60 protein-coding genes and 5 tRNA genes (2 of these 65 only partly in view) are annotated in these 57671 nt (G+C 48.1%); 53 read left to right on the forward strand and 12 right to left on the reverse strand.

Going from position 1 to position 57671, the window contains the following annotated elements; translation table 11 throughout:
- The 25 genes from dnaJ to Q9M42_RS06935 form a co-directional block, all read left to right on the forward strand.
- Window positions 1–457: the final stretch of a molecular chaperone DnaJ gene (dnaJ, locus tag Q9M42_RS06815; RefSeq protein WP_322525752.1), read on the forward strand. It extends 668 nt beyond the left edge of the window; the window shows 457 of its 1125 coding nt (coding positions 669–1125); its start codon lies off the left edge, out of view; it ends in the stop codon at window positions 455–457.
- Window positions 458–475: 18 nt separating this feature from the next.
- The gene (gene prmA, locus Q9M42_RS06820) at window positions 476–1420 is read left to right on the forward strand and encodes a 50S ribosomal protein L11 methyltransferase (RefSeq protein ID WP_322525753.1); all 945 of its coding nucleotides are present in this window, start codon (window positions 476–478) and stop codon (window positions 1418–1420) included.
- Between the two features lie 11 nt (window positions 1421–1431).
- Window positions 1432–2190 (forward strand): RsmE family RNA methyltransferase, encoded by a 759-nt coding sequence (locus tag Q9M42_RS06825; RefSeq protein ID WP_322525754.1) that lies wholly within the window; start codon window positions 1432–1434, stop codon window positions 2188–2190.
- Window positions 2187–3521: a tRNA (N(6)-L-threonylcarbamoyladenosine(37)-C(2))-methylthiotransferase MtaB gene (mtaB, locus tag Q9M42_RS06830; protein ID WP_322525755.1), complete on the forward strand. Its 1335-nt coding sequence runs from the start codon at window positions 2187–2189 to the stop codon at window positions 3519–3521. Before Q9M42_RS06825 ends, mtaB begins: the two co-directional genes overlap by 4 nt.
- Before the next feature lie 28 nt (window positions 3522–3549).
- Window positions 3550–4218 (forward strand): deoxyribose-phosphate aldolase, encoded by a 669-nt coding sequence (deoC, locus tag Q9M42_RS06835; RefSeq protein WP_322525756.1) that lies wholly within the window; start codon window positions 3550–3552, stop codon window positions 4216–4218.
- A gap of 130 nt (window positions 4219–4348) precedes the next feature.
- A complete protein-coding gene (rpsU, locus tag Q9M42_RS06840) occupies window positions 4349–4522 on the forward strand; it encodes a 30S ribosomal protein S21 (RefSeq protein WP_022794945.1) in 174 nt (57 codons plus the stop codon).
- Between the two features lie 20 nt (window positions 4523–4542).
- Window positions 4543–4989 (forward strand): GatB/YqeY domain-containing protein, encoded by a 447-nt coding sequence (locus tag Q9M42_RS06845; RefSeq protein ID WP_322525757.1) that lies wholly within the window; start codon window positions 4543–4545, stop codon window positions 4987–4989.
- Between the two features lie 172 nt (window positions 4990–5161).
- Entirely contained in the window at window positions 5162–6514 is a 1353-nt protein-coding gene (locus Q9M42_RS06850; protein WP_322525758.1) for an NfeD family protein, read from the forward strand.
- 1 nt (window position 6515) lies between these two features.
- A complete protein-coding gene (gene floA, locus Q9M42_RS06855; RefSeq protein ID WP_022794948.1) occupies window positions 6516–7526 on the forward strand; it encodes a flotillin-like protein FloA in 1011 nt (336 codons plus the stop codon).
- 22 nt (window positions 7527–7548) lie between these two features.
- Window positions 7549–8184: a hypothetical protein gene (locus tag Q9M42_RS06860; RefSeq protein ID WP_322525759.1), complete on the forward strand. Its 636-nt coding sequence runs from the start codon at window positions 7549–7551 to the stop codon at window positions 8182–8184.
- Window positions 8185–8343: 159 nt separating this feature from the next.
- On the forward strand, window positions 8344–9348 hold the full coding sequence (locus tag Q9M42_RS06865; RefSeq protein ID WP_322525760.1) for a PhoH family protein: 1005 nt from the start codon (window positions 8344–8346) through the stop codon (window positions 9346–9348).
- Between the two features lie 16 nt (window positions 9349–9364).
- The gene (gene ybeY, locus Q9M42_RS06870) at window positions 9365–9826 is read left to right on the forward strand and encodes an rRNA maturation RNase YbeY (RefSeq protein ID WP_322525761.1); all 462 of its coding nucleotides are present in this window, start codon (window positions 9365–9367) and stop codon (window positions 9824–9826) included.
- On the forward strand, window positions 9810–10193 hold the full coding sequence (locus Q9M42_RS06875; RefSeq protein WP_322525762.1) for a diacylglycerol kinase family protein: 384 nt from the start codon (window positions 9810–9812) through the stop codon (window positions 10191–10193). Before ybeY ends, Q9M42_RS06875 begins: the two co-directional genes overlap by 17 nt.
- 22 nt (window positions 10194–10215) lie before the next feature.
- Window positions 10216–10605: a cytidine deaminase gene (locus Q9M42_RS06880; RefSeq protein WP_322525940.1), complete on the forward strand. Its 390-nt coding sequence runs from the start codon at window positions 10216–10218 to the stop codon at window positions 10603–10605.
- 29 nt (window positions 10606–10634) lie between these two features.
- Entirely contained in the window at window positions 10635–11537 is a 903-nt protein-coding gene (gene era / locus Q9M42_RS06885; protein WP_091611883.1) for a GTPase Era, read from the forward strand.
- A gap of 27 nt (window positions 11538–11564) precedes the next feature.
- Window positions 11565–12314 (forward strand): DNA repair protein RecO, encoded by a 750-nt coding sequence (recO, locus tag Q9M42_RS06890; protein ID WP_322525763.1) that lies wholly within the window; start codon window positions 11565–11567, stop codon window positions 12312–12314.
- 299 nt (window positions 12315–12613) lie between these two features.
- Complete coding sequence (gene glyQ, locus Q9M42_RS06895; protein ID WP_322525941.1) at window positions 12614–13504, forward strand: glycine--tRNA ligase subunit alpha; 891 nt, start codon at window positions 12614–12616, stop codon at window positions 13502–13504.
- Window positions 13494–15578 carry a glycine--tRNA ligase subunit beta gene (gene glyS, locus Q9M42_RS06900; protein WP_322525942.1) on the forward strand — a complete coding sequence of 695 codons (2085 nt, stop codon included), beginning with the start codon at window positions 13494–13496 and terminating at the stop codon, window positions 15576–15578. The genes glyQ and glyS overlap by 11 nt, the downstream gene beginning before the upstream one ends.
- A gap of 44 nt (window positions 15579–15622) precedes the next feature.
- Entirely contained in the window at window positions 15623–16255 is a 633-nt protein-coding gene (locus tag Q9M42_RS06905; RefSeq protein WP_322525943.1) for a helix-turn-helix transcriptional regulator, read from the forward strand.
- Between the two features lie 15 nt (window positions 16256–16270).
- Window positions 16271–17086, forward strand: coding sequence for a pyruvate, water dikinase regulatory protein (locus Q9M42_RS06910; RefSeq protein WP_322525764.1), 816 nt, complete (start codon window positions 16271–16273; stop codon window positions 17084–17086).
- Between the two features lie 12 nt (window positions 17087–17098).
- Window positions 17099–17566, forward strand: coding sequence for a DUF188 domain-containing protein (locus tag Q9M42_RS06915; protein ID WP_322525765.1), 468 nt, complete (start codon window positions 17099–17101; stop codon window positions 17564–17566).
- A gap of 24 nt (window positions 17567–17590) precedes the next feature.
- Window positions 17591–19417, forward strand: coding sequence for a DNA primase (gene dnaG / locus Q9M42_RS06920; RefSeq protein WP_322525766.1), 1827 nt, complete (start codon window positions 17591–17593; stop codon window positions 19415–19417).
- Window positions 19418–19639: 222 nt separating this feature from the next.
- Window positions 19640–20755: an RNA polymerase sigma factor RpoD gene (rpoD, locus tag Q9M42_RS06925; RefSeq protein WP_022794962.1), complete on the forward strand. Its 1116-nt coding sequence runs from the start codon at window positions 19640–19642 to the stop codon at window positions 20753–20755.
- A gap of 85 nt (window positions 20756–20840) precedes the next feature.
- Complete coding sequence (locus tag Q9M42_RS06930; protein WP_322525767.1) at window positions 20841–21560, forward strand: tRNA (adenine(22)-N(1))-methyltransferase; 720 nt, start codon at window positions 20841–20843, stop codon at window positions 21558–21560.
- Window positions 21557–22666 carry a Nif3-like dinuclear metal center hexameric protein gene (locus Q9M42_RS06935; RefSeq protein WP_322525768.1) on the forward strand — a complete coding sequence of 370 codons (1110 nt, stop codon included), beginning with the start codon at window positions 21557–21559 and terminating at the stop codon, window positions 22664–22666. The genes Q9M42_RS06930 and Q9M42_RS06935 overlap by 4 nt, the downstream gene beginning before the upstream one ends.
- A 38-nt stretch (window positions 22667–22704) precedes the next feature.
- Here Q9M42_RS06935 and Q9M42_RS06940 read toward each other — a convergent pair whose 3' ends face one another.
- Window positions 22705–23649 (reverse strand): 4-hydroxy-3-methylbut-2-enyl diphosphate reductase, encoded by a 945-nt coding sequence (locus tag Q9M42_RS06940; protein ID WP_322525769.1) that lies wholly within the window; start codon window positions 23647–23649, stop codon window positions 22705–22707.
- A gap of 248 nt (window positions 23650–23897) precedes the next feature.
- Here Q9M42_RS06940 and Q9M42_RS06945 point away from each other — a divergent pair, with 248 nt between their 5' ends.
- Window positions 23898–25196: a DEAD/DEAH box helicase gene (locus Q9M42_RS06945; protein ID WP_322525770.1), complete on the forward strand. Its 1299-nt coding sequence runs from the start codon at window positions 23898–23900 to the stop codon at window positions 25194–25196.
- Between the two features lie 11 nt (window positions 25197–25207).
- The gene (locus Q9M42_RS06950; RefSeq protein WP_322525771.1) at window positions 25208–26110 is read left to right on the forward strand and encodes a deoxyribonuclease IV; all 903 of its coding nucleotides are present in this window, start codon (window positions 25208–25210) and stop codon (window positions 26108–26110) included.
- A 124-nt stretch (window positions 26111–26234) separates the two neighbouring features.
- Here the strand turns inward: Q9M42_RS06950 and Q9M42_RS06955 are convergent, their stop codons facing one another.
- Window positions 26235–28343, reverse strand: coding sequence for an RNA degradosome polyphosphate kinase (locus Q9M42_RS06955; protein WP_322525772.1), 2109 nt, complete (start codon window positions 28341–28343; stop codon window positions 26235–26237).
- A 96-nt stretch (window positions 28344–28439) separates the two neighbouring features.
- A complete protein-coding gene (gene ppx, locus Q9M42_RS06960; protein ID WP_322525773.1) occupies window positions 28440–30017 on the reverse strand; it encodes an exopolyphosphatase in 1578 nt (525 codons plus the stop codon).
- 188 nt (window positions 30018–30205) lie between these two features.
- Here ppx and Q9M42_RS06965 point away from each other — a divergent pair, with 188 nt between their 5' ends.
- Genes Q9M42_RS06965 through Q9M42_RS06980 form a run of 4 tightly spaced genes read left to right on the forward strand, consistent with a single transcriptional unit; the run spans window position 30206 to window position 33193 of the window.
- A complete protein-coding gene (locus Q9M42_RS06965; protein WP_440972316.1) occupies window positions 30206–30985 on the forward strand; it encodes a metal ABC transporter ATP-binding protein in 780 nt (259 codons plus the stop codon).
- Complete coding sequence (locus tag Q9M42_RS06970) at window positions 30985–31863, forward strand: metal ABC transporter permease (protein ID WP_322525775.1); 879 nt, start codon at window positions 30985–30987, stop codon at window positions 31861–31863. The genes Q9M42_RS06965 and Q9M42_RS06970 overlap by 1 nt, the downstream gene beginning before the upstream one ends.
- A 48-nt stretch (window positions 31864–31911) precedes the next feature.
- Window positions 31912–32772 carry a metal ABC transporter permease gene (locus Q9M42_RS06975; RefSeq protein ID WP_322525776.1) on the forward strand — a complete coding sequence of 287 codons (861 nt, stop codon included), beginning with the start codon at window positions 31912–31914 and terminating at the stop codon, window positions 32770–32772.
- Window positions 32750–33193 (forward strand): Fur family transcriptional regulator, encoded by a 444-nt coding sequence (locus Q9M42_RS06980; protein ID WP_322525777.1) that lies wholly within the window; start codon window positions 32750–32752, stop codon window positions 33191–33193. Before Q9M42_RS06975 ends, Q9M42_RS06980 begins: the two co-directional genes overlap by 23 nt.
- Window positions 33194–33272: 79 nt before the next feature.
- Here the strand turns inward: Q9M42_RS06980 and ispG are convergent, their stop codons facing one another.
- Window positions 33273–34400: a flavodoxin-dependent (E)-4-hydroxy-3-methylbut-2-enyl-diphosphate synthase gene (ispG, locus tag Q9M42_RS06985; protein WP_079476828.1), complete on the reverse strand. Its 1128-nt coding sequence runs from the start codon at window positions 34398–34400 to the stop codon at window positions 33273–33275.
- A 315-nt stretch (window positions 34401–34715) separates the two neighbouring features.
- Here ispG and Q9M42_RS06990 point away from each other — a divergent pair, with 315 nt between their 5' ends.
- The 20 genes from Q9M42_RS06990 (at window position 34716) to Q9M42_RS07085 (ending at window position 50096) form a co-directional block, all read left to right on the forward strand.
- On the forward strand, window positions 34716–35615 hold the full coding sequence (locus Q9M42_RS06990; protein ID WP_322525778.1) for a DUF1002 domain-containing protein: 900 nt from the start codon (window positions 34716–34718) through the stop codon (window positions 35613–35615).
- 193 nt (window positions 35616–35808) lie between these two features.
- Window positions 35809–36456: an NfeD family protein gene (locus Q9M42_RS06995; protein ID WP_322525779.1), complete on the forward strand. Its 648-nt coding sequence runs from the start codon at window positions 35809–35811 to the stop codon at window positions 36454–36456.
- 193 nt (window positions 36457–36649) lie between these two features.
- Window positions 36650–38281: a Na/Pi cotransporter family protein gene (locus Q9M42_RS07000; RefSeq protein WP_322525780.1), complete on the forward strand. Its 1632-nt coding sequence runs from the start codon at window positions 36650–36652 to the stop codon at window positions 38279–38281.
- Window positions 38282–38374: 93 nt separating this feature from the next.
- Complete coding sequence (locus Q9M42_RS07005) at window positions 38375–38857, forward strand: DUF456 domain-containing protein (protein ID WP_322525781.1); 483 nt, start codon at window positions 38375–38377, stop codon at window positions 38855–38857.
- Window positions 38858–38935: 78 nt separating this feature from the next.
- Window positions 38936–39010 (forward strand) — tRNA-Asn (locus tag Q9M42_RS07010).
- A gap of 1 nt (window position 39011) precedes the next feature.
- Window positions 39012–39088, forward strand: a tRNA-Met gene (locus Q9M42_RS07015).
- A gap of 21 nt (window positions 39089–39109) precedes the next feature.
- Window positions 39110–39185, forward strand: a tRNA-His gene (locus tag Q9M42_RS07020).
- A 24-nt stretch (window positions 39186–39209) separates the two neighbouring features.
- Window positions 39210–39286 (forward strand) — tRNA-Ile (locus Q9M42_RS07025).
- Window positions 39287–39316: 30 nt separating this feature from the next.
- Window positions 39317–39409 (forward strand) — tRNA-Ser (locus Q9M42_RS07030).
- A gap of 365 nt (window positions 39410–39774) precedes the next feature.
- Window positions 39775–40386 (forward strand): superoxide dismutase, encoded by a 612-nt coding sequence (locus Q9M42_RS07035; protein ID WP_091611828.1) that lies wholly within the window; start codon window positions 39775–39777, stop codon window positions 40384–40386.
- Between the two features lie 143 nt (window positions 40387–40529).
- Complete coding sequence (locus Q9M42_RS07040; protein ID WP_322525782.1) at window positions 40530–42647, forward strand: peptidoglycan D,D-transpeptidase FtsI family protein; 2118 nt, start codon at window positions 40530–40532, stop codon at window positions 42645–42647.
- A 184-nt stretch (window positions 42648–42831) separates the two neighbouring features.
- Window positions 42832–42981, forward strand: coding sequence for a 50S ribosomal protein L33 (gene rpmG / locus Q9M42_RS07045; protein ID WP_079476821.1), 150 nt, complete (start codon window positions 42832–42834; stop codon window positions 42979–42981).
- A gap of 84 nt (window positions 42982–43065) precedes the next feature.
- Window positions 43066–43629 carry a 5-formyltetrahydrofolate cyclo-ligase gene (locus Q9M42_RS07050; protein ID WP_322525783.1) on the forward strand — a complete coding sequence of 188 codons (564 nt, stop codon included), beginning with the start codon at window positions 43066–43068 and terminating at the stop codon, window positions 43627–43629.
- Window positions 43619–44389, forward strand: a complete 771-nt coding sequence (locus Q9M42_RS07055; protein WP_322525784.1) for a DUF92 domain-containing protein — start codon at window positions 43619–43621, stop codon at window positions 44387–44389. Before Q9M42_RS07050 ends, Q9M42_RS07055 begins: the two co-directional genes overlap by 11 nt.
- A 55-nt stretch (window positions 44390–44444) precedes the next feature.
- A complete protein-coding gene (locus Q9M42_RS07060; RefSeq protein WP_322525785.1) occupies window positions 44445–45200 on the forward strand; it encodes an HAD family hydrolase in 756 nt (251 codons plus the stop codon).
- The gene (locus Q9M42_RS07065; protein WP_322525786.1) at window positions 45193–46374 is read left to right on the forward strand and encodes a rhomboid family intramembrane serine protease; all 1182 of its coding nucleotides are present in this window, start codon (window positions 45193–45195) and stop codon (window positions 46372–46374) included. The genes Q9M42_RS07060 and Q9M42_RS07065 overlap by 8 nt, the downstream gene beginning before the upstream one ends.
- A 60-nt stretch (window positions 46375–46434) precedes the next feature.
- Complete coding sequence (locus tag Q9M42_RS07070; protein ID WP_298787873.1) at window positions 46435–46635, forward strand: YqgQ family protein; 201 nt, start codon at window positions 46435–46437, stop codon at window positions 46633–46635.
- Between the two features lie 4 nt (window positions 46636–46639).
- On the forward strand, window positions 46640–47611 hold the full coding sequence (locus tag Q9M42_RS07075; RefSeq protein WP_322525787.1) for an ROK family glucokinase: 972 nt from the start codon (window positions 46640–46642) through the stop codon (window positions 47609–47611).
- Between the two features lie 35 nt (window positions 47612–47646).
- Window positions 47647–49065 (forward strand): aspartate ammonia-lyase, encoded by a 1419-nt coding sequence (aspA, locus tag Q9M42_RS07080; protein WP_322525788.1) that lies wholly within the window; start codon window positions 47647–47649, stop codon window positions 49063–49065.
- 8 nt (window positions 49066–49073) lie between these two features.
- Window positions 49074–50096, forward strand: coding sequence for an MTH1187 family thiamine-binding protein (locus Q9M42_RS07085; protein WP_322525789.1), 1023 nt, complete (start codon window positions 49074–49076; stop codon window positions 50094–50096).
- A 36-nt stretch (window positions 50097–50132) separates the two neighbouring features.
- Here Q9M42_RS07085 and Q9M42_RS07090 read toward each other — a convergent pair whose 3' ends face one another.
- The 8 genes from Q9M42_RS07090 to comGA are packed head-to-tail and all read right to left on the reverse strand — an operon-like array spanning window position 50133 to window position 54161.
- Complete coding sequence (locus tag Q9M42_RS07090) at window positions 50133–50513, reverse strand: hypothetical protein (protein WP_322525790.1); 381 nt, start codon at window positions 50511–50513, stop codon at window positions 50133–50135.
- Window positions 50482–50877, reverse strand: coding sequence for a ComGF family competence protein (locus Q9M42_RS07095; protein WP_322525792.1), 396 nt, complete (start codon window positions 50875–50877; stop codon window positions 50482–50484). Before Q9M42_RS07095 ends, Q9M42_RS07090 begins: the two co-directional genes overlap by 32 nt.
- Window positions 50878–50896: 19 nt before the next feature.
- Window positions 50897–51223: a hypothetical protein gene (locus Q9M42_RS07100; RefSeq protein WP_322525793.1), complete on the reverse strand. Its 327-nt coding sequence runs from the start codon at window positions 51221–51223 to the stop codon at window positions 50897–50899.
- Window positions 51207–51659, reverse strand: coding sequence for a competence type IV pilus minor pilin ComGD (gene comGD, locus Q9M42_RS07105; RefSeq protein WP_322525794.1), 453 nt, complete (start codon window positions 51657–51659; stop codon window positions 51207–51209). Before comGD ends, Q9M42_RS07100 begins: the two co-directional genes overlap by 17 nt.
- Window positions 51659–51958: a competence type IV pilus major pilin ComGC gene (gene comGC, locus Q9M42_RS07110; RefSeq protein WP_322525795.1), complete on the reverse strand. Its 300-nt coding sequence runs from the start codon at window positions 51956–51958 to the stop codon at window positions 51659–51661. Before comGC ends, comGD begins: the two co-directional genes overlap by 1 nt.
- Window positions 51951–52103, reverse strand: coding sequence for a hypothetical protein (locus Q9M42_RS07115; protein ID WP_322525796.1), 153 nt, complete (start codon window positions 52101–52103; stop codon window positions 51951–51953). The genes comGC and Q9M42_RS07115 overlap by 8 nt, the downstream gene beginning before the upstream one ends.
- A 16-nt stretch (window positions 52104–52119) precedes the next feature.
- On the reverse strand, window positions 52120–53160 hold the full coding sequence (comGB, locus tag Q9M42_RS07120) for a competence type IV pilus assembly protein ComGB (RefSeq protein ID WP_322525797.1): 1041 nt from the start codon (window positions 53158–53160) through the stop codon (window positions 52120–52122).
- Window positions 53157–54161: a competence type IV pilus ATPase ComGA gene (comGA, locus tag Q9M42_RS07125; protein ID WP_322525798.1), complete on the reverse strand. Its 1005-nt coding sequence runs from the start codon at window positions 54159–54161 to the stop codon at window positions 53157–53159. The genes comGB and comGA overlap by 4 nt, the downstream gene beginning before the upstream one ends.
- Window positions 54162–54468: 307 nt before the next feature.
- On the opposite strand from comGA, the gene Q9M42_RS07130 reads away from it, so the two are divergent.
- On the forward strand, window positions 54469–56322 hold the full coding sequence (locus Q9M42_RS07130; RefSeq protein WP_322525799.1) for an assimilatory sulfite reductase (NADPH) flavoprotein subunit: 1854 nt from the start codon (window positions 54469–54471) through the stop codon (window positions 56320–56322).
- Window positions 56323–56349: 27 nt separating this feature from the next.
- Window positions 56350–57671: the 5' portion of an assimilatory sulfite reductase (NADPH) hemoprotein subunit gene (cysI, locus tag Q9M42_RS07135; RefSeq protein WP_322525800.1), read on the forward strand. It continues 397 nt past the right edge of the window; the window shows 1322 of its 1719 coding nt (coding positions 1–1322); its start codon is at window positions 56350–56352; its stop codon lies off the right edge, out of view.

A 57671-nucleotide genomic window follows, 5' to 3' on the forward strand; every position in this document is an offset into this window, starting at 1 on the left:
CGACCACGGCCAGCAGATCCGCGTGAGCGGTCAGGGCGAGCCGGGTGCAAATGGCGGACCACCGGGCGACCTGTTTGTCGTTTTCAACGTTCAGCCGCATGAATTCTTTGAACGTGACGGAGATGACGTCTACTGCGAAATGCCGCTTACATTTGTTCAGGTAACGCTTGGCGATGAAATTGAAGTGCCGACACTGCGCGGTAAAGTTAAATTGAAAATACCGGCTGGCACCCAATCCGGAACAAAATTCCGTCTCCGGAATAAAGGTATTAATAACGTGCACGGACGTGGCCAGGGCGATCAGCATGTGAAAGTCCAGGTAGTGACGCCGAAGAAGCTGACGGACCGGCAGAAGGAACTGCTGCGGGAATTCGCAGAAATCAGCGGCGATGAAGAAACCGATGAACAGCACGGAAACTTCTTTGACCGTGTAAAACGGGCGTTTCGCGGAGAGTAAAAAGAGAGGAGCAGACATATGAATTGGATTGAAATTTCTGTCCACACTACCCAGGAGGCAATTGACCCTGTGTCGTTTGTGCTTCAGGAAGCAGGGGCAAGCGGGGTCGTGATTGAAGATTCGGCTGACCTGGAGCGGGAATGGGAAGAGGCAGAAGACGAATGGTTCATGCTTTCTGAAGATAATTATCCGGATGAAGGCACGCTTGTAAAAGCCTATCTTCCAATGACAAGCTACGTCACCGATACTGTGGAGGAAATTAAGCAATCCATTAATGAACTGCTCCTTTACGATATTGATTTAGGACGAAACCAGGTAGTGCTTAAAGAAATCGCCGAGGAGGACTGGGCAGAGGCCTGGAAAAAGTATTACAAGCCTGTCCAGATCACGAATAAAGTTACTATTGTGCCTTCCTGGGAAGAGTATGAAAAAAAGAGCGGGGAAAAAATCATTACGCTGGATCCGGGCATGGCGTTTGGCACCGGCACCCACCCGACAACCGTGCTCAGCATGCAGGCGCTTGAAGAGTACACACGTCCGGGTAATGCAGTGCTGGATGTCGGCACCGGGTCCGGCGTGCTCGCTATAGGCGCGTGCCTGTTCGAAGCAGGAGAAATTCTTGCGCTCGACCTTGATGAAGTAGCCGTCAGAAGTGCTGAAGAAAATATCAGCCGAAACGGGATGGCAGAAAAAATTACCGTGGCCCAATCGGATCTGCTGGAATACCGGTCGATGCAGGCAGATATCATTGTGGCTAATATTTTGGCACCTATTATTATCCGCCTTGCAGAGGATGCGTTTAGTTCCCTTCAGCCGGATGGTGTGTTTATTACTTCAGGCATCATTGAAAGCAAACGTACGGATGTCGAACAGGCTCTGACGGAAGCGGGTTTTGTTATTGAGGATGTGCGGGCAGTCGAAGACTGGCTGTGCATTATTGCCCGCCGGCCGCAGACACTATAAAGGAGAGGAATATGCAGCATTATTTTGTGGACCCCTCCTCCATACAGCATGAATATATACAAATCACGGGTAATGATGCAAAGCACATTGCCCGTGTTATGCGTATGGGCCCGGGAGAAAAAATTGTATGTAAAGATAATCAGGGACATGCCTTTGTAACTGAAATTGAAAGCGTGGAAGAAAAAAGCGTCCATGTAAAAATAATCAGCGAGTGGACAGGAGGAGCAGAGCTTCCTGTAAATATCATCGCCGCCCAGGCTCTGATTAAAGGTGAAAAAATGGACACTGTCGTGCAAAAAGCAACAGAGCTCGGGGTCTCGGCGATTTATTTTTATGAAGGGGAGCATTCTGTGGTAAAATGGGATGCGAATAAACGGCAAAAGAAAATTGATCGTTTAAACCGAATTGCTAAAGAAGCAGCAGAGCAGTCAGAGCGGATGTATATACCGGAAGTTGTTTATTTTTCCTCAGCACGTAAGGTTATAGAAAACACGGCTTCTGTCGGGAGCCGGATCGTTTTATCAGAAGCAGAGGCGAGAGCAGAACTGCCCGCAAAGCTCCCTGACGTGTTTGCCGGTCATCCGGAAACACTGCTTGCATTTATCGGGCCGGAGGGCGGATTTTCCCGTAGCGAGCTGGACCTGTTTGAGGAACAGCACATTCCTGCGACGTCCCTGGGGAAGAGAATTGTCCGAAGCGAAACCGCTTCTTTGCTGCTGCTTGGAGCAGTGACATATTATTATGAAATTCAGGAGGGGAACATACAATGAGATCAGTGGCGTTTCATACTCTTGGCTGTAAAGTAAACCATTACGAAACGGAAGCCATATGGCAGCTGTTTAAAAACGACGGCTATGAAAAAAAGGAATTTGACCAGACCGCGGATGTCTATGTTATCAACACCTGTACGGTAACAAACACCGGAGATAAAAAAAGCCGCCAGGTGATCCGGCGCGCAGTACGTAAAAATCCGGAAGCCATTATATGCGTCACCGGGTGTTATGCCCAGACCTCTCCGGGAGAGATTATGGATATCCCCGGTGTCGATATTGTCGTCGGTACGCAGGACCGCAAAAAAATGCTCGATTATATTGAAGAGTACACGGTGTCCCGGGAACCGATTAACGGTGTAAGCAATATTATGAAAAATCGAGTGTACGAAGAACTCGATGTACCGGAGTTTACCGACCGTACGAGAGCATCGCTGAAGATTCAGGAAGGGTGCAATAACTTCTGTACCTTCTGTATCATCCCGTGGGCCCGCGGTCTGCTCCGTTCGAGAAATCCGGAGGAGGTTATGCACCAGGCCGAACAGTTGGTTAACAAAGGCTACAAAGAACTGGTGCTGACAGGTATTCATACGGGCGGCTACGGTGAAGACCTGAAGGACTACAATCTCGCAGGGCTGCTCCGGGACCTTGAAACCATCGACGGTTTAAAACGGATCCGTATTTCTTCCATAGAAGCAAGTCAGATCACCGATGAAGTGATTGATGTGCTCCGCAGGTCAAACAAAGTAGTAAATCATCTGCACGTGCCGCTTCAGGCTGGCTCAAACACCGTGCTTAAAAGAATGAGAAGAAAATACAGCGTGGAATTTTATGCGGACCGCCTCGAAAAACTGCGCGAGGCGCTTCCAGAATGCGCCATCACCACAGATGTGATTGTAGGCTTCCCGGGTGAAACGAAAGAAGAATTTCAGCAGACGTACGACTTTATCCGGGACCAGCGTTTCTCAGAGCTGCACGTATTTCCATATTCGAAGAGAACCGGCACACCGGCTGCTAAAATGAGCGATCAGGTTGAGGATGAAGAAAAAAATGACCGGGTGCACCGTCTGATCGAACTGTCCAATCAACTGGCAAAAGAGTATGCTTCGCGTTTTGAAAATGAAGTCGTGGAAGTAATTCCGGAAGAAGAAGATAAAGAAAAACCAGGTTACTTTGTCGGCTATTCGACGAATTATATCAAGGTACGTTTCCCTGCGAATCCGGAATGGCGTGGTGAAATTGTGCGCGTGAAAATTACGAATGCGGGCTATCCATTGAATGAAGGGGAATTTGTACGCGTGCTTGACCATGATACAGCAACGCTTGTATAACTATAACAGCTAAAATGGAGGAGAAAGTATGGCAGATCTCGCGCAATATATTGATCACACCCTGCTGAAGCCGGAAACGACATTTGAAGATATAAAACGTATCACAGCAGAAGCCAAAGACAATCATTTCAAATCTGTATGCATTAATCCGGCGATGGTGCCTTTTGCAGCTGAGGAACTGGAAGGCTCCGGTGTGCTTGTCTGTACAGTGATCGGTTTTCCACTCGGTGCCACGAATCCGGAAACAAAAGCATTTGAAGTGAAAAATGCCATCGCCAACGGAGCGAAGGAAGTTGATATGGTTATCAATATCGGCGCCTTAAAGAGCGGGGAAGACGATCTGGTCCGTGCGGACATTGAAGCGGTCGTACAGGCTGCAAATCAGGAGGCACTGGTGAAGGTGATAATAGAGACAGCGCTGTTAACTGATGAAGAGAAGAAGACGGCCTGCAGTCTTGCCGTTGAAGCCGGAGCGGATTTTGTGAAAACATCCACTGGGTTTAATGGAGGAGGAGCAACGATCGAAGATGTGCGGCTGATGAAAGAGACGGTGGGCGACCGTGCCGGCGTAAAAGCGAGCGGCGGTGTCAAGGACCGTCAGACTGCTCTTGCATTAATTGAAGCCGGAGCGTCCAGGCTCGGTGCAAGCTCTGGTGTGAAAATACTGCAGGGTGAAACCTCAAGCGAAAACTACTAACAATCTCTGCCTGCCAGCTCGTTGATTTTTTGGCACAGATGCTTTATACTATTTACCAAATGGCTAGTATTTGAGTAATAGTCTTTATTCATATATTAGTTAGATTGGTTGTTCGGAGGGAGGGAATCACATGGCAGAGACAAGAAAGAAAAAGAATGAAGATATTGATGCCGCTCTTCGCCGTTTTAAGCGTAGCCTTTCCAAAGAAGGAACAATGGCTGAAGTGAAAAAACGCAAACACTACGAAAAACCTAGTGTTCGTCGTAAGAAGAAAAGCGAAGAAGCTAGAAAACGTAAGTTTTAAGTAAAGAAGGTGCTGCATCCTTGGAACTCATGGACCGTTTAAGCAGTGACATGAAGTCAGCAATGAAAAACAAGGAAAAACAGCGTTTAAGTGTCATCAGAGGCCTGCGTGCATCGATGCAGAATGAAGCTATCAAGCTCAATAAAGAGCTTGATGAAAGCGAAGCAACAGCGGTTTTAAACCGCGAAATGAAACAAAGAAAAGATTCCCTCCATGAGTTTGAAAACGCAGGACGGGAAGATTTAGCAGAACAGACCAGGTTTGAAATGGACGTCATATCTGAATATCTTCCTGCTCCTTTATCGAATGAAGAATTGGAATCAATTGTGAAAGAAACTATTCAGGAGGAGAATGCTTCTTCGATGAAAGATATGGGAACGGTGATGTCTGCGGTGATGCCTAAAATCAGCGGAAAAGCAGACGGTTCCCAGGTAAATCAATTAGTGAAAAAGCATTTATCTTCTTGATAATAAGAAAGCTAGAGATCGAATCAGGGTTTAGTTCCGGTTCGGTCTCTTTTTTTAAAACATAAGACAGTCTTCCTGCCGAAATAAACGGGAAAAAATTGAAACGCTTTTATCTTTATCCTCGTACATAAGAGTATAGACATATAACTAATGAACGGGAGGGGGGATAGAGGTGGAGCAGAGAAAAAGCAGATGGTTGTCCGTTCTTCTAGCCATACTTTTCATGACAGCCGCCTGGCTTCCGGCATCTGTACAGGGGGCCGGTGAAAATCAGACCGTATATGTTATCCCGGTTGAACAGACCGTTGAGCAGGGGATGGCTGCATTTTTGGAACGATCGGTGGAAGAAGCGGAAGAAGCTGATGCCGACAGGATTATTTTTGAATTGGACACGCCCGGAGGCGCAGTGGATGCCGCTGGTGAGATTGCCTCTATTATCAATGGCACATCTATTCCAACTACTGCATATGTAACGGACCAGGCTATGTCAGCAGGAGCGTTTCTGGCTTTGAGCGCTGACGAAATTGCCATGGCGCCTGAAACAGAAATGGGAGCAGCCCAGGTTATTGACGGCTCGGGCAATGCAGCATCTGACAAGGCTCAGTCGGCCTGGGTGTCTAATATGGTCAATGCAGCTGAATCCAATGACAGAGAGCCAGTGTATGCAGAAGCAATGGCTGACCCTGGAGTTGAACTGCCGGATTATCGTGCCGGAGAAGGTGAACTGTTAACGCTTACGGCGTCAGAAGCAGCTTCTGACGAAGTGGGCTATGCGGAATACATTGCCGACAGCAGAGATGATCTTCTCAGTCAGATGAACCTGGGCGATGCTGCAGTGGAAGAAGCAGATATCAGCGCAGCCGAGCAGATCGCAAGGTGGGTAACCAGTCCTTATGTGATTCCTATTTTATTGAGCGTCGGCATGATCGGCCTAATACTTGAAGTATTTTCACCGGGATTTGGTATTTTCGGAGGCATCGGTCTCGCATCCTTAGGACTTTTCTTTTTCGGTCATATGATTGCCGGATTTGCCGGCTTCGAAGGACTGCTGCTGTTTGGCGTCGGCTTAATATTACTGCTGATAGAATTCTTTGTTCCTGGTTTTGGGATTTTTGGTATATTAGGTATAGGGGCAGTCGTTGGCAGCCTGTTTATGTCGTCGTTTTCTGTTTCCGTTATGGCACTCTCCGTTGTTCTGGCAGCGGTAGCCGCCATCATCGCAGCAGTAGTTATGGTAGTCGGGTTCGGAAAACGGGGTCCAATGAAAAAGCTGGTGCTTCAGGATACGTTTTCTTCGAAGGAAGGATATGTGTCAAATGAAGGCAGAACGGACTTATTAGGCAGAGAAGGAACGGCACTGACCCCGCTGCATCCGACCGGTGCAGTAGATATTGACGGGGAAAAAATCGATGTTGTTTCAGACGGCCGCTATCTCGACCGCGGAGACGCTGTGCAGGTAGTGCGTGTAGAAGGCACGCGTGTTGTAGTAAAGCCATACTCTAACAAAGAAAGAAGGGAATCATGACATGGGAATTGATATAGGTCTCGTTATTGTATTAGCTATTATTTTAATAGCGCTAGTCATTTTATTCACTTTTGTACCAGTTGCGCTTTGGATTTCGGCGCTTGCTGCAGGGGTGAAAGTAGGTATTTTCCAGCTGGTCGGTATGCGGCTCCGGAGGGTTATTCCGTCGAGAGTAGTAAACCCGATGATCAAAGCAGAAAAAGCTGGTCTTGATATTGAACTGAACAAGCTTGAAGGCCACTATCTGGCCGGCGGTAACGTGGACCGGGTGGTCAATGCACTGATCGCTGCCCAGCGTGCAAACATTGAACTCACATTTGAACGTTGTGCCGCTATTGACCTTGCAGGCCGTGACGTATTGGAAGCTGTACAGATGAGTGTTAACCCGAAAGTTATTGAAACACCATTTATTGCCGGTGTCGCAATGGACGGTATTGAAGTGAAAGCAAAAGCAAGAATCACCGTCCGGGCAAACATAGACCGCCTGGTCGGGGGTGCCGGTGAAGATACCGTTATCGCCCGTGTTGGTGAAGGCATTGTTTCGACGATCGGTTCTTCGCAGAATCATAAAAAAGTATTGGAAAACCCGGACAGCATCTCGCAGACGGTGCTTTCCAAAGGTTTGGATTCAGGTACGGCTTTTGAGATTTTATCCATTGATATAGCCGATATTGACATTGGCAAAAACATTGGTGCAGAACTGCAGACAGACCAGGCGGAAGCAGATAAAAACATCGCCCAGGCTAAAGCCGAAGAACGTCGCGCCATGGCTGTTGCTCAGGAGCAGGAAATGAAAGCTCGCGTCGAAGAAATGCGTGCGAAAGTTACCGAGTCCGAAGCAGAAGTGCCAATGGCAATGGCAGAAGCCCTGCGTTCCGGAAACCTTGGCGTCATGGATTATATGAATATCCAGAACGTAATGTCTGACACGGATATGCGTGAATCCATCAGTAAATCCGGTAAAGACGACGACCAAAACGGTCCATATAACCGCCCGCACACCGATAAATAAGGGACTTTGTCCGTAGAAGAAGGTGAATGAAGCGATGGAGCAGCTGTTTGAACTAGTGTTTAACAATCTTTGGATTTTACTGCTGCTCTTCGGCGGTTTGATTACGTTTATGGGCCGGGGAGACAGCAGCCAGCAGGACAGCGGTGACGGCGATTCGAGGCGGCGCGGGGCTTTCGGAAAACTCGAAGACATATTCGAAGAGTTTGAAAATGCCCGCAAAGAAAATACGCCGAACCGTCCTCAGAATGATCCTTCCGGAAGTCCCGGCAATCATCCAACGCGCAGGGTGCCGGAAGCCGAGGCAGAGCTGTACAAAGAAGAGACAGACGATCCCCAGAATAAAAGCAGTGCTTTAAAAGAATACGAAAAACGCCGAGAAGAGCTTCAGCAGCAAAAGAAAAATGCAAGCCAGCGTCTCGAACGTGCTTCGCGTCAGTCTGCTGAACGCGGAGGCGTTATGTCAGACGGGGAAATCGGCGGAACGCGGAAAAATCCACGGTCGATAAATAAAAAAGAAGCAGCAAATGGGCTCGTGTGGGCAGAGGTTCTCAGCCCGCCGGTCACAAGGCGCAGCGGTTATCCTTACCAGCGGCAGTCAACAATGTCACGTGAAAAAGTGACACCGCATCGTGCCGCTAAAAAAAGCAGTAATGAGTGAACCTGATCTTCGGATCAGGTTCTTTTTTTCCTTAAAATCGTAAAATGTCTGCTATTTTTTGCAACACCCTCAGCGTGGTGGTAGAGTAGAGTTAGCATACTAACGAAAAAACTGATAACAGCAAGGATATGATATTATACTCAAGGAGACTGAGCTATATTGACCGAAAAGAAAACGTTAGAATTACAAGTGAATGAGATGAACGACATACAGCAGCTGTTCGGCCCAAACGATGTGCACATTGAGCGGCTTGAAGAAAAGCTGGACGTTTCGATTATTACCCGGGGTGGCTCGCTGATCGTAGAAGGAAATGAAAAGCAGGCAGCGTTGGTCGAAGAAGTGATTGAAGCTTTGGCGAGGCTGCTCAAAAAACGGGTGCGGATTTCAGAGCGGGACGTTGTCTATGCCGCGCAGCTTGCCGAAGAAGGAAAGCTTGAAAAGCTGGAAGATCTTTTTCAGGAGCAGATCGCTGTAAATGCTGAAGGCAAGCCGGTGATGATTAAAACCTTGGGGCAAAAGGAATATATTGACCAGATTCGTCGTAAAGATATGATATTTGGCGTTGGTCCGGCAGGTACAGGGAAAACCTATCTGGCGGTCGTAATGGCGATAAATGCTTTAAAAGAGGGGCGGGTAAAGCGGATTGTACTGACCCGTCCGGCAGTGGAGGCTGGAGAAAGCCTCGGATTTCTTCCGGGAGACCTGAAAGAAAAGGTGGATCCATATCTGCGTCCTCTGTATGACGCCCTGCATAATATCTTTGGGGCGGAGCATACACAGCGGTTAATGGAGAGAGGAACGATCGAAGTAGCTCCCCTCGCGTATATGAGAGGGCGGACGCTCGACGATGCTTTTGTTATTCTCGATGAAGCCCAGAATACGACGAAAGAACAAATTAAGATGTTTTTAACGCGGCTCGGCTTTGGTTCAAAAATGATCGTTAACGGGGACCTCACCCAGATTGATCTTCCCAAAGGCCAGCAGTCAGGTCTCAAAGTGGCGGCACGCATTTTAAAGAATATTGATCATATTGGGTTCGTTTATCTTGAAGCTACGGATGTCGTAAGGCATACACTCGTGCAGCAGATTCTTGATGCTTACGAACAGGAGGAAGGCGATCCAAAGCGTACGCTGAACCGGCCGGACAAACCAACAAACAACTAGTCAGGGGTGGACAGGTGTGAGTATTGAAGTAGATATGGTGGATGAAACGGAACGAGTAGAATCGAAGCACTGGGAGCTGGTGAAAAACATCCTGCAGTTCGCATGTGAAAAAGAAGGAGTCGTAGACGGCTCGGAGGTTTCTGTAAGTTTTGTGAACAATGAAATGATTCAGGCGGTCAACAGAGAATACCGGGAGATCGACCGGCCGACTGATGTGATTTCATTTGCGCTGAATGACGACGAAATTCAGCCCCAGGCCGAAGGCATACCAAACCTGCTCGGAGACATTATTATCAGCGTCCCTAAGGCGCAGGAGCAGGCTGGGGAATATGGTCATTCGTTTGAAAGAGAACTGGGCTTTTTGGCCGTTCACGGCCTGCTTCATTTGCTTGGATACGATCATATGGATAAAGAGGAAGAAGATAAAATGTTTTCGCGTCAGGAAAGGATTCTTGAAGCGTATGGATTACCGCGATAGATCGGTACCTAAACGCTGGAAGGACGGCTTTATATTTGCTGGAAAAGGTATTCTCCTTGCCTTCCGGGAAGAGCGTCACATGCGCTTTCACGTCTTTTTCGGTCTGGCGGCCATTCTTTTGGGATGGGTGTGCGGAATCGCTTTATGGCAGTGGACCGTTCTTTTGCTGGCAATTGCCGGCATGCTCGTGCTCGAAATGGTTAATTCAGCGCTGGAGCGCCTGGTGAATTTAATATCGCCGGAATGGAATAAAACCGCGGGAGATGTCAAAGACATGGCCGCCGGCGCAGTACTCATTTATGCTGTATTTGCTGTCATCATCGGTGTGATGATTTTTATGCCTTCCTTATGGGAATGGCTGAACTGACAAAGGGGGGAGAACATTGGCTATAGAAAACGAACTGCTCGAACGGGCTAAACAGGCAAGAGAACAGGCGTACGTTCCGTATTCAAAATTTCCGGTAGGTGCAGTTTTTGTAGGAGAGGACGGCGAATGGTACGAAGGGTGTAATATTGAGAACTCGTCGTATGGATTAAGCAACTGTGCAGAACGGACAGCCGTGTTCAGCGCGGTGCGCACAGGCATGCGAAGCGGGAAAATGGCGGCTGTCGTCGCTGATACGAAAGGGCCGGTGGCTCCGTGCGGTGCCTGTCGGCAGGTGCTTTCTGAGTTTCTGCCGAAGGATGCCCGGATTGTATTGGGCAACCTGCATGGTGAAATGAAAGTAACAACGATGGAAGAGCTGCTCCCGGGAGCATTCGGTCCGGAAGATTTATAGTATGAAAGCAGGAAAGAAGAGGGAAAATAATGAGTGAATCGTATCATTCCGGATTTGCCGCTTTGATCGGGCGTCCCAATGCGGGAAAATCCACATTAATGAATCAGGTGCTTGGCCAAAAGATTGCGATCATGAGTGACAAAGCACAAACAACAAGAAATAAAATCCAGGGCGTCTATACGACGGAAGACTCCCAGATTGTTTTTATCGATACCCCGGGAATTCACAAGCCAAAGCACAAGCTGGGCGATTTTATGGTTCGTGCGGCTCTGCAGACGCTGAACGACGTTGATATTATTTTATATCTGATCGATGCGTCAGAGTCATACGGCCCTGGCGAGGAATATATTATCGAAAAACTAAAGCGGACAGACACACCGGTATTTTTAATCGTTAATAAGATTGATAAAGTTCATCCCGACGAACTGCTCAAAGTGATTGCGAGCTATTCCGAACGGTATGATTTTGCCGAGGTAGTGCCTGTTTCTGCATTGAACGGCAATAATGTGACGACGCTTCTCGAAGAACTTACCAAATATCTCGAGGAAGGGCCGCAATTTTATCCGGAAGATCAGGTCACTGATCACCCGGAACGGTTTATCGTGAGTGAACTGATACGTGAAAAAGCGCTGCAGCTTACGCGCGAAGAAGTTCCGCATTCGCTCGCCGTCGTTATCGATGAAATGAAAGAACGGGAAAACGGGGCAGTGTATGTGGCAGCTACAATTGTTGTTGAACGCCCGACCCAAAAAGGCATTATTATCGGTAAGCAAGGCTCAATGCTTAAGGAAATCGGGCAGCGGGCCCGGGCAGATATTGAGTCGATGCTTGGCTCGAAGGTGTTCGTGGAGCTCTGGGTGAAGGTGGAAAAGGACTGGAGAAACAGTGCGTATCTGCTTCGTGAGAACGGGTATCGCGAGGACGAATATTAAGAAATCGCCTGGGAGCGGAGGAACAGCATGATTCAGAAAACAGAAGGAATTGTTTTGCGGACTGCTTCCTACGGGGAATCCAATGTAGTGTTAACGGTTTATACAAGAGAGCACGGGAAGATGGCGATGATGGCCAAAGGGGCAAAGAAGCCAAGCAGTCGCCTGCGCTCGATCTCCCAGCCGTTTGTCTACGGGACGTTTGTGTACTATCCGGGCAAAGGAATGAGAACGCTCAGTCAGGGAGACGTCACGGAGTCATTTCGCAGCGTGCGTGAAGACATCGTTCTCACTTCCTATGCATCCTATTTGTCCGAACTTCTTGATAAAGTTACTGGGGACCAGGAGCGAAATCCTTATTTGTTTGAGCTGTTCTGGCAGCTTCTGCGGCGTATCGATGAAGGCGAAGATGCTGAAGTGCTTATCCGTCTGTTTGAAGTGAAAATGACTGCAGTGGCAGGCATCCAGCCCGTGATCGACCGCTGTGTGAACTGCGGCCGGCAGGAGGGTACATTTCATTTTTCCATCCGTGAAGCGGGCTTTCTCTGTCATCAGTGCTGGGATATCGATCCGTACCGCTTCCGCATTCAGCCGAAAACGGTGAGGCTTTTGCGGATGTTTTTCTACATTGATGTGCACCGGATCGGCTCTGTTTCTGTATCGGCCGAAACGAAAAAAGAGCTGAAGGATGTGCTGAACAGCTATTATGATGCGTATGCAGGTATTCATTTAAAGGCAAGGCGTTTTCTGGAGCAGATGGAAAAGTGGAACGTCGAATGAGTGCTTGACACACTCGCAAATGTTAAGTACTATTTCAATACAATCATAACGATGCGCATGGAAAGAAAGTAGTAGCAATCTTCTTCAGCATTAGCGAGTGCAGGATAGTGAAAGCTGCACGCTGACCGGTTGTGAAGGCGTTCTGGAGCGCGGAATGGATAAAGCGGCTTTTCGGCTGTAATGCCGAAAAAGCAAGTAGGGTGGAACCGCGGTAATAACCGTCCCTATACCTGAGTGACAGGTATAGGGACTTTTTTAATGAAAATAAACGAAGAACAAAAGGGGTGTTTAACATGGCAATGAATATTCAGGAAATGATTTTAACATTGCAGAACTACTGGGCGGACCAGAATTGTATTATTATGCAGGCCTACGATGTGGAAAAAGGAGCGGGGACGATGAACCCGATGACATTTCTGCGGAGTATCGGACCGGAGCCGTGGAACGCAGCATACGTAGAACCATCGAGACGACCGGGCGACGGACGCTACGGGGAAAATCCGAACCGTTTGTATCAGCATCATCAGTTTCAGGTAGTCATGAAGCCTTCGCCGGATAATATCCAGGAGTTGTATTTAAAAAGCCTGGAAGCAATCGGTATTGATCCGCTTGCCCATGATATTCGCTTTGTAGAGGACAACTGGGAGGCTCCGACGCTGAGTGCCTGGGGCCTGGGATGGGAAGTCTGGATCGACGGCATGGAAATTACCCAGTTTACGTATTTCCAGCATGTTGGCGGCATGGATGCCCACCCGGTGACAGCTGAAATTACATACGGCATTGAACGGCTGGCGTCGTATATTCAGGATAAGGAAAACGTATTTGACCTGGAATGGGTGCAGGGAGTTTCATACGGAGATATGTTTTTGCAGGCGGAATACGAGCATTCAAAGTATTCGTTTGAAATTGCGGATAAAGAGCTTCTGTTAAATCAGTTTGCCGCAAGTGAAAAGGAAGCAGAGCGGGCTATTGAGGAAAAACTGGTGCTCCCTGCCTATGATCACGTATTAAAATGCTCGCATTTGTTTAACCTGCTCGATGCCCGCGGGGCGATTTCAGTGACGGAGAGAACCGGATATATTGCACGTGTGCGCAATCTGGCAAGAAAGTGCGGGAAAGCGTATTACGAAGAACGGGAAAAACTAGGATTTCCGCTACGGAAGCAGGAGGCGATGAATGATGACAACTAATCACTTTTTACTTGAAATCGGCGTGGAAGAAATGCCCGCCCGCTTTGTGGAGGGGGCGGTCAAGCAGCTGAAGGAAAAAACGCAAATCTGGCTGCAGGAGCAGCGGCTCAGCTATAGCACCGTGCACATGTTTTCTACTCCGAGACGGCTCGCGCTCCGGATTGAAGACCTGTCCGATTATCAGGAGGATATGGTCGAGGAGGCCCGCGGACCGGCTAAGAAGATCGCTCTTACAGAAGACGGGGAATGGAGCAAGGCTGCTTTAGGTTTTGCCAGAGGCCAGCAGGTCGATACGGAGGATCTGTACTTTAAAGAGGTGAAAGGCACGGAGTACGTTTTCGTGGAAAAAGAACATAAGGGCCGGCCGACCTCAGAACTGCTGCAGGAGATGGAGGCAATTATTACGTCTCTCGCTTTTCCGAAAAATATGCGCTGGGGAAGTCACGAACTCCGCTTTGTGCGTCCGGTTCAATGGCTCGTGGCGTTGTACGGAGAGACAGTAATTCCATTTACGATTACAGACCGCACAGCCGGCAATATTTCTTACGGACACCGGTTTTTGGGGAATGCCATTACTATTCACAAGCCGGAAACGTACGAGCAGCAGCTGAAAGAGGAGTACGTGATTGCGGATGCGTCTGAAAGAACAGAATTGATTCGCAGTCAGATCGAAGAGATTGAAGCGGAAAACAACTGGCACATTCCGATCGATGATGAGCTGCTTGCCGAAGTGAATCAGCTCTTGGAATACCCGACTGCGCTTTACGGCTCATTCGATGAAGCATATTTGAACATTCCGCGGGAGGTGCTCGTTACTTCCATGAAAGAGCACCAGCGGTATTTTCCGGTGGAAAATGATGAAGGCAGTCTCCTTTCGTATTTCATTACAGTGCGAAACGGTAATGCTGAGCACCTTGACCAGGTCCGGAAGGGAAATGAGAAGGTACTGCGTGCGCGTCTGGCGGATGCCCAATTTTTCTATGACGAAGATCAGAAAGTGTCGCCGGAGGAAGCAGTGGAAAAATTAAACCACGTAATTTATCAGGAAAACCTGGGTACAGTCGGCGAAAAGGTAATGAGAGTGGAGGCTGTCAGCACCAGGCTGGCAGAATACCTGCAGCTGGACAGCACGAAGGTACAAAATGTTAAGCGTGCCGCTCATATTTCCAAATTTGACCTCGTAACGTTAATGGTAGACGAGTTCACTGAGCTCCAGGGAATTATGGGAAGAGAATATGCCCGGATGGCAGGAGAAAACACCGCAGTTGCCGAAGCTATTGCAGAACATTATAAACCAAAGTCCGCCGGAGATGCTCTCCCGGAAAATGTCGAAGGCGCGGTTATTAGCGTAGTGGATAAAATGGACACTATTGTTTCGAGCTTTGGTGTAGGGATGGTGCCGACCGGATCCCAGGACCCTCATGGGCTGAGAAGACAGGCAGCAGGTATTGTCCAGACAATTACCGGGCACCGGTTTCCGCTGACAGTTCAACAGCTGATCGTTCTGGTGATGGATGAAATCAAAGAGCGTTCTCTTCTTCAGCGGGAAGAAGCGGATGTCCTGAAGGATCTTGAAGAATTCTTTACCCAGCGCGTCCGCCAAAAGCTGCTTGATGAGGGTGTGCGTCACGATATTGCGGATGCTGTGCTGCTTCATCTTGGCGAAAGAATTGATGTAGTGACAGAGAAAGCCGGATTTATTCAAGCGCGCGCTGAAGAAACAGACTTCAAAGAAACGGTGGAAGCACTCAGCCGGGTGACCAATATCACAAAAAACACAGACAGTGGTGCGGATATTCAAACAGAGCTGTTCGAGGCTGAAGAGGAAAGAGAGCTTTACGAAAAAAGCAAAACCTTGAACCATCAGCTTGATGACACGCTCGGGCAGGCGGATGTCGCCGGTGCGTATCAAGCGCTTCAGGCAGTTACGCCGGCAATCAATGCCTACTTCGATCATGTCATGGTTATGGCTGAAGACGAACAGGTAAAGCAGAACAGACTGCAGCAGATGGCACTGTTATCCAAGGAAATTGAACGGTTCGCCCGCTTTCGGAGCATTGTTTTTTCATCGTAAAGCAATGCGTCCGTGCGAAGCGCCGATGAAGGTGGGGAGTCACTATCGAATTAACAGAGCGTCAGGAAACCATCCTGCAGATTGTTAAAGACAACGGTCCGATCACCGGGGAGCACATCGCAGACAGGCTTTCACTGACGAGAGCCACCCTGCGCCCGGATCTGGCCATTCTCACAATGTCAGGATTTTTAGAAGCAAGACCAAGAGTAGGATATTATTATACTGGAAAAACAGACACTGAAGAGCTGAATAATCAGCTGCAGAAGTTAACCGTCAAGCATTATCAGTCGATCGCAGTGGTCGTCTCGGAATCAGACAGTGTGTACGATGCCATCTGCACCATGTTCCTTGAAGATGTCGGCACTCTCTTTGTGGTGGATAAACAAGGCTATCTGGCCGGCGTCCTTTCAAGAAAAGATCTGCTGCGGGCGAGTCTCGGCCGCCAGGATACGGAAGCAATCCCTGTAAGTATTATTATGACAAGGATGCCCAACATTACTATCTGCAAAAAGGAAGACCTGGTCGTTTATGCAGCAACCAAGCTGATCGAGCGTCAAATTGATGCTCTGCCAGTAGTAAAAGACGCCGGCGATGGAAAGTATGAAGTGGTCGGCAGGGTCACGAAAACGAATATAACTAAAGTATTGGTGGATCTGGCCAATAACCAATTATTTTAACCCGAGGAGGCAGACATGACCACAAAACAAGAGCGTCCAGTAGTATACGTAGTGTCCGATTCGGTAGGAGAAACAGCTGAACTGGTAGTAAAGGCCGCTGCGAGTCAGTTCGGGGAAGACGGAATGGAAGTCCGCCGTATTCCGTACGTTGAAGATGAGGGCACGGTGGAAGAGGTCATTCAGCTCGCCAAGGAAGCCAGGGCAATGATTGCCTTCACGCTGGTGATCCCCGAGATCAACCAGTACCTCCGGGAGCACGCGGAGGAGGCCGGGGTAGACACCGTTGACATTATGGGCCCGGTACTCGATAAAATGGTGACGCTCACGAACCAGCAGCCAAGATATGAGCCTGGTCTCGTATATCGCCTGGATGAAGACTATTTCCGTAAGGTGGAGGCAATCGAATTTGCGGTCAAATACGATGACGGCCGTGATCCGCGGGGCATTGTCCGGGCGGACATTGTGCTGATCGGCGTTTCGCGAACCTCAAAAACGCCTCTGTCCCAGTATCTGGCCCATAAGCGTCTGAAGGTGGCAAACGTGCCGCTGGTTCCGGAGGTGGACCCGCCGGAAGAATTGTTTAATATTCCGAGTGAAAAATGCATCGGGCTTCGGATCAGCGCCGATAAATTGAACCGGATCCGTTCGGAACGACTGAAAGCGCTTGGACTGAGACCGGAAGCAAACTATGCGAGTATGGAGCGTATTCAGGAAGAGCTCGACTATTCGGAAGCGCTGATGAATAAAATCGGCTGTACGGTGATTGATGTGTCCAACAAAGCTGTGGAAGAAACAGCCAATATTATCTCCAATATGTTTCAGCAGCGCTAGGAGAGAATCAGCATGACGAAAAAGGAACCCACAGTGTATGTGGACGCTGACGCATGTCCGCATAAAGAAACGATCGATAAGTGGGGAGCGGGCAAAAGCATGCGGATCGTTTTTGTGGCGAGCAGCGCCCACGCCTCAAATAAAGTGTATGAAGCAGAAACCGTAATGGTGGAAAACGAGCCCGAAGCGGCGGATATGTATATCTGGAACCATGTTTCTGCCGGAGATCTGGTGATCGCCGATGATCATGGCCTGGCAGCAATTGCTCTTGAAAAAGGAGCGGCGGTCCTCTCTTTCCGGGGGAAGCGCTGGAAAAAGGGTGACGAAGAATGGCTGCTTGCCGGCCGGTATGCCGGCGTACTGGCCAAACAGGGAAAGCACAGAGTTAAAGGGCCTAAAGCAATATCGATTGAAGAACGCCAGCGTTTTTTTGAAGGCCTGGAAATTTTTGAAGCAGGCGGCAGTGAGTCCAAATGGTAATAGGCTCATCAGGGAGGAAACAAAGTGGCAGCGTTTATTCCAGAAGAAAAAGTTGCTGAGATTCGGGAAAAAACAGACATTGTCGAAGTCATCAATGATTACGTACAGCTAAAAAAACAGGGCAGGCATTATCTCGGTCTGTGTCCTTTTCATGGAGAAAACACCCCGTCATTTTCTGTTTCGCCGGAGCGACAGCTGTATCACTGTTTTGGCTGCGGCGCAGGCGGCAATGCCATAACTTTTTTGATGGAGCACGACGGCCTGACATTTGTGGAAGCTATTCAATCCCTTGCAGCCAAAACAGGTACCGAGCTGCCCGAGCTTGAAGATCAATACCCCGGCGAACGGGAACAGCACCAGGCCAAAAAAGATGCGCATCAAATGGCGGCCAAGTTTTATCATCATCTGCTGATGAATACAGAACAGGGCAAAGAAGCCTATGACTATTTAACGGCGCGGGGAATTAGTGAAGAGATTATTGAAGAGTTCCAGCTCGGCTATGCACCGGAGCGAAACAATATGCTTGTACAGCTGCTTGAAAAAAGAGAATATGACCTTGAAGAAATGGAAGAAGCCGGACTGATTCTCCGCCAGGAATCCAGCTGGCAGTGGAATGACCGTTTTCGCGGGCGGGTCATGTTTCCTATTCATAACCAGCGAGGGCAGGTTATCGCCTTTGGCGGCCGGGCGCTCGGGGAAGGTGCGCCGAAATACTTAAACAGTCCGGAAACACCCATCTTTTTAAAGCATGAAACGCTCTACTCATTTTCCAAAGCCCGGCAGGCAGTCCGCAAACAGGATGAAGCCGTCCTGTTTGAAGGCTATATGGACGTTATAGCTGCCTGGAAAGCGGGAGTGAAAAACGGGGTTGCGGGTCTTGGCACGGCCTTCTCTAAACGGCAGGCCGAGCAGATCCGAAAAGCAACAGACAAAGCGGTAATTGCTTATGACGGTGACAATGCCGGACGGGCAGCGGCATGGAAAACCGGAGATATTCTTGAAAAGCAGGACATCAATGTACGGGTGGCAATGTTCCCGGCAGAAATGGACCCGGACGACTATATTCAGGCGTACGGGGCAGAAGCATTCAAGGTACAGCTGGCGGAGCGTGCGGTACCTTTTATGTCCTTTAAGGTTCAGGAACTGCGTAAAAATAAAAACCTTAAAAATGAAGGAGACCGTCTTGCCTATATCGAAGAAGTACTCCGGGAAACATCTGTGATCAGCAGTGCTGTAGAACGTGAATTCTACATGAAGCAGCTGGCAGAAGAATTTGATCTGTCGATGGAAGCTCTCCGTGAGGAAGAACGCAAAGTACAAAAAAAGGAACAGCAGGAAAAGGCAGCAAAGGCTCCTTCGTCTGCGGAAGCAGGCAAACGGTGGCGGAGCGGAGCGCTTCCGAAAAAGCAGGTGTCGATGCGATCGGCTTATGAAAATGCTGAACGGACGCTCCTCGCCTTTATGCTTCAGAACCGGGAGGTGGCTGAAGAGGTTAAAGAGCGTATTGGGGGAGAATTCAACATTGATGCCCATACAGCGCTCGCAGCATATTTATATGCTTATTATGACGACGGCCATGATCCTGATGTAAGCCGGTTTATGGAATACGTTGAAGAGCAGGAGCTTGTAAACCTGGTGTCTGAGCTGATGCATCTTGACATTCCCGCAGAAATATCAGATAATGAAATGTCTGACTATGTTGAACAGATTAAAATTCGACCAAAACGGGAAGAATTACTGCAAAGGCAGAAACAGCTTAAAGACGCTGAAAGAAATGGTGATTCAGAAACAAATCAGCGACAGTTGCTGACAAGAATCATGGAATTGATGATGCAGCTGAAGAAAAACTAGCCTGAAGCAATTTGCTTGCGCTTTTCCTTTGTGGTTGATAAGATATGATCACGATAGAAGGAAAGCGTGCCAGTTTGATGTGCACGCTCTTTCTATGTGCCTGCCGTCCTTTCAACCAGCTAAGAAAATACCAGGAAAAGAAATCGTCGGCACAGACAATTGCGGGCATGTAAAGAGACAGGGTAGGATTCAAGGTGTGAAGCTTGGAAGGAGGGAGATCGAATGGCGGAAAAACCAAGCCGTCCGCTGGCGGAAGGTGAAATGTCGGTCGATCAGGTAAAAGAACAATTGCTCGAAACGGGCAAAAAACGTGGAACGTTAACGTATGCAGAAATAACAGAAAAACTCTCCAGTTACGACCAGGATTCTGAGCAAATGGATGAGTTTTTTGAATACCTTGGTGAACAAGGCGTTGATATTATCAACGAGGGAGAAGAAGTTCCAAGCATGGAACAGGTGGAAAAAGAAGACACCCTCGACTTGAATGATTTAAGCGTCCCTCCAGGCATTAAAATTAACGATCCAGTCCGGATGTATTTAAAAGAAATCGGCCGTGTGCCGCTTCTTTCTGCAGAAGAAGAAATTAATCTTGCCACTAAAATTGAAGAAGGCGACGAAGAAGCAAAACGCCGTCTCGCAGAGGCCAACCTTCGTCTGGTTGTTTCGATCGCAAAACGTTACGTCGGACGCGGCATGCTTTTCCTCGACTTAATTCAGGAAGGCAATATGGGTCTGATCAAAGCGGTGGAAAAGTTTGACCACAGCAAAGGGTTCAAATTCAGTACGTACGCTACGTGGTGGATCCGTCAGGCAATCACCCGTGCTATTGCCGACCAGGCGAGAACAATCCGTATTCCGGTGCACATGGTGGAGACGATCAACAAGCTGATCCGCGTGCAGCGTCAGCTGCTGCAGGACCTTGGCCGTGAACCGCTTCCGGAAGAAGTTGCCAAAGAAATGGATCTGACTCCGGATAAAGTAAGAGAGATTCTTAAAATCGCCCAGGAGCCGGTATCGCTGGAAACTCCTATCGGTGAAGAAGACGACTCTCATCTTGGTGACTTTATTGAAGACCAGGAAGCGATGGCCCCATCGGATGCAGCTGCTTATGAACTACTGAAAGAGCAGCTCGAAGATGTACTTGACACGCTTACGGACCGCGAAGAAAACGTTCTCCGTCTCCGGTTTGGCCTTGATGATGGACGCACCCGCACCCTCGAAGAAGTGGGCAAAGTGTTTGGTGTGACAAGAGAGCGTATCCGTCAGATTGAAGCCAAAGCGCTAAGAAAGCTTCGTCACCCGAGCCGCAGCAAACGATTAAAAGATTTCATGGACTAATGAATTCATCATAGATACAAGGGGACGCATGCTTCCATTAAGCAGGTGTCCCCTTTTTTATTTTACATAGAAGAGAGAGGAAAACATGAAAAAAGCTGTATTGTCGGACAGACTGGCAGTTATCGTGGAACAAATTGACCAGGGAGCGGTGGTCGCAGATATTGGCACGGACCACGGGCTGGTTCCGGTCGAAGCAGTTGTGCACCGGGAGGCGGAGCATGCAGTAGCAGCTGATGTGAATGCAGGTCCGCTCCAGGCTGCATCGGACTACATTGCCTCCTGTGGATTAACAGGTAAAATTGACACCCGCCTCGGGAGTGGACTCACTGTCCTGAAAGAAACCGATCGTATTGATACAGTAGTTATCGCCGGGATGGGTGGCACGCTGATCACAGAAATTTTAGAGGAGGGAAAGGCACATCTCCGCCCGGTGCAGAAGTTGATCCTGCAGCCTAACGTCTCCGCGGGCCGGATCCGCCAGTGGCTGTTTGACAATGGCTGGAAGCTTACCAATGAGCGAATCCTGAAGGAGGACCGCCATGTGTATGAAGTTTTGACGGCAGTGCCGGGGGAAGCGGAAGCGCCGTACCGGGAAAACCAGGAGCCTTTTGAAAAACAGCTGTTGTTCGGCCCGTATCTGCTTAAGGAGCGGAACAATGCTTTTAAGGATAAATGGATGAGGGAAAAAGATAACTGGCAGCAGATTTTACAACAGCTGGCAAACGCCGTTCCGACAGAACAGACAACGGCAAAGAAGCAAAAATTAAACCAATATATTGCATGGGCTGAGGAGGTTATTACATGAATACTGTACGTGACGTTATCCGGGTATTTGAAGAATGGGCGCCGCCATCGCTTGCTGTGGAAGGCGACCGGGTTGGCCTGATGATTGGGGACTGGAACCAGCCGGTCACAAAGGTGCTTACTACTCTGGATGTATCCGAAGAGGTGGTGGATGAAGCTGTCAAAGCAGGGGCGGAGTTAATCATTGCCCACCATCCGCTGCTTTTTCGTCCGATAACGTCGCTCGATGTGGCAAATGGACAGGGGCCGGTAATTGAAAAATGCATTAAGCATGACTTAACCGTCTATGCCGCGCACACGAACCTTGACATTGCACCCGGGGGCGTGAATGACATGATGGCAGAAGCGCTCGGTTTAACGAACACGGAGGTGCTGGCTGCGACAGGTGAAGACCAGCTGTATAAGTTGGTGGCCTTTGTGCCGGCGTCCCACGCTGAAGAAGTAAGACAAGCGTTGGGAGACGCGGGCGCCGGCTATATCGGCGGGTACAGTCACTGCACGTTTTCTGCTGCGGGTACTGGAACGTTCATCCCAGGAGACGGCACGGATCCTTTTTTAGGGGAGCAGGGGAAAATGGAGTTTGCGGATGAAAAGCGGATGGAAACTATTGTGCCTGCCTCTCTCCGGCAGACCGCAGAAGCCGCTTTAACCGCCGCTCATCCCTACGAAGAACCGGCCTACGATGTGTATCCGCTCGCTATCCCAGGTGAGCCTTACGGGCTTGGCAGAGTGGGGGAACTTCCGGAGGAAATGACGCTTGAAGCGTTTGTGGAGCAGGTGAAAAAAAGCTATGACGTGCCGTTTGTCCGCGTAGTGGACGGGAAAACCGACCGGGTCAAACGCGTGGCTCTGCTCGGAGGCGATGGCAACAAATACTGGAAGCAGGCGCTTTCGAAGCAGGCAGATGTGTACATTACCGGCGATATTTATTTCCATACAGCCCAGGATGCGGCAATGGATGGCCTCACGATGATAGACCCCGGCCATCACGTGGAAAAAATTATGAAAAAAGGCGTGCAGAAGGAGATGCAGAACCGCAGCCAGGGCCGGCTGCAGGTGGAATGGCTGGCTTCTGCTTTGTCTACCGAACCATTTCGGCTGGCATAATAGAAAAAATCCCTCCGCTTGATCGCGGAGGGGTTTTTTTATGATTTTGCTTTGATTTTTGGAAGGATTTTTGACTTATCGATATGGGACTCGGTGTCCCACGTGGATGAATCGTTTGGATCGTACTGGTCGATAAACAGGATAACTTCCTTGGTGATTAACGTTGGGGTGGAAGCACCCGCTGTCACCCCTACAGAGTTGACATTTTCAAGCCAGCTTAAATCCAGCTCGGTTAAGTTGCTGATCCGGTAAGCTGTTGTGCCGGCAACCTGTTCTGACACCTGGGCCAGCCGGTTGGAGTTATTGCTCTTCGGATCACCGACAACGAGCACCAGATCTACATCCTTTGCCTGTTCAGCTACCGCTTCCTGACGGACCTGGGTGGCGTTGCAGATTTCATTATGGATTTCTGCATGCGGATAAATTTCTCTTGCCCGGTCCATGATGTCAGAAACGTCCCACTGGCTCATGGTCGTCTGGTTAGTCATGATAATCCGTTCCGACTTAATGTTTAAGCTTTCAAGATCATCGAGTGTTTCCACTAAATGCACAATGTCCGGAGCGACACCGACAGCGCCTTCCGGTTCCGGGTGTCCTTTTTTGCCGACATAGATAAATTCATAGCCCTGGTCTTGTTTTTCCCGTATTAAGTCGTGGGTGACGGTAACATCGGGGCAGGTGGCATCAATGGTGGTCAGTCCTTTTTCTTCGGCAAGCTGGCGTACTTCCGGAGAAACGCCGTGAGCTGTATATACAACTGTTCCCTTATCCACCTGCCGGAGTATTTCAAGCCGGTTAGGCCCGTCGAGGGAAATGACACCTTCTTCTTCAAATGCGTCAGTCACGTGCTTATTGTGTACGATCATGCCTAAAATATAGATTGGGCGCGGAAGCTCCTGGTTACCGGCGGCTTTTTTCGCCATTACCATCGCATCGACAACGCCGTAGCAGTATCCACGTGGTGAAATTTTTGTTACTTCCATAAAGGCCTCCTGTTTCATAATTTGAACCGTGAGGTCTTGCGTGTACGCGCTGACTTTACGTATGCAGTCATGTAAAACGATTCTGGATTCATTATACTACCTAAGCGTCTGGTTGAAAAGAAAGGACGGCTGAAGGGATGCATTCCTTTAATATTTTGTGAACAGAAGCAGAGGAGAAGCTATGGTTTCTATTTTAACTATGATAAAATATGGAGATGCAAAAAATGCGTAAATGAAAAGAGAGTTAGGTGAACAGCGTGGAAAACCGCTTTAAACAATACAATATTCCGGCATACGCCCTCAAGCTGCTGGATAAAAAACGAATTCAAAAACCAACGGATATTCAGGAACGGCTGATGCCCGCCGCGATTAATGGCAAGGATGTTATCGGCCAGTCGCAGACCGGATCAGGGAAAACACTTGCGTATCTGCTGCCAATTCTGAGCAGAATCGACACCTCCAGAGCGGAAGTGCAGGCAGTCATTACAGCACCTACCCGGGAGCTCGCCGGCCAGATTTTCGGTGTCCTGAAGGAAATTACGGATGAAGATGAAACCTCTTCGGTACGTGCCAAGCAGGTATCCGGGGGCACGGACCGCTCCAGAGTGATGGAGCAGCTCCGTAACCCACCGCACATTATTGTAGCCACTCCAGGGCGGCTGAAGGATATGGTTGGAGAAAATGTTATCAATGTACACACGGTAAGCATGCTCGTCATTGACGAAGCAGATCAGATGCTTGATATGGGCTTTTTGGAAGAAATTGATCCGGTGGCCGGAAAAATGGCAGATAACCTGCAGATGATGGTATTTTCTGCAACGGTACCGGAAAGCCTGCAGCCGTTTCTGCGCAAATATATGAACAATCCTAAGCATGTGCACGTAAAGCCGGAGCATGCGACGCCAAAAGAAATGACACATTACGGCATCGCGCTCAGGCACCGCAGCCGTCTTGATGTGACAATGGAGCTTGTAGACCGGCTGCAGCCGTTTCTTGCCATCATATTTGCAAGCACGAAGGAGGAAGCGGACGAACTGGCAGGGGAAATGTTCAAAAAACAATACCCGGTAGAAGTGCTGCACGGCGGTCTGCCTTCGAGGCAGCGCAAACAGGTCATGAAACGGATTCAAAATCTGGAGGTTCAGTATCTGGTAGCTACCGACCTTGCTGCCCGCGGTATGGATATTCCGGGTATTTCCCACATTATTAACTACAGCCTGCCGAAGGAACTGGAATACTTTATTCACCGGACGGGCCGTGCCGGGAGAGCCGGACTGACAGGAGAGTCCTATACTCTGATGGGAGAAGACGACCGGAAAGCCGTTCTTTCTCTTCAAAAGCAAGGTATCCGCTTCACGTTCATGGACTTTCGTAAAGGAACGTGGACCGAGCTCTCCAAACCGCTGTTTGCCACCAAGCAGACGAAACGCAAGCCTGCGCCTGCTCCTGACGCCATGCCGGTGAAAAAACCGAAAAAAGTGAAGCCGGGCTATAAGAAGAAAGCGATGGCAGACCAGACGGCGTCCCGCCGCCGCAAACGAAAATAACAATTGAGGTGATGACTGTGCTTTTAGGCTCGCATGTATCCATGAACGGAAAAAAAATGCTTCTTGGTTCAAGTGAAGAAGCGGCTTCGTACGGAGCGACAGCGATGATGATTTATACAGGAGCGCCGCAGAACACCCGGCGCAAACCGATCGAAGAATTAAATATCGAAAACGGGCACGCCCACATGAAAGAAAACGGCATTGAAGAGGTAGTGGTCCATGCACCGTATATTATTAATATCGGCAATACAACCAAGCCGGAAACATTTCAGCTGGGTGTGGATTTTCTGCGCAATGAAATCAGCAGATCCGAGTCGCTCGGGGCAAAGCAGATTGTTCTTCACCCGGGGGCGCACGTTGGAGCCGGCACAGAAGCAGGCATTAAAAAAATTATCGAGGGCTTAAATGAAGTTATTTATCCGGACCAGAAGGTGCAAATCGCGCTTGAAACAATGGCGGGCAAAGGCTCGGAGTGCGGAATAAGCTTTGAAGAGCTTTCGGAGATTATCAGTGGAGTAACTCACAACGATAAACTGAGTGTCTGCTTTGATACGTGCCACACGCATGATGCGGGCTACGATATCGTGGGGGATCTGGACGGCGTGCTGGAGTCGTTCGATCATTATGTCGGCCTCGACCGGCTGAAGGTGCTTCATATTAACGACAGCAAAAACGAACGCGGAGCAGGTAAAGACCGTCACGAAAATATTGGTTACGGCTATATCGGCTACAGTACGTTAGCAGAAATTGTGCATCACGAGGCGTTTGCTTCTGTGCCTAAAATACTGGAAACACCTTATGTCGGCACAGATAAGAAAAATAAAAAACCACCGTATAAGCACGAAATTGCGATGCTCAGACAAAAAGAATGGAAAGCGGACTGGCGGGATGAATTAATGCCGGCAGAGGTGTAAATGTCTTCTGCATGAACGCGTGAAGCGTTCATGCTTTTTTATTTCTGGAAGCCCAGGAAAAGGCATTAGGAACAAGGATAGCAACAAGCACGCCCCACATGCATTCATGCGGGGCGTGCTTGCTTTATTCGTTGTTCATATCAAGAAATCTCGATGCCCACTCAAACAATACCAGCTGGCTGTTAACGGCGGGCTCTCCGGGCGCAGGCTCAACGTAATGATAATAACCGCTGCTGTACTGCTCCCTTGCCTTCACATTATCCTGCAGGATCAGCTCCAAAATGGCACTGAGCCGCTTTTTTAAAATAGGTTCGTAGACTGGAAACATGATTTCAATTCGTTTTTCCATGTTTCTTGTCATCCAGTCAGCCGACGACAAATAATAGTCGTCACGGGCGCTGTTGGCAAAATAAAAAATACGGGTATGCTCAAGGAAACGGCCGACGATGCTGCGGACGGTGATGCTTTCGCTCACTCCGGGGATTCCTGGTTTCAGGCAGCAGATACCGCGCACAATAAGTTCAATGCGTACACCGGCCCGGGAGGCTTCATACAGTTTAATAATGAGCTCTTTATCTGTTAACGAATTCATTTTGGCAATAATATGCCCGCTTCCGTCCTGGCGGTGGCAGTCAATCTCCCGCTGGATTAAATGAATCAGCTCCTCGCGTATCCCTTCCGGAGAAGTGCTGATTTCATTCCAGTACGGCTGCTGGGAAAAGCCGCTTAAATGATTAAAAAAGTTAGTGGCATCCTCACCGAAGGAGGGGCGGGTCGTAATCATGCCCATATCGGTGTACACTTTAGCGGTGGAATCGTTGTAGTTGCCGGTACCAAGATGCACATACCTCTTGATGCCATCTGCTGTCTTCTTGACGATCAGCACAATTTTACTGTGGGTTTTCAGTGATGTAATACCGTAAATGACGTGAACACCGGATTTCTCAAGGGTTTTCGCCCATTGGATATTATTTTCTTCATCAAAGCGTGCCTTCAGCTCGACGAGGACCGTCACCTGTTTACCCTGTTCCGCCGCTCTTGCCAGTGCAGCAATAATGGGGGAGTCCCCACTGACCCGGTAAAGAGTCTGCTTAATCGCTAAAACGTCCGGGTCGTCGGCTGCTGTGGAAATAAAGTCGATAACGGGCTGGAATGATTCATAAGGATGGTGCAGTAAAATGTCCCGGTTATCGGAAGCATTAAACACATCGGAATCAGTAATCAAATCCTCCGGCGGCTGGGGGATAAGCGTTTCATACACAAGATGCTCCCATTCCGGCGCGAGTTCCTCACAGAGCGGAAACAGGAAAGTTAAATCGATCGGCCCCTTCAGGGTATACACGTCGTCTGGGTGAACCTCGAGGGCTTCGAGCAGAAACTCAAGAATATAGTCATCCATCATGCCGTGCTGGCATTCCAAACGAACAGCGGCTCCCCATTTGCGTTTTTTTAATTCTTTTTCAATTTCGCGGAGCAGATCGCGGGCGCCCTCCTCATGAATGGTTAAATCTGCGTTCCGGGTGATCCGGAACGGAGAAGCACTTACGACGGTAAAACCCTTGAAGAGCATATGGATAAATTCTGCCAGTACCTGCTCAAGCAGAATATACTCCCGGCTGCCGTCGGATGATGGAAGCACAAGGAAGCGGGGGAGCACCCCGGGTACCTGTACAATCGCAATGCTCTCTTTTTCATAACCGGCTTCTTTCTGGAGCCGGACGGCCAGATTCAGGGATTTGTTTAAAAGCATAGGAAACGGGCGGTAGGCGTCTACGGCCATCGGTGTCAGCACCGGCATAATATTGGACATGAAATATTCCTGGATATATTCATACTGGCCGCTGTTTAATTCAAGCGTCGAAAGAAAACGGATATTTTCTGAGGCCAGCAGCGGGACAGCTGTTTCCGTAAAAAAATGATCCTGCAGCCGCACAAGCTCTGAGTTTTTTTCGGTGATGGCCGAGAGCTGCTGCTTCGGCGTGAGCCCGGCTTTGTTTTCGGGTTTATTGAACCCTGCTTTTACCTGGTCTTTTAACCCTGCCACCCGAACCATGAAAAATTCATCCAGGTTGGAGCTGAAGATACCTAAAAACCGCAGGCGTTCAAGGAGTGGATTGGTCTCGTCGAGCGCCTCTTCGAGCACGCGCTCATTAAACGCAAGCCAGCTGATCTCCCGGTTGTTATAATATGCTGGGTTTTCAAGGTCAATATGTGTCTGAGTCGTTTCGGTCATGGTAGAATCCGCCTTTCTTTACACCCTGGTCGCTCCTGGGCCAATTGTATCAACGAAATGTTAAGTGCATGTAAAGATTCACGAAAAAAGCATTGTTCAGCTGGAAAAAGCAGAAACCGGCGATTGCTCGTGGAAGTGAAGCACAATCTCACGGTTGATCATTTTTTCCAGGTGTTTTTTATACTTATCCGCTTTGGCTTCCTCAAAAGAGGAATGCATGCCCTCGCGGCAGTATATATGGAAGTGAAGCTCTTTGCCTTCTTTTTCAATGCCAAGTCCGGAAACGATATTGCGGCGCGTGCGGTTGAGCGAGTAAGAGAATTTTAAAATGCTTCCAAGAAATTCGAGCCGTTTCAGACTGTTTTTCTGCATATATGGCTGGAATGGCTTTGCGAACTGTTTAAACATCGATTTAGATTTGAAGGATGACACAAGCGACATGGCGATTCGTTCTTCGTGCGTAATGCCGTCGATGGAACGGTTGGTTAAAATGTAAAAGGTGTGCTGGCTGCTTGCTTCAGAGCTGATGTACTCCCCGATATAAAGAACCTGGGCTGCGCGGTTCAGCAGGCGGTGGTTGTCTTCATGCAGATAGGATTTTGGAATATACGGCTCCAGGCTGTTGTACATGGAAGAAGCAATGTTTCCAACTTCATCCACATAGTCCGGGTTAATCTCGAATTCCCGGTTCAGCTGGTAAAAGCTTTCCTCGATCACGTCCGGAAAATGGGGATACATTTTATCCCGGAGCAGCTCTTCAAACAACAGTCCGTCACGGAGGCCCTTGCTGCTGATTAAATAGTAGGAGGCATCGATATGCTTATAGAGCTGGGAAATGATCCGTACGGCGGGAATAATGACGTCCGCCCGGTCCTTGGAAAGCCCTTCGATATTTTCCCGTTCGGATAAGCTTGATTTTTCAAGAAGCTCCATTGTTTCGGCAATATCGTCACCGGTCATGGAATACTGGTGCAGCCCGGCGAGAGGATAGTTGATGGAGGCCTGGTGCACGAGCACCATGTTCCGGGAACTGCCGCCGATACCGACGACCGGAAGGTTTTCCCCTTCTTTTTGCAGCCAGGAAACCTTCTGAAATTGTTTTTCAATCCATTTGTTCATCTGCTTCAGGTTGCTCGAGGTGACTTTGTTATCATTTGGAAGAAACTTCTGCTTTAATGTCAGAGCGCCGAAAGGGAAGCTGTGGGTACGAACGAGTTCCCTGTTTTTAAACATGGTTACTTCTGTACTGCCGCCCCCGATATCAATAGTGATTCCTTCAGACAGGCTGGTGGAATTCACTACTGCAAGATACCCATAGGAGGCTTCCTCTTCCCCGGACAGAACCCGGATGGGAAAATCGATGCGTTCTTCAATATACTGTAGAACTTCTTCACGGTTGGAGGCACCGCGCACAGCTGCGGTGGCCACAGCATGAATGGTCTGAACGTCGTGAAAGCGCAGAACTTCTTCAAACTGCTGGAGAGTATGCAGCAGAATATCTCTTCCTTCATGGGTAAGCGCGTTCTGGTCGTCGATATGGTTGCTCAGACGGGCGACGGTTTTTAAATTATGAAGCTCGCGGTATCCGCGTTTTTCGTCCACTTCATTAATTACAAGACGTATTGAGTTGGAACCTATATCGATAACGGCGACTTTTTCTTTCGCTTGAAACATCTTCATCATTCCTTAGAATTAAATTTGATTTCGTTTAATTGCTTTACTATTAACTATCATACAAAGAATAACCATGAATTGTATACACGATTAAGCAAAGAAGATTTACAGAAGCAAAAAGGTTTTGTATACTTTTCCTATCAATAAATCGTAACGATTCCTAATTGTTCTGGAAAGAAGGAGGCTTCCTGGTGGAAGATTCAACAAACACGCTGCTTGAAGTGAATCATCTTTCGTTTCGCTATGAGTCAGAGCTCGTATTGGACGATATCAATATGAATATAAATCGCGGAGATTTCGTAGGTCTGGTCGGGCCGAACGGCTCGGGAAAATCTACGCTCGTCCGGGTTCTTTTAGGCCTGCACAAGCATTATAAGGGAGAAGTGCGATGGTTTGGAACGCCCGTACGCCAATTTCACCAATGGCCGAAGATCGGCTATGTTTCTCAAAAAGCGAATCGTTTTAATGCCGGATTCCCGGTGACGGTATATGAAGTCGTAGCTATGGGACTGTACGGTAAAAAAGGGCTGCTCCGGTTTTTGAATCGTAAAGACAGGCAGCGCATTCACGAAGCGCTCGAGCAGGTGGATATGCTCGGCTATAAAAAGAAGAATATGGGTCGGCTTTCCGGGGGGCAGCAGCAGCGGGTGTTTATTGCACGTGCCCTTGTTAGCGACCCAGAGGTACTGATTTTGGACGAACCGACCGTGGGGGTGGATGCTGCATCCGCTCAGGCGTTTTATGAACGGCTGAGCCACTGGAACAGGGAGAAGGGTATTACTCTTATACTTGTCACCCACGATGTAGGAGCGATGACCAAATATGTGACAAAAGTAGCCTGCCTGAACCAACAGCTTCATTTTCACGGAACGACACGGGAATTTGAAGAAAGTGATCTTGCCGGCGCTTACGGACACGATGTGCATATTATCCATCACGAGCACGATCACCATGCAGGAGGAGCCTGATGATTTTTCTGGAATTTGATTTTTTAAGATATGCGCTCATCATCGGCCTCATGATCGGCGCGGTCGCTCCGGCTGCAGGTGTGTTCGTAGTGGTCAGAAAAACACCGATGATCGCCGATGCGATGTCGCATACAGCGCTGACCGGCATCGCCTTTCATCTCTGGCTCGCTTCCTTCTGGGTGTGGCTCAGCGAATGGAACCCTCTTTATACCGGTATTTTATTTACGTTCATCGTGTCGTTTGTGATTGAGTATCTGCGCCGGCGTTTTCAAACATTTCAGGAGCTTTCCATTCCGGTGGTGATGGCTTCAGCCATTGGGCTCGGAGTCGTTTTTATTTCTCTGGCGGATGGTTTTAATAATGATTTGTTTAACTATTTATTTGGAAGCATTCTTACGGTAAATGCCGCAGATGCACTGGTAATTGGTGTTATTTCTGCTGTATCACTGCTGTTGTTTCTGCTGTTTTATAAAGAATTATTATTCCTGGCTTTCGACGAAGAACAGGCTGCCGTAAACGGCATTCCGGTGCAGAGAGTGAATTTATTATTTGCCGGCATCGCAGCGGTCATAGTTGCTTCTTCCATATCTATTTTGGGAGTGCTGCTCGTGTCCGCTTTAATTACCCTGCCGGCGGCAGCAGCGCTCCGGATCGCTTCCACCTTCAAAAGTATGTTTTTGTATGCGGTGCTTTTCGGAGAAACAGCTGTTCTGGCCGGCTTTTTTGCTTCATATTATTATGACCTGAGCTCAGGCGGCACAATCGCAGTCATTTCCTTTCTTATATGGACATTCGTTGTACTGGCTGAAAAAGCCACTGGACGAATACGTCAGCGTACGTGGGAAGAGGCGAAATGGGCGGACAAAGCAAATCAATAGCACAGATAAGCGATCCTTGTGTAAAATAAAGAATAGAGAGTGACGGCTATGTTTGATTTTAATTTTGTGGAACGAAGCATTATAGCAGCGGTGTTGATTGGACTGACGGCACCTTTGATCGGCTCGTTTTTAGTCGTGCGCCGGTCCTCGCTGATAGCAGATTCTCTCGCTCACGTTACCCTTGCCGGCGTAACGGCAGGAGTGCTCGCCGGTAATCTGCAGGCTTTTTGGGATATCAATCCGTTATACAGCGGCTTTATATTTGCGTTTGCCGGCTCGTTGATCATTGAACGGGTACGTCACACCTACGGAGGCTTCCAGGAGCTTGCCGCCCCGATTTTAATGGCGGCAGCGGTAGGACTGAGCGCTGTATTTATGTCTATATCCGCTGACGGGGTGACGGAGTGGTACGGCTATCTGTTTGGAAGTGTGGTCTCCGTACAGATGGAAGACCTTTGGTTTATCGGAGTAATGACGATTGCTGCTCTCGGGCTGCTTGCGGCGTTTGGCAGGGAGTTGATGTTTCTTTCCTTCGATGAAGAAATGGCAGCTGCTGCTGGAATACCAGTTAAAATTTTCAATGTACTGCTTGCTGTACTACTTGCGATTGTTATTTCTGCATCGATGCAGGTGGTCGGAGTGCTGCTTGCCGGGGCGTTGATTACGCTGCCGGCAGCGGCCGCCATGCAGTGGGCTTCCGGCTTTAAACGAATGCTTCTGATTGCTGTTATTATCGGGGAAGCCTCCGTGGCAGCCGGTGTGACTGGATCCATATTTCTTGGCATTGCTTCCGGAGGCGGCACTGTAGTGACAGCTGCTTTTATACTTTTTGCGACTTTAGTTCTCAGAGTATGGATCAACTGGAAAAGAAACAGGAGGCTTAAATATGAACGTCACCAAAGCGCTTAATATTATGAAGGAACAAGGGTTTAAATATACAGCCAAGCGTAAAGAGCTGCTCCAGCTTTTTTCAGATGAAAAACGCTATTTGACAGCGAAGGAAGTACTGCATTCCCTGCAGAAAAATTACCCGGGAATGAGCGTGGACACTGTCTATCGCAATCTGTCCATATTCGAGGAAATGGATATTCTCGAGATGACAGAGCTTGAAGGAGAAATGCATTTTCGTTTTTCCTGTTCAACAACGGTCCATCATCACCACCTTATCTGCCTCGAGTGCGGAAAAACGAGAGAAATTGAGACGTGTCCGATGGACTGGCTGAATGAAAACGTCGACGGCGGTTTTGAAGTAACGGGGCATAAATTTGAAATTTACGGCCTTTGTTCGGAATGCAAAAAAGCGAAACACAAGGAAGCTGCGCCGGCATAATCATAGGTGCTACAGCAATAACAGGGGAAACAAAAAAAGCTCCGCCCTTAAATGGGTGGAGCTTTTTTGCGTCGAGAGCTTAATTTGTCAGTTCTTTTTCTTTTGCTTCCCGTTCTTTTTCTGCTTCTTTAGCGTAGTGCTCTTCAGCAATTTTATCAACTTCGATCTTCAGCTCTTCCACCATGGTTTCTTCCGGAACCTTCCGGATAATTTCCCCGTGACGGAAAAGAAGACCTTCGCCTTTTGCACCGGCAATACCGATATCGGCTTCTCTTGCTTCGCCGGGACCGTTAACGGCGCAGCCGAGCACGGCTACCTTAATCGGAGCTTTAATTGTGGAAATGTATTCTTCCACGTCGTTGGCAATGCTGATCAAATCAATTTCAATACGTCCGCAGGTCGGACATGAAATAAGAGTAGCCGCGTTGGATGCGAGGCCGAATGTTTTCAGCAGCTCGCGTCCGACTTTTACTTCCTCTACCGGATCGGCACTGAGGGAAATACGTAGTGTACTTCCGATTCCTTTACTCAGAATAGCACCGAGTCCGGCAGAGCTTTTGACCGTGCCTGCGAATTGAGTGCCTGATTCAGTAATCCCAAGGTGAAGCGGGTAACTGAATGCCTGAGCCGCTTTTTCATAAGCTTCAATAGCCAGGTGTACGTCTGAAGCTTTCATCGAAACGATGATATCGTAAAAGCCGAGCTCTTCAAGGATGGAAATATGGTAGAGAGCACTTTCGACCATTCCGTCTGCAGTTGGATATCCGTATTTATCAAGGATCCGTTTTTCGAGGGATCCGGCGTTTACACCGATACGGATCGGAATGCCTTTGGCTTTGGCTGCCTCAACAACCTCTTCCACTTTTTCCCGTTTCCCGATGTTGCCCGGATTGATCCGGATTTTATCAGCGCCGCCTTCAATAGCTTTCAAGGCCATATTATAGTCGAAGTGGATATCGACAACGAGCGGAATATTGATGCGCTGTTTAATTTTTGGAATTGCTTCAGCATCCTTCATTTGTGGGCATGCGACGCGGACAATCTGGCATCCGGCCTCTTCAAGGCGATGAATTTCTGCGACGGTCGCTTCCACGTCGTGAGTTTTTGTTGTGGTCATGCTTTGTACTACTACTTCATTACTGCCACCGATCGTCACATTACCTACTTTGACTGCTCGGGTTTCGCTGCGGTGGGTTATTTGGCTCATGTATCCATTCGCCCCTTTATATTGGTGAATTTATTTCGTGCCTCGTCTAATGCAACAACAATAGTTAATAGTGGTCTATAACACATCGTAATTGTATCAGTGGGTGTGTACTCTTGGCAAGCAGTTGCTTCCAGAGAGCGGAAATCGGAATTGCAAAAGCCGGTATTTTGTAAAATGATGAGAAACTAACGAAAGGATGCGGGCGGTGTAACTTTTTCCCGGAGCTTACGACTATAGATGCGACGAATATAAAAATATTGGTCGTCAAAGTATAGGATTGGAAATGAAAGGGCATAAGAAGGAGAGTTGGGCATAATGAAGTGGTGGCAGCAGACATTAGCAGCCGGGGTAGTTACGTTAGGGGTTCTTGGGGTGAGCCAGGAGGCGTCAGCAGACGCTGCAGCAGGAGATGTAACGGTGACGCTCGGCCAGGACCTGTCTTCAGATCAAAGAAGTTCTATGCTTGAAGAGATGGATGTGACTGAAGGGGAAGTACCGGTCGTGGAGGTCACAAATGAAGAAGAATACCAGTATCTTGGAGATTATTTAAGCAGCTCTGAAATTGGTTCGCGCGCGTTATCTTCTGCAAAAATTACTGCAGCTGAAGACGGGGAAGGCATCGATATTGAAACGAATAAAATAGATACAGTTACAGAAGGAATGTATGCAAACGCGCTGGCAACAGCGGGAGTAGAGGATGCAGAGGTTTACGTGACAGCTCCGTTTGAGGTATCCGGAACGGCAGCACTGACCGGTATTTTAAAAGCCTACGAACAGCAGAACAATGTCAACATATCCGAGGATCAAAAACAGGTGGCAAATGAAGAGATTGCCAAAACATCTGAGCTTGGTGAAGATATCGGTAAAGAAGAAGCAACAACACTAATTACACAAATCAAGCAGGAAATAAACAACACAGAAATTAATAATACGGAAGATATCCGGGTCATCGTGCAGAATGTTTCAGGCGATATGAATATTGAACTGAGCGAAGAGCAGACAGATGAGCTTGTGTCCTTATTCGACCGGATGCAGAACTTAAATATCGACTGGTCACAGATGGAGAGTCAGCTTGATAAAGCTTCGGAAAACATCGACAGCTTTGTAAACAGTGAAGATACGCAGAATTTCCTTTCGCGCATCGTTGCTTTCCTCGAACAGATGCTTGATTCCGTGCAGGGATGGTTTAACAGCGACTCTGAAGAATCAGCATAATATTAATAAAAGAAAAGAGGCCGCGTGGCTTCTTTTTTTTGCAAAGAAGACGCTTAAAGCTGACAACCGGAAGACAGAAGAGTTACAATAATTGTGAAACGATTACGGGTGTTTACGCGTATATATGATTACCAAGCTTTTACGAGCCGCATTAGTCAGTGATTACAGAAGTTTATGGAAGGGAGTATATACAATGGAATGGTTAGCGAACCCGAGTGTCGGCTTTATTGTTGTTTTTCTTGGAACAATGTTTTTAATCTCAGAGTTTCTAGTTAAGTCCAAAAGCTTATTTTTTATTCTGGGAACAGCCTTTATGGTCTTATTCTTTTCCTATCATCTTGAAGGGGCGGCCGGCATCTGGGTGCTTGTATTATATGCAGCCGGTCTTGGGCTGATCCTGCTTGACGGCAAGCTTATTGGAGACGGAACTGTCTCTATTGTAGGTCTCCTGTTAATGGGAGTATCTATCGCTGTGCCGACTCCTACTATTATTTACGGAGTCCTCGTTATTTTCGGCTTTTTGGCCGGGGCCATTTCAGCGATGTTTTTCCTGAAGGTTTTCCCGCGGCGGGATCTGTGGTCGAAGCTGATGCTTAAGGATAGCTTGACGAGCGAACAGGGCTATAACTCAATGAATCAGACGTATGAAGGGCTGGTCGGCAAAACGGGGACCACCGTTACTCCTTTCCGCCCAACGGGGACGATTGATATTGAAGGAGAGCGCTACAGTGCTACCAGCGGCGATCAGTGGCTGAATGCTGAAGAAGAAATTGAAGTAACATCTGTAGACGGGACACGCATCCGTGTTAAGCGGCTAGAGCCGGCTGTAAAAGAGCAGTAATTTCCATATAAAAGGATATTAATGAAAAAAGAGGAAGCTGCGGCTTGCTCTTTTTCTTACGGAAAAAACAAAAGCTAAATAACTTCGGGAAAAATTAATATTTCCTTTACAAACCATTCAATTTACTTTAAAAATAGATTGGGTGCGGCAAAAAACTGCCAAAATTCATAAAGCGACTAAGGGGATGTAGAGTTTGGATATTCAAACGATTTTGTTTACTTTTTTTGGTGGTTTGGGGATATTCCTGTTCGGAATTAAATACATGGGAGATGGTCTGCAGAAAATTGCTGGCGACAGGCTCCGGGATCTTCTGGATAAATTCACCTCCAACCCATTTATGGGCGTACTGGTTGGAATTATCGTCACTATACTTATTCAATCAAGTTCAGGAACTACAGTACTTACGGTCGGCCTCGTAAGCGCCGGCTTTATGACGCTGCGGCAGGCGATCGGAGTTATTATGGGGGCAAACGTCGGGACAACGGTAACGGCGTTTATTATCGGGATTAAACTCGAAGAATATGCTCTTCCGATTATATTTATTGGTACAGTAATGATCTTTTTCTTTAAAAACAAAAAAGTAAGCAATATAGGACAAACTTTTTTCGGCTTCGGTGCCCTGTTTTTCGGACTATCACTTATGGGAGACGGAGTGGCACCGCTCGAGGAACTGCCGGCATTTAATGATTTAACCATCAGCATGAGTAACAACCCGCTTTTAGGATTACTGGTAGGGGTGGTCTTTACAGTAGGGCTGCAGAGTTCCTCAGCGACGATCGGGCTGCTTCAGGAGCTGTATACGCAAAATGCGATATCACTGGATGCTGCGCTTCCAATACTTTTTGGGGATAACATAGGGACCACCGTCACAGCGGTCATCGCGGCTATAGGAGCTTCTGTGGCAGCAAAGCGCACTGCATTGACGCACGTTATCTTTAACTTGATCGGCGCAACGATCATTCTTATTCTGCTTGTTCCTTATACAGCCTTCATCAGTTTTCTGCAGGATGCGCTTAATTTAAACCAGCCGATGACGATAGCTTTTGCGCACGGTATATTTAATATATCGAACGTGATTATCCAGCTGCCGTTTGTCGGGGTTCTGGCATATATAGTAACCAAGCTCGTCCCTGGAAGTGACGAAGAAATTGAATACAAACCGAAGCATCTGGATCCAAGCTTTATTTATCAGTCCCCTGCAATCGCTTTGGATCAGGCAAAGCTTGAAACGCTCCGGATGGCTGAATATGCAGGTAAGGGCCTTAGAAAAAGCGAAAGCTATCTGGAAACGAAAAACAAAAAAGACGCGGAAAAAATCGTGCGGTACGAAGAAGCGATCAACAATCTTGATAAAGATATTACAGATTACTTGATCGGTATTTCTGCACGCTCCCTGTCTAGAGAAAATTCGAGGAAGCACTCAGTCGTGATGGACACTGTCCGCGACATTGAACGTGTCGGCGACCATATGGAGAATGTGATGGAGCTCGTGGACTATCAGCTCACCAACAAAGTGACGCTCTCAGAAGAAGCGTACAAAGATTTAAATGAAATGTTCACGCTGACGATCAGCACGTTTAACCGTGCTGTTGAAGCACTTGAAAAAGATGATTATGAGATTGCCCAGCAGGTTGCCAGACAGGAGGAAGATATCGATAAGATGGAGCGGAAGCTGCGTAAAAAGCACATTCTGCGCCTGAATGAAGGCAGATGCTCTGGTTCTGCTGGTATCGTGTTTGTCGACATGATCAGTAATTTAGAGCGTATCGGCGACCATTCCGTGAATATTGCCGAAACGGTACTCGATGACCGGGAAGTTTCATAATAAAAAGAAGGAGGCCCGCCTCCTTCTTTTTATTGATTATATAAGGAGAAAAGCGGCTATAGAATAACAATATATCTGCAAAGGGAGGTACGTATGGAACTAATATGGTATTTACTGGGGATTGCCTGCTACGCACTGGCGCTTGTCGCGGTTGTTTATCCGATTCTGCCGGGCGGTATTTTTCACGCTGCTGCTGCCCTTATGTTTGCACTGGGCTACGGGTTTGCGGACATAGGTTTAGTCTACTGGGTAATTCAGGCAGTCATTGCGGTACTGCTGTTTGTAATCGATTACGTGGCTAATTATTATGGTATCCAACGGAGCGGTGGTACGAAATACGGCATCTGGGGGAGCCTGATCGGTCTGGTCATCGGCCCGTTTATTATTCCGGTCGCCGGTATTCTGATTGGCGCGCTTGCTGGAGCTGTTATCGGAGAGTTAATCGGAGGTCAGAAATCGTGGAAGCAGCTTGGTAAAATTGGTGTAGGGTCTGTCGGGGGATTTGTCGCAAGCGTTGTTATAAAGGGCGGTATATTGCTAGTGAATGCCATTTATATTATAATAATTCTTGTTTAAAGAAATACAAAAATCTGTTTGACGCGTTTTTAGGGAAATGATATAGTAATTACTGTCGTAAAAACGGCAGTAACACATTCCGCAGTAGCTCAGTGGTAGAGCAATCGGCTGTTAACCGATTGGTCGCAGGTTCGAATCCTGCCTGCGGAGCCATGGCGGCGTAGCTCAGCTGGCTAGAGCGTACGGTTCATACCCGTGAGGTCGGGGGTTCGATCCCCTCCGCCGCTACCAATATATTTACATATTCATACGGCGGTTGTGGCGAAGTGGTTAACGCACCGGATTGTGGTTCCGGCACTCGTGGGTTCAATTCCCATCAACCGCCCCATTTTTTTGTCTGCAATACTTTTAAGGACCCTTAGCTCAGTTGGTTAGAGCAGACGGCTCATAACCGTCCGGTCGTAGGTTCGAGTCCTACAGGGTCCACCACTTTAAGAAGCAGTGGGTAAATATGTATCTGGAGGAATACCCAAGTACGGCTGAAGGGGACGGTCTCGAAAACCGTTAGGAGCTTTACGGCTCGCGAGGGTTCGAATCCCTCTTCCTCCGCCATAGTTATTATTTAAATATCAATTCTTATATAACTGCGCAGCAAACTTTTCCGTCCTGAACGGGAAAGTTTTTTTATTTTGAAGGAAGCTCCGCCCGAAACGGGAGTCATTCGGCAATAGAGCCGGATTTGATTATTTGGTTTTGCCGGATGCAGCAAAAACTTGCAGTATTTTTATGTTTAAAGAAGAAGCATAAGGGAATAATCATCCGTGGCAGGCTTTCTAGTTTGAATAAAGCAGAAAGCCGATTTGAAAAATAAGAATTGTTTTGGTAGAGTGAAAGTAGACTAAGTGTAATTTTGTATACTAAATTATCGCAAAGTCACTTTGAACAAACCACCAGAACTTTCAAGGAGGGCATTTTGTATGAGTACACATCAACTACCAGATCTACCTTACGCACCAAACGCATTAGAGCCTCATATTGATGAGCAGACAATGAACATTCACCATGATAAACACCATAACACGTATGTGACAAAATTAAATTCAGCCTTGGAAAATCACAGCGACCTTCAAAACAAAAGCGTTGATGAACTGATCAGCGATTTGAACGCTGTGCCTGAAGATATCCGTACCGCAGTAAGAAATAACGGCGGCGGCCACTCCAACCACTCCATTTTCTGGAAGCTTCTCAGCCCTAATGGCGGCGGCGAACCAAAAGGCGAAGTGGCAGATGCCATTAAGAGCAAGTGGGGAAGCTTTGACAAATTCAAAGAAGAGTTCGGCGCAACAGCAGTTGGACGTTTTGGTTCAGGCTGGGCATGGCTCGTATTAAACAACGGCGAGCTTGAGCTTATGGATACGCTTAACCAGGATTCCCCGATCATGGAAGGAAAAACTCCACTCCTTGGCCTGGACGTTTGGGAGCACGCGTATTACCTGAAGTATCAAAACCGTCGTCCGGATTATGTAGCAGCATTCTGGAATGTTGTAAACTGGGACGAAGTTGAAAAGAACTATCAGGCAGCTAAATAATATATTTCAAGAATCCGTTCCCGGAAATGGGGAACGGATTTTTTCTGCTTTAGGAAGAGAGCAGAAGTTCGGCAGCGGCTTTTTTCTATGCTATACTTAACTGGAAACAAGCAAATTTACATATATTAAGAGAGGGATTGCGTGTGGCTTCCAGAAAAAATAAAAAACCTTCCATTCCTTTTCGGCTGAACGTACTTTTTTTCGCTGTTTTTATATTGTTTTCTATATTAATTCTGCGGCTTGGATACGTACAGATCGTTGAAGGTGATACGTATGAAGAGGACGTGAATGAAACGGCCTCCACATCGGCGAGCCGGGTCGATGCCCCGCGCGGAATTATGTATGACCGCAATGGAACCGAGCTGGTGGATAATAATCTTATTCTGACTTTAACGTATACGAACCAGAGAAGCTATGAGGATGAAGAACGCCTCCAGACGGCTGAAGAACTGGCTGAACTGATTGAATTCGATGAAGAGGAAACAGACCGTGAGAGCATGCCGGAAAGAAATTTGCAGGACTACTGGCTGTTAACGCGTGAAAATGAAGCGGAGGAGCTTGTCTCCGACAAAGAAGAAGAGCGCCTGATGGAAAATGATAAAGATCCATATGAAGTTCAGCTCGACCGGATTACTGAAGAGCAATTGAATGATATCAGTGATGAAGAGTTGGAAGTTGTAGCCATCTGGAGTGAAATGATTTCGGGATACTATGACTCGCCGCAGCGAGTCAAACGAGATTTGACAGAAGAAGAGGCCACGGCTATCAGTTCACGCCTGGACGAACTTGAGGGCGTGGATGTGACAAGAGACTTCCAGCGTGACTATCAGTATACGCAGGCCTTCCAGAGCCTCTACGGGAAGGTAGGGTCAATCCCTGAAGAAACCGTATCCGAATTCCTGGCTAAGGGCTATCAGCGTTCCGATGAAGTTGGGCAGAGCTTCCTTGAACAATACTATGAAGACACGCTGAGAGGTAAAAAAGGAACGGTCAGCGGTGAGGATAATGACGCCGAGGAAACGAGCAGCGGCAGCCGCGGCAATGATCTTGTCCTGTCGATTGACATGGATTTGCAGCGGGAAGTACAAAGCATAGTCGACGATCAGATCGCCCAGTCAGAGGGGTCTTTTCCGAATGATGAGCAGGCCTACGTGACCGCGATCGACCCGAATACCGGTGAAATACTTGCCATGAACGGCTATGATGATCAGCTCGGAAACGTAACCAATACGTTTGAGATGGGGTCAACGGTGAAGCCCGCGACTGGTATGATTGGCTTGCAGGAAGAGGTTATTACGGAGGATACTGAAATTAACGACAGGCCGATTCAGCTGCCTAACAGCCCGCCGATTAGTTCTTCTCACGAAATCGGCACGATCGATGTTGTCGGAGCTATTCAGGAATCCTCCAACGTATTCATGTCCGAAATAGCGATGCGCCTGATGGACTACGAACTTGGAAGCAACAATGGGTTTAATGATGAAAAAGTGGATGAAGCTTATACTACAATGAGGGATTATTACCATCAGTTCGGTCTTGGTTCAGAAACAGGTGTCGATCTTCCATCAGAATCTACCGGCCTTGATGCCGGACGAGCTAATGCCGGGAGTCTGCTATACTTTTCCTTTGGCCAGCTTGACACATATACGCCACTGCAGTTGGCCCAATATTCCGCAACTATTGCTTCCGACGGCAAGCGGATGGAGCCTCACCTGGTGAAAGAAATACGCGAACCAAACCGTAATACGGATGAAATGGGTGCGGTGCTTCACCAATTTGAGCCAGAGATGATGAACCGGGTGAATATCGACAAAGAGTACTTTGATATTGCCCAGGAGGGCATGTACGATGTGGTAAACACGGAGCTTGGAACTGCAGACAGCTATTTCAACGATGTAAACATGGAAATTGCCGGGAAAACAGGAACGGCGCAACGGGAAATAAGAAGGGAAAGCGACAATGAGTTGGTGGAAGTGAACAACCAGACCTTTATAGCCTACGGGCCGTATGAAAATCCCGAGATTGCGATTGCGGTAGTCGTTCCTAACGCTTATTCAAGTGATGAGGGTGGACGTTCGGGTATCGCCAACAGCATTGCCGCCGATACGATGCAGGCATATGTGAACCTTAAAGAAGAACGTCCGGGAGCCGGAAGCAGCGAAGACGAAGATGAAAATGAAGAAGACGACGAGAACGCCGAAGACAATGAAGACAACGCAGGAGATGAGGAAGATTCCGGCGGTGAAGGAGAAGAACAGTAATCCTGCTTGAATAAAAGACTGCGGCAAGTCGTTTTGTTCTTAACACTTTTTACTGATTTGCCGCTTTTACAAAAATTCTTCTTAACTTTCCTTAGAAAAACTAACATCACAGACTTGAAGCACAAATAGGAATCTGATAGTATTACTAAGTATGAAAAATGTACGAAAGTAGGGAGGGAATCACATGCGTGTACAAATAACGCTTGCCTGCACAGAGACTGGTGACCGTAATTACATCACCAGCAAAAATAAACGCACAAACCCTGAGCGTATTGAGTTGAACAAATATTCTCCTCGTTTAGGAAAGCACACTCTTCATCGCGAAACGAAATAAGCAGCAGGAGATTACATCTCCCAGCTGCTTTTTCTTTTGTCTTTAAAGCATTGTACAATGAAAAAGACATGGGAGGGCAAATAATTGAATAAACATATGCTCCGGCAGCAGGTAAACAGCGCCTACCAAAACCTTTCCGGAAGTGACCGCCTGGTGGCAGAAAAAAAGATTTACGAGTACTTATTCCAGTGGAGCGGATGGAAGCAGGCGGAGACGATTGCTGTGACTGTTTCACTTAAAAATGAAATAAATACCGGGCCGATTATTGAAACGGGCTGGCAGCAGGGAAAGCGGATGTGTGTACCTAAAATTGAACCCGAGCAACGCGGAATGGATTTTTATGAAATACAGGAATTCGGGGAGCTTGAGCGTACTATTGGCCAGATATATGAGCCTAAAAAAAGTATGTGTCCGCTCGTGCCTCCTGAGCAGCTTGACCTTGTTCTTGTTCCTGGCCTTGTATTTAACAGGCAGGGCTACCGCATTGGATTTGGAGGAGGATACTATGACCGCTTTTTAAACCGGGCGAATTTTTCTACGGCAGCCCTGATTCATCCTTTTCAGCTTCAGGAACGTATCCCGGTGGAAGCGCACGACGTACCGGTACAAACCCTCATCAGCAGCGAAGGACTCATTCATGTGGAGTGAAACGGCCCTGGGTTTAGCATTCGTGCTGTTTTTGATGGTGATTTGGCAAAAAGGATCATTAACGTTTCCTGCAACGGTATCAGCCGGGGTGCTCGGCACGCTGATGTACACGTGGACGGGGTGGCTGGGGGCAGCAGCACTGCTTACCTTTTTTGTGAGTTCAACGGTCCTGTCCCGTCTGAATAAACAGGAAAAGGAACAGCGGGACAGCGGGCAGGTATGGGCGAATGGAGGACCGATGCTTATATTTGCTGCTTTGTCCAGCGTCGCGTCGTGGGAAGGGTTTCTAGCTGCAACTGTTGGTGCAGCGGCGGCGTCAAATGCGGATACGTGGGCGTCGGAGATCGGCCGACGGTTTGGTGGCCGGCCGTTTCATGTGCACAGCCGAAAACGCATAGAAATTGGTTTTTCCGGAGCGGTTTCCGGAGCGGGAACGCTGGGGGCTTTCGGCGGTGCTTTGCTTGTGGGAGGGGTGGTTTATTTCATTTCTTCCGAGCTGAACGTCTTTATGCTTATTGCTGTAAGTGCTGCTGGCGTATGCGGCTGCTTTATTGATACCTTTCTCGGAGCCTACGTTGAACGGATGAATCGTTGCAGCGTATGTGGATCCTATACGGAAGCCGAAGTCCATCATGAAAGGGAAACCATTCACGCCGCGGGCATTCCATGGATGACAAACAACGCTGTGAATGCGTTAAGCTCCTTTGGAGGCGGTATGGTGGTTGTAGTGCTGTACATTGTTTCTTTCTTTTCCTTTTGATTTCGCCTTTAGCGGGAGGTTGCTATAATAGAAGGAAGAAAGGTGGCACAAGTACATGCGCTGGACAACGATTTGTTTCGATCTGGACAACACCCTTTACGATCACGAAAAAGCTTTTCAAAAAACAATCAAAGCTGTGTTTGTTTCCATCAGACAGCAGATGAATAAAGAAGCTCCCTTCGTTCATGAAGACAAGTGGTTCGAAGTGTTTAAATATCACTGTGATTTGTTTTGGCAAGAATACGAGGAAGGCAGCCTTACGCAGGAGCAGTACCGGATAAAGCGGTATGCAGAGACGATGCACGTGTTCGGGCTACCGGCGTCAAGCAGGGAAGCACTCGAGTTTCATCAGGAGTACGAGCAGCGGCTGCCGGAATTCAGTGAACTGTTTGAGAGTGTACCTGGTTTGTTGGAATCGCTCACAAAAAGCAGTGTCCGCCTCGGTATTATTACAAATGGATCAGAGAAACTGCAGAAAGAAAAGTTTTATCAGCTTGAGCTTGATCGCTGGATCGACCACCATCATCTTTTTATCTCTGAAATGGCCGAAGCTCCGAAGCCGAAAGCAGCCATTTTTGATGAAGCGCTGCAGATTTTGGACAGCCGGAAAAAGCGGGCACTGTTTGTCGGAGACTCGTGGGCCCACGATATAAGGGGAGCGGAAAATGCAGGATGGGAAGCTATCTATGTGAACACCCGAGGGGAGAAAGCAGGACCTTCGTCAAATCCAGTAAAAGAGTTTAGCGAATTTAACCAGGCAGCATCATATTTAAAAGAAATAGTGGAAGAAGGACGGCGTTCGGATGTCTAAAAGGGAAGCTCACCAGTTTTGGAAATTTACAGAGCAGCTTATGGAGGAAGAATCCTTCCGTCTGATTGACGTCGGTCCGGACCGGAAGCGGGTATGGCTTCAGGGAGATGTCGACGGACAGCCATGGATTGTGCGTATGGCACGGGTGGAATATGAACGTCTTGGGCGGCTGGAAGAAGACAGGCACGAAGCGGAAAAAAGCTTTCACGGGTGGAAACGGCGGCTCGCCTTGAGGAAAGCAAAATTCGCGAATGTATATATTACTTCTTACCCTCCGGCGGATATGACAGAGCCGATGGAGAGTGGAGACCGCGAAGCCCGCTCCTTTTTATTTGCCGACGACAACGGGCGGGGCCTGGCGGATGCGCCCCCATCTGTCAGTACGTATCTAAAAACCAATGAATGGGCATGGGGCAGTCTGGAAGAAGAACTCGAACCCGAAGAGCATGAACAAAGAGCCTCCTTTTACCGCCGCCAGGCGGAAAAAAAGCAGCGGCAGCTTGAAGAGCAGGACATGTCCTTTTTTTCAAGCGGGAAGCCGATTGTGACCTATATTGTGCTGGCAATGCTTGCCGTGATCTTTTTAGTGCTGGAACGATCGGGAAGCAGTATGAACGTCAACACTCTCATCGAGCTTGGGGCGAAATATAACCCGGGGATTGTAGACGGAGAATGGTGGCGGCTCGTTACTGCTATGTTTCTGCATATTGGTTTTCTGCATTTGTTTATGAACAGCCTGGCGTTATTTTTCATTGGCGGCATCACAGAACGTATTTACGGCACAACGCGCTTTATTATCATTTATTTTGCCGCAGGTGTATTTGCATCGACGGTCAGCTTTGCTATGAATGAACAGGTGTCAGCCGGGGCCAGCGGTGCTATCTTTGGCTGCTTCGGAGCCCTTTTATATCTGGGAATTGCCCATCAACGGCTGTTTTTTCGTACACTTGGCATGAACGTGCTTGTCATACTCGGGATTAATCTGATATTTGGGTTTACCGTGCAGGCAGTGGATAACGGAGCCCATATTGGTGGTCTTGTCGGTGGATTTATCGCCTCCGTTCTTGTACATCTTCCGGGACACCGCTGGCAGTTTGTGCGTATAGGAGCGTTTGCGTTTTTTGTATTGGCGTTTGCTATCTTTTTTGCGATCGGTATGTACCGGTGGAATTAATCAAAATACGTAGTAGAAAAACGCCTTTCGCTTGCTATAATGAAAGGAAGCAGGATAACTATGGAATCCATGACAGAAATCCGGATGTGGCTGCGCACGGTCGGGGCCTTCATCTATACGAAAAATCGTTTAATGGATTTAGACTTAATGGAGGAAGAAATCAGAGAAGCTTACAAAAACGGGCTTTTGGATGTCCGGATGTATCAGACTGCTTTGTTAACAATAAAAAGAGAACGACGAATCGAGCAGGAAAAGGGGTAGACAAATGGCTGAAAAATACGTGATCGGAATCGATATTGGCGGGACCGCAGTGAAAATGGCGATTTTTGGCCAGGGCGGTGACATGCAGCATAAATGGAGCATTACGACTAGCAAGGAAGAAAACGGAAAATACGTGCTCAATGAAATTGCTGCATCGATCAGGCATGAACTGGATGAAAAGCAAATTCCGCTTACGGAAGTCGCCGGCGCCGGGGCGGGGCTTCCCGGCTTTATAGACATAGAAAATGGCATTATTGAATTCGCAACAAACATAGGATGGAAGGATTACCCGGTCGCACGTATTCTCGAAGAAAAGCTCGGTTTTCCCGTGGCGCTCGATAACGATGCAAATCTTGCAGCGGCGGGCGAATACTGGAAAGGGGCCGGGACGGACGTCCGGGATATGATTTTTATCACGCTCGGCACGGGAGTCGGCGGAGGTATTGTTCTTAACGGGGATTTGGTGAACGGCAAAGATAATATGGCTGGGGAAATTGGCCATATTACCGTAAAGCCGGAGGGAGGCCGGCTTTGTAACTGTGGTAAACGCGGCTGCCTGGAAACCATTTCTTCAGCAACAGGTATGGTACGCGGAGCCCTGGAGCATATCGACAAAGCCGAAGGTTCTCCGATTTATGATGTGCACCAGCGCGGGGAAGAGATTACGACCAAAGATTTATTCGCCTATGCCACATCCGCTGACCCGTATTGTGCCGGCGTGATTGACCACGCCATGTATTACCTGGGACTTGCCGTCGGCAATATGGCCAACACCCTAAATCCGGAACGAATCGTGATCGGAGGTGGCGTGGCTGCTGCCGGTGATGACTTACTGCAGACGCTGCGCGCTCATTTTGATATGTTTGCGCTCGATAAAGTCAAAAAAGGAACAGATTTTGTTATTGCCGATCTCGGGAACGACGCCGGGGTGGCAGGAGCCGCCTGGCTGGCTAAAAATCATTACTTGAACGGATAAAATAGAAAAATGACCGTTAAAAAGGGGCTAAAAACATGGAAAACTACCGTGTGGAACGTGACTTTTTAGGAGAAAAGAGAGTACCTAAAGATGCTTATTACGGAATTCAGACACTGAGGGCAAAAGAAAATTTTCCAATAACCGGCTATCCGCCGCACACGGAATTGATTAAAGGATTCGGCTACGTAAAAAAAGCAGCGGCAACTGCCAACGCGGAAGTGGGCTTTTTGAATGAATCTATTGCTCAGGCGGTCATAAAAGCAGCAGACGAAGTGATCGAAGGTAGATTTGATGATCAATTTATCGTGGACTCTATTCAGGGCGGGGCGGGGACTTCCTTTAACATGAACGCAAACGAAGTTATTGCTAACCGCGCCATTGAATTACTGGGCGGTGAAAAAGGGGATTACCTTCGGGTGAGTCCGAATTCCCATGTGAACATGGCCCAGTCCACCAACGACTCATTTCCTACAGCTATTCACATTTCGGCTCTACGTCTTTCACGTGGTCTTGTAACTGCGCTCGATAATTTGATCGAAGCGATGGGCGAAAAAGAAGAAGAGTTTGACAATGTCATCAAAATGGGACGTACGCATCTGCAGGACGCCGTGCCGATCCGTCTCGGCCAGGAATTCGGTGCTTACCGCCGGGTGCTGACGAGAGACCTGCGCCGCATTAAGCGGTCAGTGGATCATTTGTATGAAATTAACCTCGGGGCCACAGCTGTAGGCACAGGACTCAATGCGATGCCTGAATACATTGAACGGGTAGCGGAAATTCTTGCTGAGCAGACAGGGATGCCGTTTTACAGTGCCACTGACCTTGTGGACGCAACGCAAAACACGGATTCCTACACCGAACTGTCAGCGGCACTCAAAGTACATGCGATTAACCTGTCCAAGATGGCAAACGATCTCCGGCTGATGAGCTCCGGGCCCAGAACCGGTCTGAATGAAATTAACCTCCCTTCCCGTCAGCCGGGTTCTTCCATTATGCCGGGGAAGGTGAACCCAGTCATGTGCGAACTAATCAATCAGATCTCTTTCCAGGTCATCGGTAATGACCATACGATCAGCCATGCTTCGGAAGCCGGTCAGCTCGAGCTGAATGTCATGGAGCCGGTGCTCGTATTTAACCTGCTTCAGTCCCTTTCAGTGCTGCAGAATGGTCTGAAAGTGTTCCGGGAATTTACTATTGAAGGAATAACAGCCAATATTGAACACTGCCGGAGCATGGTAGAAAGAAGCGTAGGCATTATTACAGCCATCAACCCGCACGTTGGGTATGAAACAGCTGCGAGAATTGCAAGAGAAGCGATTGAAACGGACCAGAGCGTACGCTCGATCTGCATCGAACGGGGGATATTGTCTGAAGAAGAGCTCGATGAAATTCTGGATGCCAAGGAAATGACCAAATCGGGGATCGCCGGTTCACGATTCATGTACGGCGAGTAGCAGCCGGCATGAAAATTCGCGGACTTTCCTATCAGCGCGGCGTATTTTTCTTTGGAGCTTCCTTTATCAGCAGAGCCTATGTCGACAGCGAAGGAAAGATACATGCCGAACTGCTTCCACTTTCCTTTCGGTCTTATTCAAGAGTGGCGGCAGTGGTGATAGGGGCGATGCCCATCTGGTACAAGCTCACAGCCGCGGCCTGGCTCACTGCGGCTATTTTTCAACTGCTTCCTTTATATTCTTTTTTACTGTTTATCCTGGGAACTCATTTTATTTTTCCTCAGCAGCTCAAAAAGTTTCACGGCGCAGAGCATAAAGTTTTCAGCTTTACCGGCGTCCCTGAAAAAAGCTCGTGGAAAAGAGTGGGAAGGGCATCGATTACAAACCGTCACTGCTCCACGAATATTGTTTTTATATACTTCGTTTTGTTTCTTGTAATGGCGTCCCCGGTTTATATTGTTTCTTCTCCGGGAAATGTTTTTATAGCTGTCAGCGCTTATATATCACTGCCAATGGCTTTTGCGGCAGAAGAAGTGCTCCAGCGGCACTTTGCCGGCAGCAGAAACACATGGCTGAAGCCTTCGTACTGGCTTCAACGAAATATTTCATGTTCCGTGCCGGAGAAGGTACACGTTCAAACTGCGATTGCAGCATTTCGGATGCTTGCTGAACGTGAATTCCCGCGCCGGCCCGGAAGAAAACGAAAGGAGCAGTTATCTATGGCAATTGTTGATGTGACAGTCTCTCCTATAGACAAACAGGGAACCGGGATGTCGGAAACAGTAGCAAAAATTCAGGACGTGCTTGAAAAACACAATGATAAAATTGATATTGAAATGACGCCAATGAGTACGCTTCTCGAAGGAAATATTGACGATCTGCTTCAGGCCGTCAGAGAAATACACGAAATTCCTTTTGAAGAAGGCTATCAGCGTGTATCAACAAATATTCGTATTGACGACCGCCGTGATGCAGAAGGTAAACAGATGAAAAAGAAAATGGAATCAGTACGGAATGCACGAAAGCAATAATCAACACGAAAGCCGGCAGAATTAACTCTGCCGGCTTTACCTATGTTCTGGGTAAGAAAGAGCTTCATAAACAGAGGCTTTCCAAACTGCAGGGTAAGTTACCTGCTTGGAAAATCCCAGGCGGTGACGGGCAGTGAATTTAATTTCGCCGCTCCCGGATTCTTTCCACTCGACGGTGCCATCCGGCATCGATACGCTGCCGGATTCAGAAGGTGCTTCAATATAAATATTTTCGGCATTCCGGATCATCCATTTTACGTCCAGGGATCCAAACTCCTCATTTTGCTGCAGAAGCTGAAGCTTTAAAAGCCCGGCAGCCAGTACCATAAATAAGAAAATGAATAAAAGAAAGAAAATAGTGGAGGGAAGAATGAAGCCTTCACGTTTACGAAGAGAAGAGCTTCTTCGTCGCTGCATGATAGGAAAGAAACGACTGAATATGCTGCCCATCATTTAAAATCACCTCCACGTCTGCGCCGTAGTCTTCTGTCTCCACAAAAAAGGCAGAAGCATCCTGCAGCATAATTTCAAAACCTTCGTTATCCACCCGGCGTACGACACGTCCGTTAGACATAAAATATTCGTACGTATTTTGTCCGGATTTAATATAAAACCGCTGCTTCTCATACTTTAATGACTGAGCAATCTGCATATCTTCTTCCATTTGCTGAATGAATAAACGTGCTTCGGTATCGGGAGACGGGACATCAGTTAAAAGAAGACTGCTGAATTTAGCAGCGGCCAGTGCCCAGAGGCTGAACAGCAAAAGAGTTATAATCATTTCAGGAAGTGTGATCCCTTTATTGCTTCGGAAGGACGTAAACACACTGTTTGTTCCGGCTCCCTTCGATTGAAGTACACACTTTATATCCTTCTTCGTGTTCTTTAATGTGAACATGAATCCTTCCTTTCGAATAGGCGGCAGCAGTGACGGAGGCAGAGGCAGACTGGTGAATACGCCCTGCTTCCTTTTCCATTGCATACAGCTGCTCGTAATACAGCTGCTGGCTGCTCCAGGTCTGATAAGTCTGATGGAGAAGAGGGAGCATAAATAAAGTGACAGCGAACAGAAGCGATAGGGCACTGACGGCTTCGATCAGCGTGAATCCATTACGAAGATGTCTCAACGCGGAGCCGCCCCCTTCCAATTTGAAATATAAACCGGTACGACCTGGACGGGCCATGAAGGGCTATGGTGCCAGCTTTTTTTATATTTCCTTTCTCCGTATAAGACAATGTATGAAACTGCAGCTTAGAGGCAGTAGGAGCAAAGAAGCCTTCGGGAATGTCCCGCTGGATTAAAGGTTCACTGCGGTCGTTGCCTATAAGGGCGTAGTAGCCCTCATCTTCCTTCCAATCGATACGGGTGGGTGTGTGGTGAGTATAGGCATAGTGCTGGCTGTAAACGAGATCAGCCTGCAGCTGCTGAACGAAATGATCTTCACGTGCGCTATCATAGGCCGAAGAGAAATGAATAAATGGCACAGCAGCAAGCACACTAAACACAAGCAGTACTACGATAGCCTCCGGGAAGGTGTAGCCCTTCGAACTGAAAATAGGCATCAGGACCCTTTACTGACGGCTCCATTGTTATATACAAGTGGAGTGTTGTCCGGGCAGGTGGTCGTTTCAACATAATCAGCGTCAACGAGATCCTGAAGGGAAGACGGTTCGCTGCCGTATTCAACTTCATAAGCAGCAGCTTGAGTTTCTAAAAGCTGGATGGTGGCGTCACATCCTTTGGACTGGGCGACCTGGTTGTTTGTACCGATGTTCGGGATAGCAATTAAAAGAAGCACAGTAATAATGAGCAGCACAATCAGCATTTCCACCATAGTAAAACCTTTATTGTTTTTAAGCATATGTTTTTTCCTTTCTAGAAGGGCGGGATTGTCGAAGCATCTTTAATAAAGAAGCGATGTCTTCTTCTTTTTGCGTTTCAAGATCCGTCAAGCGTTTTTCAAGTACCGAGAGTCGTTCAGAAAAATAATCATGAGGGATTTGCATGGGAAGGTCACTCCTTTTACTGTATGGAAGTAATCATGTGATACATAGGTAAAAATACTGCAGCGAAAAGACTTAAAATCAGAATGCCGACTGAAAAGAAAAGAATGGGCTGGGCGGTCATGGTCATCCGTTGGATGTCTGTTTCGAGTTTATGCTGCGTCTGGCTGCTGTATTGCACAAGCACCTGGCCGAGCGCTCCAATAGACTGGCCGTACTGCACCGCCTGTCCGAGACTTTCAAGGTACCATGATTGCCGGAGCGTTTCCGGCAGAGGAGTACCGGCAGAGAGCATCTGTTCAATACGTGCACCTTCTTCCTGAATCAACTGGGAATGCTTTTGGTTTTTTAACACCAGGCAGCTTTCGGAAAGAGACAATCCATTTAAGAGCAGGTAGCCGAACTGTTCAGCGAAAGAAGCAGTAGTTCTCATAGTAATAAATGGACGAAGAAACGGCAGCCTGTTCCAAAAAAGAGTCCGATGAGAGGCAGGTTTCGGGCGGACAGCCAAAGCATAAAATATTCCGAGGCCGGCAAGCAGAATAAAAACAAAGACAAAGAAAAAAGGGGCAGCAGAAATCATTTTCATCACCATCCGAGTGTAAAAAGGAAGATCCATGCTCAGCTGTTCAAACAGCTCGAGAAACTGTGGAAAAAGGTAGCGGACAAATACATAAGCGAGAATTATCAGTAGCCACAGAAGAAATAACGGGTAATACAAAACTTTACGGAAGCTGCTCCAGGCCTCGAGGCGGCTCATATAATGATTACCTGCTGCAGTCAATCCTTCAGAGAGACGGCCGGACTGCTCCGCAAAATAAACAAAAGCAGCAATGTCAGAGGGAAAATAGTGTTCAAGTAAAAGCTCATGCAGCTCCCGGCCGCTGCGGAGATGTCTTCGTATGCTGCGCAGGGAAGCGGTGACGAAAGCGGGCTGTTCCCAGGAAAGCATCTGTATGGATTGATCCAGATGATACCCGCTGCCGAGCAGCTCGCCCAGCTGTTGAAGAAATAGTGCTTTAGCCTCCGGCTTCCAGCTTCTTTTTAACAGCTTGCTCATACCCTGGTCTCCGCGAAGGCTTCCTTGCCGAACAAGCCGAGCGCATAACCCCGCTTCAGCTGCTCATTTATCCGGGGTGACTCGAGTGGTTTATTGGAATCAAGCATGGAATGGATATCCTTTCGGGTGGAAAAATCAAATAGCGCTAAGCGTCCGGGGGTGGAAATAGAAGTGGTGGAAATAAGCCGCTGGTGGGCAATGAAGGTGATGGTTTCAAGGAGGTCCGTTTTTGAAAGGCCAAGGTCCAGTAGTCTGCGAAGGACCCCAAAGGTACTGCCAGCATGCAGTGTAGTGAGCACCAGATGGCCGGTGAGCGCTGCCCGCAGTGCCAGCTGCGCTGTTTCAGTGTCACGTATTTCTCCGATCATAATAACGTCTGGGTCATGTCTCATAGAAGCCTTCAGAAGAGATGCGTAGGTAAGCCCCGCTTTTTCGTTAACCTCGGTCTGGATGCAGCCGGGTATCCGGAGCTCTACAGGGTCTTCGATTGTAATAATACGCTGCGGGTGGGAGGCAAGCAGGTGCTCGAGCATGGCGCAAAGGGTGGTGGATTTTCCAGACCCGGTGGCGCCAGTCAAAAGAACCAGTCCTTTACGGTAGGCAAGAACGTCTTCGAACGAGCGTGTGGTGGTGGAAGTTAAAAACAATTGCGGGAGGCTAAACTGAAAAGTCTGCGGAAGCAGCCGTATAGAAAAGCTTTCCATACGTTCTGAAGGCATGGTGGAAAAACGGAGATGTACAGGGGGATGAAGCGAGCGATAAGTAAGTGAGCCATCCTGTGGACGCCTTCGTTCGCCGATATCCATACCGGCTCTGAACTTTAAGTGCGTAATAAGCCGGTGAGCGAAAGCTGCGGAATACGTATCTGAAAGCTCAAGGTGTCCATTGATACGAAAATAGAGAGAGGCTTCTGAATAAGACGGCAGCAGATGAATATCTGATGCGCCGGCGGCTGCTGCCTGATGGATCAATTGCCGTGTAAATGATTCGATGTTGGTCAAGGCCTCACCTTCTTTCTGAAAAGTAATTTTATTATATGGTAAAACAAAGGAATAATCTACCATTTTTTTCAATGTATTAATTTTTTGAGGAAAGCGTAACGGAAGCAGTGGTGTGATAAAATATAAAAGGCATCCCAATATTCCATCAGGAATTTAAAACCAACTTGACACATAAGAATTATACGGATAAAATTGACCATAATAAAATGACCAGTTTATATACATGGATAAGATAAAGCTAAAGAGAAAATTATTTTGTCCTCAGAACGTTTAGATTGCAGTTAAATTTATTTGTGAGGTGGAGAGAGTGCAATTGCAGGTTACGAATAGTCCTTTTAGCCAGGAGCAGGTAGATTTACTGAACCAGCTCCTGCCGACATTAACAGAAAATCAGAAAATTTGGTTAAGCGGATATTTGGCTTCCCAGGCAGCTTCGGGTGCTGCCCCGGCAGCAGCTGAAGCACCGGCTGTCCAGGAAGCGGCTGTACCCCAGACATCCCAGGCGGAGGCGGCTTCCAAAGAAGTGACCATTTTATTTGGCTCCCAGACCGGTAACGGTCAAATGATTGCAGAAGACAGCTCAAGAAGACTGAAAGATCAGGGCTACAATGTAACTGTAAGTTCGATGGACGATTTTAAGACGAAAAACATGAAAAAGGTGGAAAACCTATTAGTCATCGTAAGTACGCACGGAGAAGGCGATCCTCCGGATAACGCTATTTCCTTCCATGAGTTTCTGAACGGGCGTAAGGCTCCGAAACTCGAAGATGCACGTTTTTCCGTACTTGCGCTTGGGGACACCTCCTACGAATATTTCTGCCAGACAGGCAAGGATTTTGATCAGCGGCTTGAAGAGCTTGGAGGCACCCGTCTGTATCCAAGAGTAGACTGCGATGTTGATTTTGACGACGATGCCGAAGAATGGATCCAGGGTGTTCTTTCTAGCCTGAATGAGCTTCAGGAAGAAACGGCGCAGGCGGCAGCAGCCCCTGCAGGAGGGGCCGCGCCAGCAGCCCCTGCTACGGAACAGCCGTCATATTCAAGAACTAATCCGTTTCGGGCGGAAATATTGGAAAATATTAATTTAAACGGCCGGGGTTCAGCAAAGGAAACCCGTCATGTAGAGCTTTCGCTTGAAGGGTCAGGCCTGACTTTTGAGCCTGGGGACAGCCTCGGCATGTTTCCGGAAAATGATCCGCTTCTGGTTGACCAGCTGATTCGCGAAATGGACTGGAATCCGGAAGAAACAGTAGTATTAAACAAGCAGGGCGATATTCGGTCGCTTCGTGAAGCACTCCTCTCTCATTTTGAAATTACGGTTTTAACGAAACCGCTGCTTGAAAAAATGAGCAAGCTGACAAACAACGAAAAACTCCCGGAGCTTTTGGAAACAGAACAGGCGGATAACCTGCGCTCATACCTCGAAGGGCGTGACCTTCTGGATTTGTTGAAGGACTACGGGCCATGGCAGGGAGGAGCTGCAGACGTGGTCGGTAATTTACGGAAAATACCTCCGCGCCTGTACTCGATTGCAAGCAGCCCATCCGCCAATCCTGATGAAGTGCATTTAACCGTGGGAGCCGTTCGTTACGATGCGCACGGCAGAGCACGGACAGGTGTCTGCTCCGGACAGTGTGCAGAACGCACGGAACCGGGAGATACGCTGCCTATTTATATTCAGCACAACCCGAATTTCAAGCTTCCGGACAATCCGTCTGCCCCTGTTATTATGGTAGGTCCGGGGACGGGTATTGCACCGTTCCGCTCATTTGTTGAAGAACGTGAAGAAGTCGAGGCGGACGGCAAATCATGGCTGTTCTTCGGAGACCAGCATTTCCGGACAGATTTTCTGTATCAGACAGAATGGCAGCAATGGCTTGAAGAGGGCTCGTTGTCAAAAATGGATGTAGCCTTTTCACGGGATAACGAAGAAAAGGTATATGTCCAGCACCGGATTCTCGAAAATAGCGGAGAAGTTTATCAGTGGCTGCAGGATGGAGCGTTTCTGTACATCTGTGGAGATGAAAAACGGATGGCCCATGACGTGCATGAAGCCCTGGTGACAGTGCTTGAAAAAGAAGGAAATATGACACATGAAGAAGCTGAAGCGTACATGCTCGATCTGCAGCAGCGAAAACGCTATCAGCGTGATGTATATTAATAACTACCGGGGAGGAACCACACGCATATGTCAGAATACAGCAGCTTAAAAAACATTCAGGATGCCCCGTTAGATGGAATGGAGCACTTGAAAAAAGACAGTAACTTCTTACGCGGTACGCTTGTTAAAACGATGGCAAACCCTATTACTGCGAGCATTCCTGAAGCAGACGGAAAGCTGATGAAGTTTCACGGCAGCTACATGCAGGACGACCGGGACCTGCGCAATGAGCGCCGCCAGCAAAAGCTTGAACCAGCTTATCAGTTTATGCTTCGTGTCCGCCTGCCGGCCGGGGTCATTACGCCGGAGCAGTGGCTCACCATGGATGAAGTGTCGCATAAATACGGGAACGGCACTCTCCGGCTGACTACCCGCCAGACGTTTCAAATGCACGGGATTCTTAAATGGAATATGAAAAAAAACCTGCAGGAAATTAACGCAGCCATGATGGACTCGATTGCCGCCTGTGGGGACGTGAACAGAAACGTTATGTGCAATGTGAATCCGAATCAATCCGATGTGCACGGGGAAGTTTATGAGTATTCCAAACAGATTAGCGACCATTTGCTGCCCCGCACGACGGCTTACCATGAAATATGGCTTGATGAAGAGAAAGTGGCAGACAGCAAGGAAGAAGTGGAACCTATTTACGGCGAAACGTATCTCCCAAGAAAATTCAAGATCGGGGTGGCAGTTCCACCTTCCAACGATATTGATGTTTTCTCCCAGGACATCGGCTACATTGCTATTGTAGAGGACGGGGAGCTGCAGGGTTTTAACGTATCAGTCGGCGGCGGCATGGGAATGACGCACGGCGAGCCGGATACGTATCCACAGCTTGGACGCGTGATCGGCTATGTGCCAAAAGATGAAGCTGTAAATACAGCGGAAAAGCTGCTGACAATTCAGCGCGATTACGGCAATCGCTCCAACCGGAAAAACGCCCGTTTCAAATATACGATTGACCGCTACGGGGTCGAATGGCTGAAAAGCGAATTGAATGAACGGCTCGGCTATGAAATAGAGGCTCCTCGTCCGTATGAATTTGAAAGCAACGGGGACGAATATGGATGGATCAAAGGCAACGACGGTAAGTGGCACTTCACCCTCTTTATTGAAAATGGACGAATCAAGGATGAAGAAAATTATCAATTGATGACCGGCCTGCGGGAAATAGCCAAAATTCATACCGGCGACTTTCGGATGACGCCGAACCAGAACGTTGTCATATCTGATATTACGAGCTATAAGAAACGACAGATCAGCAAATTGATCGAGGATTACGGTTTGACAGACGGAAAGCATTATTCCGCTCTCCGCCGCAATTCCATGGCCTGTGTTTCTTTTCC

It is taken from the genome of Marinococcus luteus (assembly GCF_034497705.1).
GTDB classification, from domain to species: domain Bacteria; phylum Bacillota; class Bacilli; order Bacillales; family Marinococcaceae; genus Marinococcus; species Marinococcus luteus_A.

Bases quoted from the DNA above. Each gene is read 5' to 3' on its own strand.
- prmA (WP_322525753.1), top strand. From the start codon at position 476: ATGAATTGGATTGAAATTTCTGTCCACACTACCCAGGAGGCAATTGAC.
- Q9M42_RS06825 (WP_322525754.1), top strand. From the start codon at position 1,432: ATGCAGCATTATTTTGTGGACCCCTCCTCCATACAGCATGAATATATA.
- mtaB (WP_322525755.1), top strand. From the start codon at position 2,187: ATGAGATCAGTGGCGTTTCATACTCTTGGCTGTAAAGTAAACCATTAC.
- deoC (WP_322525756.1), top strand. From the start codon at position 3,550: ATGGCAGATCTCGCGCAATATATTGATCACACCCTGCTGAAGCCGGAA.
- rpsU (WP_022794945.1), top strand. From the start codon at position 4,349: ATGGCAGAGACAAGAAAGAAAAAGAATGAAGATATTGATGCCGCTCTT.
- floA (WP_022794948.1), top strand. From the start codon at position 6,516: ATGGGAATTGATATAGGTCTCGTTATTGTATTAGCTATTATTTTAATA.
- Q9M42_RS06875 (WP_322525762.1), top strand. From the start codon at position 9,810: ATGGATTACCGCGATAGATCGGTACCTAAACGCTGGAAGGACGGCTTT.
- era (WP_091611883.1), top strand. From the start codon at position 10,635: ATGAGTGAATCGTATCATTCCGGATTTGCCGCTTTGATCGGGCGTCCC.
- recO (WP_322525763.1), top strand. From the start codon at position 11,565: ATGATTCAGAAAACAGAAGGAATTGTTTTGCGGACTGCTTCCTACGGG.
- glyQ (WP_322525941.1), top strand. From the start codon at position 12,614: ATGAATATTCAGGAAATGATTTTAACATTGCAGAACTACTGGGCGGAC.
- glyS (WP_322525942.1), top strand. From the start codon at position 13,494: ATGACAACTAATCACTTTTTACTTGAAATCGGCGTGGAAGAAATGCCC.
- Q9M42_RS06910 (WP_322525764.1), top strand. From the start codon at position 16,271: ATGACCACAAAACAAGAGCGTCCAGTAGTATACGTAGTGTCCGATTCG.
- Q9M42_RS06915 (WP_322525765.1), top strand. From the start codon at position 17,099: ATGACGAAAAAGGAACCCACAGTGTATGTGGACGCTGACGCATGTCCG.
- rpoD (WP_022794962.1), top strand. From the start codon at position 19,640: ATGGCGGAAAAACCAAGCCGTCCGCTGGCGGAAGGTGAAATGTCGGTC.
- Q9M42_RS06930 (WP_322525767.1), top strand. From the start codon at position 20,841: ATGAAAAAAGCTGTATTGTCGGACAGACTGGCAGTTATCGTGGAACAA.
- Q9M42_RS06935 (WP_322525768.1), top strand. From the start codon at position 21,557: ATGAATACTGTACGTGACGTTATCCGGGTATTTGAAGAATGGGCGCCG.
- Q9M42_RS06940 (WP_322525769.1), bottom strand. From the start codon at position 23,649: ATGGAAGTAACAAAAATTTCACCACGTGGATACTGCTACGGCGTTGTC.
- Q9M42_RS06950 (WP_322525771.1), top strand. From the start codon at position 25,208: ATGACTGTGCTTTTAGGCTCGCATGTATCCATGAACGGAAAAAAAATG.
- Q9M42_RS06955 (WP_322525772.1), bottom strand. From the start codon at position 28,343: ATGACCGAAACGACTCAGACACATATTGACCTTGAAAACCCAGCATAT.
- ppx (WP_322525773.1), bottom strand. From the start codon at position 30,017: ATGTTTCAAGCGAAAGAAAAAGTCGCCGTTATCGATATAGGTTCCAAC.
- Q9M42_RS06970 (WP_322525775.1), top strand. From the start codon at position 30,985: ATGATTTTTCTGGAATTTGATTTTTTAAGATATGCGCTCATCATCGGC.
- Q9M42_RS06975 (WP_322525776.1), top strand. From the start codon at position 31,912: ATGTTTGATTTTAATTTTGTGGAACGAAGCATTATAGCAGCGGTGTTG.
- Q9M42_RS06980 (WP_322525777.1), top strand. From the start codon at position 32,750: ATGAACGTCACCAAAGCGCTTAATATTATGAAGGAACAAGGGTTTAAA.
- ispG (WP_079476828.1), bottom strand. From the start codon at position 34,400: ATGAGCCAAATAACCCACCGCAGCGAAACCCGAGCAGTCAAAGTAGGT.
- Q9M42_RS06990 (WP_322525778.1), top strand. From the start codon at position 34,716: ATGAAGTGGTGGCAGCAGACATTAGCAGCCGGGGTAGTTACGTTAGGG.
- Q9M42_RS06995 (WP_322525779.1), top strand. From the start codon at position 35,809: ATGGAATGGTTAGCGAACCCGAGTGTCGGCTTTATTGTTGTTTTTCTT.
- Q9M42_RS07005 (WP_322525781.1), top strand. From the start codon at position 38,375: ATGGAACTAATATGGTATTTACTGGGGATTGCCTGCTACGCACTGGCG.
- Q9M42_RS07035 (WP_091611828.1), top strand. From the start codon at position 39,775: ATGAGTACACATCAACTACCAGATCTACCTTACGCACCAAACGCATTA.
- rpmG (WP_079476821.1), top strand. From the start codon at position 42,832: ATGCGTGTACAAATAACGCTTGCCTGCACAGAGACTGGTGACCGTAAT.
- Q9M42_RS07055 (WP_322525784.1), top strand. From the start codon at position 43,619: ATGTGGAGTGAAACGGCCCTGGGTTTAGCATTCGTGCTGTTTTTGATG.
- Q9M42_RS07060 (WP_322525785.1), top strand. From the start codon at position 44,445: ATGCGCTGGACAACGATTTGTTTCGATCTGGACAACACCCTTTACGAT.
- Q9M42_RS07065 (WP_322525786.1), top strand. From the start codon at position 45,193: ATGTCTAAAAGGGAAGCTCACCAGTTTTGGAAATTTACAGAGCAGCTT.
- Q9M42_RS07070 (WP_298787873.1), top strand. From the start codon at position 46,435: ATGGAATCCATGACAGAAATCCGGATGTGGCTGCGCACGGTCGGGGCC.
- Q9M42_RS07075 (WP_322525787.1), top strand. From the start codon at position 46,640: ATGGCTGAAAAATACGTGATCGGAATCGATATTGGCGGGACCGCAGTG.
- aspA (WP_322525788.1), top strand. From the start codon at position 47,647: ATGGAAAACTACCGTGTGGAACGTGACTTTTTAGGAGAAAAGAGAGTA.
- Q9M42_RS07085 (WP_322525789.1), top strand. From the start codon at position 49,074: ATGAAAATTCGCGGACTTTCCTATCAGCGCGGCGTATTTTTCTTTGGA.
- Q9M42_RS07090 (WP_322525790.1), bottom strand. From the start codon at position 50,513: ATGCAGCGACGAAGAAGCTCTTCTCTTCGTAAACGTGAAGGCTTCATT.
- Q9M42_RS07095 (WP_322525792.1), bottom strand. From the start codon at position 50,877: ATGATTATAACTCTTTTGCTGTTCAGCCTCTGGGCACTGGCCGCTGCT.
- comGD (WP_322525794.1), bottom strand. From the start codon at position 51,659: ATGCCTATTTTCAGTTCGAAGGGCTACACCTTCCCGGAGGCTATCGTA.
- comGC (WP_322525795.1), bottom strand. From the start codon at position 51,958: ATGCTTAAAAACAATAAAGGTTTTACTATGGTGGAAATGCTGATTGTG.
- Q9M42_RS07115 (WP_322525796.1), bottom strand. From the start codon at position 52,103: ATGCAAATCCCTCATGATTATTTTTCTGAACGACTCTCGGTACTTGAA.
- comGB (WP_322525797.1), bottom strand. From the start codon at position 53,160: ATGAGCAAGCTGTTAAAAAGAAGCTGGAAGCCGGAGGCTAAAGCACTA.